A 44,910-nucleotide genomic window follows, 5' to 3' on the forward strand; every position below is an offset into this window, starting at 1 on the left:
CGTGCTTGGATGGCTCCGACAGACCAACCCCACGAAAACTTCATCTTCCCTGAAGAAGTTCTGCCTCGCGGTAACGCACTTTAAAAAAATCAGGATTTTGATTTCAGATTAATTTAGTTTTTTTAAATTAATCTGAAATCCAAATCCCTACTCCCCGGCGCAGGCGCGGTGATACCGTGCTCTACTAGGGAACAAAAAAACCCAAAATCCAAAATCTAAAATCGTTGGAGGTTCTACCGGGTGGTAACGCTCTCTAATTCCTACGCAAGCGGTCGCGACCAAGAATCCTCCGGGTTCGCTTGGTGGTCTGGCAACGCTCGTTTAATCAATCTCTCCGGCAAACTGCTGGGCGCACACGTCGCTCACGCTGGCTTGATCGTGTTCTGGGCCGGTGCAATGACTTTGTTTGAAGTCGCTCACTTTATCCCAGAAAAGCCCATGTACGAACAGGGCTTAATTTTGATGCCCCACATCGCTACTTTGGGTTGGGGCGTCGGCCCCGGCGGTGAAGTCACTGATATCTTCCCGTTCTTCGTAGTCGGCGTTCTTCACTTGATTTCATCTGCTGTTCTCGGTTTGGGCGGCATTTATCACGCCGTTCGCGGCCCGGAAGTTCTCGAAGAATACTCTTCGTTCTTCGGCTACGACTGGAAAGATAAGAACCAGATGACCAACATCATCGGCTATCACCTAATTTTGTTGGGTGGCGGTTGCTTGCTGCTGGTGGCTAAGGCCATGTTCTTCGGCGGTGTCTATGACACTTGGGCTCCGGGTGGCGGCGACGTGCGTATTATCACGAACCCCACTCTGAATCCGGCTGTGATTTTTGGCTACTTGGTTCGCTCTCCTTTTGGTGGCGAAGGCTGGATTGTCAGCGTCAACAACATGGAAGACATCATCGGCGGTCACATCTGGCTGGGCCTGATTTGTATCGCTGGCGGTGTTTGGCACATTTTGACCAAGCCTTTCGGCTGGGCTCGCCGCGCCTTAATCTGGTCTGGCGAAGCTTACCTGTCTTACAGCTTGGGCGCTTTGTCCCTGATGGGCTTCATCGCTTGCTGCTTTGTCTGGTTCAACAACACTGCTTACCCCAGCGAATTCTACGGCCCGACGGGCCCGGAAGCTTCTCAAGCGCAAGCTTTGACCTTCCTGATCCGCGACCAACGCTTGGGTGCTAACGTCGGTTCTGCACAAGGCCCCACCGGTCTGGGTAAATACCTGATGCGCTCTCCTACTGGCGAAATCATTTTCGGCGGTGAAACGATGCGTTTCTGGGATTTCCAAGGCCCTTGGTTGGAACCCTTGCGCGGTACTAACGGTTTGGACTTGAACAAAATCAAGAATGACATTCAGCCTTGGCAAGCTCGCCGCGCGGCTGAATACATGACTCACGCTCCTTTGGGTTCTTTGAACTCTGTGGGCGGTGTGGCGACTGAAGTTAACTCGTTTAACTTCACTTCTCCTCGTTCTTGGCTGTCCTGTTTCCACTTTGTGATGGGTTTCTTCTTCTTGGTCGGCCACTTGTGGCACGCTGGTCGCGCTCGCGCGGCTGTCGCTGGCTTTGAGAAGGGTATCGATCGCGAAAATGAACCAGTATTGGGTATGCCTAATTTGGACTAATCGATCGAATTTATTTCTGATTTGATTGTCTAGTTGAAAAAGGCTCCTGCTTAACGGCAGGAGCTTTTTTTGATCTAATATCTGGAAAAAGCTGCAGATTGTCGATCGACCATTCTCCAAGCCGGCTAGCAGCAGATACAATCCTAGACGTAGAAACCCGGTTTCTGAGTAACCTGAATTCAATGCTGTTTCTTTCCGTAAGCTCGTTCCTCAGCGAGCTTTTGCATCCAGGACTGACATATTTTGGTGCGACCTTCATCGGTGGCGCTGAATGACTCTGCAAGTCTTGAAACTTGACAATTTTAATCCGTTGGGGTAAAGAGCTTGCAAGGCAGGCTCTACAAAGTTTATATTTAAAGTACAAAAGTTTTAATCCCAAACAATGGAAAGTTGCAATGGAAAGTTGCAATTTTAAGGCAGATCGCTACAGGTGCAAAACTAATCGACGATGGGCATCAGGATATTTATATTTTATTAAATTGCTGTGCTTGCCGAATTTTTTAACATGCACAAAACTTTTGGGCCGCTTACTGTTATTGCTAGGAAAGTAAAAGATTAATAATGGACTCATTAAAAATCGAAAATGTCAAGGCGAGATTCGATCGAGCAAATTTGCTCGAACGCATCGCCAACCGCATTCGCCGCTCTCTAGAACTACCCGAAATTCTGAGCGCCACAGCAGCGGAAGTTCAATCCTTCTTGGGAACAGACAGAGTAAAAATCTACAAATTTCATAGCGACGGTAGCGGTGAAGTGATTGCCGAATCAATTAACGGCAACCGCTTGCCATCCCTATTGGGTCTGCATTTTCCAGCAGAGGATATTCCCCCTCACGCCCGCGAACTGTTCGCGCAACTACAAGTGCGATCGATCGTCGATATAGATTCCGGGCTGTTAGGGCAAAGTCCCCGCCGCGATGCGGTTTCCGGTCAACTGCTGTCCGACGAAGTGCGCTTTCGTGCGGTTGACCCCTGCCACGCTGAATACTTGACTGCACTCGGCGTCAAGGCTTGCTTGGTAGTACCAATTTTTCACGGCGAAGAATTCTGGGGGTTGTTGGTATCTCACCACTCCGAGTCCCGGAGTGTGGCAGAAAACGAACTCCAAGGCGTTCAGATGGTGGCAGATCAGCTCGGCGTCGCCATAGCCCAATCAGCCCTCCTCGCCCAAGCGAGGGCGAAAGCTCAACGGGAAGCTGCCGTCAACCGCGTCGCCGCAGCCCTTAACTCCCAGCCGGCGATTGAACTCCAAACAGCTTTGATAGAATCGGTAGCAGCACTAGACGCCGGCGGCGGCAGGCTGTGCATTTTCGCCACGCCATTCATTTCCGACAGCAGCAAGGTTACGAATCTAGTTCCCGATTCGGATCACTCGAATCGGGAACTCACAGTCTACACTTGTGGCTTAGGGCCGAAGATGGGAATTTCCGCAAAATACCCGCAGGTGGAGCAATACAGCGTCTGGCACGAATATTTTAAATCCGGCGAGCAACAGGTTTGGGCAATTCCCGACTTGTACCAAATTAGCAGTTTGAGAAGCCTGCAACCTGCATTTCGATCGACCAAAATTCGCAGCATTTTAATCGTACCGCTCAGAACCCGCCAGCAAATATTCGGTTACTTGACCATTTTTCGAGAAGAATTTGACACCGAAACTCTCTGGGCTAGACAGTTTGATAGCGACGGGCGGCTCGCCCAATCTCGGATATCTTTTGAAGCGTGGAAAGAGTCAAAAACAGCCCAAATTAGAGAATGGAAGACTGAAGAAGTTGAATTAATTCAAATTTTTGGCAGCCACTTTACTAATGCAATTAACCATTGCCAACTGCACCGAAAAATCGACGCACTTAACACTAATTTAGAAAATAAAGTTCAAGAGCGCACCGCTCAACTACAGCAGTTGACTCAACAGCAGCGAGTGCTGTTTGAAGTGGTGGCAAAAATGCGGAAATCCCTCGACTTAAACAAGATTTTTAGCACGATGTCTCAGGAAGTGCGGCAGGCTTTAAATGCCGATCGAGTTGCGGTTTACCGCTTCGAGCCCGCGTCGGAATGTAACGACGGCGAATTCGTTGCCGAAGATGTTTTACCCGATTTTCTGTCAGCAATGGCAGTCAAAGTGCACGATCGCTGCTTTGGAGAAAAATACGCCAATCTCTACTCTCAAGGACGAGTTCACGCCATGTCCGACATCAGACAAGCCGGACTGCAAGATTGCTATGAGCAACTATTGGAGCAATTTCAGGTCAAAGCTAGTTTAGTTGCACCGGTGATGAAAGGCAACGATCTTTGGGGGTTGCTATGCGTGCACCAGTGTTCGGCTCACCGCAACTGGGAATCTTCCGAAATTAAGTTTGCTACCCAAATTTCCGCTCAGCTCAGTATCGCCCTAGAACAAGCAGATTTGCTCGCTCAAACTCAGCAGCAAGCAGTTGAGTTGCAGCGGGCATCCGAGCAAGAGCGGATATTGTTTGAGGTAGTTGCTAAGATTCGAGAATCTCTCGATTTAGATACAATTTTTCGTACGACAACTACAGAACTGCTACGGATCTTAAAGGCCGATAGAGTTGGCATTTATCGCTTTGATCCGAGTTTAAACTTTAATGAAGGGGAATTTATTACCGAAGATGTTTTGCCTGGTTTTTCTTCGGCAATGGATGTAAAAGTTCGCGATCATTTTTTTAGCGAAAACTATGCGAAAAAATACAGTCAGGGACAGATTCAAGTGCTATCAGATGTCGAAAATGCTGGACTTTCAGACTGCCATGCTGCTCTTTTAGCTCAATTTCAAATTAGAGCTCAGGTGATTATGCCACTGATGAATGGCACCAAACTTTGGGGTTTGCTGTGCGTGCACCAGTGCAGCGGTTTGCGCCATTGGAACACTTCGGAAATTCAGTTTGCTACGCAAGTTGGAATTCAGTTGAGTGTAGGATTAGAACAAGCAGATTTGTTGGCTAAAACGCGGCAGCAATCAGTTGATTTGCAGTGGGCAGCCGAGCAACAGCGGATACTGTTTGAAGTGGTGGCTAAGATTCGAGAATCTCTCGATATCAACGCAATTTTTAAGACGGCTACTCAAGAAGTTTGTCAGTTTATGCAAGTTGATAGAATTGCTGTCTATCAATTTAATCCTGATTGGAGTGGCTATTATGTAGCCGAGTTTGTGAAAGATGGCTGGATAAAATTGGTAGGGGAAGGTATCAGTACAGTTTGGCAAGATACTTATTTGCAGGAAAACCGAGGCGGCAGATATGCCAATAATGAAACTCTAGCCGTAGACGATATCTATCAAGTTTGCCACTCTGAGTGTGTTGTCGGTATTTTAGAGAAATTTCAGATGAAGGCTTATGCGATCGCGCCGATTTTTGTAGGACAAGAACTTTGGGGTTTATTGACAGCATATCAACATTCTGGGCCCCGCTGTTGGGAAACTTCAGAAGTTAACTTTTTAGCTCAGATTGCCAATCAGTTAGGCGTAGCTATCCAACAAGCCGATTTGCTGGCTCAAACCCGACGCCAAGCAGAACAAATAGCTCAAAATTTAAAGGATTTGCAGCAAACTCAAGCTCAATTGATTCAGACTGAAAAAATGTCGGGTTTGGGGCAACTGGTGGCCGGCATTGCTCACGAAATTAACAATCCAGTTAATTTTATTTACGGCAATCTCAATCACGCTAGTGAATATACTGCTAGCTTACTGAGTTTGCTGGAACTTTACCAGCAGCAATCTCCCGATGCTAGTCCTGAGATTAGCGAATTTGCCGAAGATATTGACTTGGAATTTCTGCTAGAAGATTTGCCTAAATTACTATTGTCAATGAAGGTGGGAGCCGATCGCATCCGTCAAATAGTTCTGTCGTTAAGGAATTTCTCTCGTCTTGACGAAAGTCAAATGAAGGCGGTTGATATTCACGAGGGTATTGACAGCACGCTGTTAATTTTACAGCACAGGCTGAAATCTAATGCGGACAGTGCCAACATTGTGCTAGTTAAAGACTACGGCATTTTGCCTAGAGTTGAGTGTTATGCTGGACAGTTGAATCAGGTGTTTATGAATGTAATTGGGAATGCGATCGATGCTTTGGAAGCGCACAAGTTGCTCGCTGGTCAATCTGTAGTTCCTCAAATTAAAATCTCTACTGCTGTCGGTCAACTTAATGGTACTATTCCTAGCGCGCTGATTCGGATTTCTGATAACGGTACGGGAATTTCGGAATCTATGAGACAACGGATATTTGACCCTTTTTTCACCACTAAGTCGGTGGGGAAAGGTACAGGATTGGGACTGTCAATTAGTTACCAAATTGTGGTAGAGAAACACGGCGGCGTTTTAAAATGCAATTCGGAATTGGGGAAAGGTACTGAGTTTGTGATAGAGATTCCGCTTCGACAGCAGCCAGCAGTCATTAGTCATTAGTCATTAGTCATTAGTCATTAGTCATTAGTCATTAGTCATTAGTCATTAGTCATTAGTCATTATTGTAAAATCCAGCCAACAGTCAACAGTCAACAATCACGCAGGGTGCCGCCGGAATTGATATAATTAATCTGCGTTAATCTGTGTTTATCTGCCCTCATCTGCGGTTAAAAAAAGAGAATTTGGGAACCGCCGATGACAAGGGATTGACGCTGATTCATGCAGATACGATCGCATAACCCGGTTGCGGCATCGCGGGTGACAGTTGCCTAAGTCCTGATGCAAAAAGATGCCTATTTAATTGACTTTTATAGATTAGTTTCGCTCTTTTGTAGTTCTTGTTGGAGAGTATTTTTGACACGATCGTACTCACCCTCGATTTGAGCCAAAAGGGTTGAGGCTTGATCTAGTTCACCAGAGGTACTGATGACTTCTAACCTGCTACAAAGCTGGGCGAGAGGAGCCGCGCTTAGATTTGCACTACTGCCTTTGAGGGTATGAGCCACTCGGTTTAGGGTTTGAGTATCCGCTTGGGCGATCGCTAATTTCATAGCTTGTAGCAACTTTAGAGATTCCTCAAAGTAGCAGTTCGCCAGCAAGCTCAAAATCTGGGTTGAATCTCGATCGATGCTGCTACAGAAGGCTTGCAGTTCAGTGAGGTTAACCGCTGGCACATCAATTTCTGGCTTCTTGCTCTCTGATTCCTCCTTTTGGGCCTGCTGCGGTTCCGGGTTGGGTGGACACTGACTCAGCGCTTGGATGAGAGTATCTACTCGAATTGGTTTACTGATATAGTCATTCATGCCAGCATCAAGACAAAGCTCGCGATCGCCCTGCATGGCATTCGCCGTCATGGCAATAATTCGGGGACGAGCATGAGCCGGCCACTCCTGGCAAATACGACGGCTGGCTTCAAGTCCATCCATCTCTGGCATTTGTACATCCATCAACACTAGATCATAAGGCTGGCGATTCAGGGCTTCCAAGACTTCTAATCCATTGGCAGCAACATCGGCCCGGTATCCCAAACGCTCCAACAGCAGCAGTGCCACCTTCTGATTCACCAGATGATCTTCTGCTAATAGAATTCGCAGTGGAAGTCTCTGGGCCAGTTTAATATCATCCTGAACAGGGCTAGGGGGCCGCTGTTGAACTTTTGTCGGTTGAGCTTGTAGCACCTGAGTCAGGACTTGATAAAGCTGGGATTGTTTGATGGGTTTGGTTAAACAAGCTGCAAAGTGGGTGGAGAGCGCTGAAGCACTAGCTTCTGGCTTGCCTATTGAAGTCAGCATCACCAGCGGTAAACGCTGGCACTTAGGATGTTGGTGGATTTCCTGGCCGAGTGTGAGGCCATCCATCTGTGGCATTTGCATATCTAAAATAGCGACATCAAACGTTTCTCCATTCTCAAGCCAGTTGAGCGCTTCCACAGCCGATTGGGCAGCGCGAATCTGCATCCCCCAAATCTGGGCTTGCAACGTCAGAATTTGTCGGTTAATGGGCAGGTCATCCACGATTAATAAACGCTTGCCAAATAGTTCTGGTACCGTTTCCATCGGTTCCGCTAACTCAGTACCAACAGAGGATGCCACAATCGTGAAGTAGAAGGTAGAACCCATTGTGACTCGATTAAGCTTACCGGCTTGCCATTTTGGTGAAGGGGTTCCTCCGACGTGGCCGGAGCTCTCTACCCACATCATGCCGTTCATCGTTTCACTAAGTCGCTTACTAATTGCCAAACCTAAACCAGTCCCTCCATACTGCCGAGTCGTCGAAGTATCTACTTGGCTAAAAGACTTGAACAGTCGATCGAGCCGATTGGCTGGAATACCAATGCCTGTGTCTTGAATGGCAAACTGGATTTCATACAAGCTTTCTGACAAGTTACCTGGCTCAGAAATTGTTTTCTCAGAATCAACTAGAGAGGCTTCTACGGAAAGGGTAACTTCCCCAGTTTCAGTAAACTTAATCGCATTGTTGAGCAAGTTAACTAAAATCTGACGGAGACGGGTGACATCACCCAAAATCAACTTAGGAGTCTGAGGGTGGATGAGGTAGCCCAACTCAATATCCTTCTCATCTGCTTTAACTGCAAGTTGGTCGATCGCACCTTCTACGCAATCTCTCAAGCTCAAGGGATGCTTTTCTAGCTCCAGCTTACCCGACTCAATTTTGGAGAAGTCAAGGATGTCGTTGATGATGCTCAGGAGGGTATCCCCACTATTGCGAATCGTCTCGATAAAGTCTCGCTGTTGAGCCTTGAGTTCTGTATCCAGCAGCAGTCCAGTCATGCCAATAACTGCATTCATGGGAGTGCGAATTTCATGGCTCATCATCGCCAGGAACTCACTTTTGGCTCGGTTCGCAGCTTCTGCTTCCCGTCTAGTTTGCTCCAGGGCACAGTTTTTCAGAGTTAATTCTTCTCGTTGTCGAGTTTCTTGCTCTAGTAACTTGGCTTGAGCTAGGGCAATTCCTACTTGAGCCGCCACTGATTCTAGCAACTCCATTTGATCCGTAGTCCAATGACGGTAACGATCGCACTGGTGCAAACAAATGGCACCATTCGGTTCTCCTTGGTAAGAGGTTCGCACTGCTAATGTCGATCTCAAATTGAGACTGGTACAAATTGAATGAGAACAGGTGAGCAATGAATCGCAGTAGACATCCGGGGAGGCGATGGCTTCATCTTGAGCCATCAACCGTTTTGTATAAGCAGGACTGGCCGACAAAATATCATGCTCCCCGCTGGGCGCTGACCCCACTGCTAGATACTCTGCAACGATAGGAAACTGAGGCAGTGGATTGTCCTGGTATGTGCTAATTAAGCAGCGACTGACCCCAAGAGCTTGCCCAATCTGAATAGCAGCCGTTTCAAATATCTGCTGAGCATTGAGGCTTTGACGAATTTCTTCGGTAATTTGCTTCAGCAGTAGGGCTTTTTGCAACTGTCGTTGTAGTGCTTCTTCTGCCTCCTTGCGATCGCTAATATCCTTCATGAAGCCGTGATGCCCGACAAACACATTTTGCTCGTCATAAGCAGAAACCATCACCACTTGTTTATAGAAGCTAGAGCCATTTTTTCTCATTCCCCTAGCTTCTACTTCGACTCTGCCGTCTCTCAACATTTGCTGATAAGCACCCACCATCTTCTCAACATCTTCAGGATGAACAGTTTTGTGCCATTCCATCCCTAGCATTTCATCAGGCTGATATCCGGTGATGGCAGCATAAGTAACATTGACAGAGATATAGCGTCCTTGAGGGTCCAGCCGAGAAATGCCTGCCACGGCATTTTCTAGCGCCGCACTTATTTGTTGCAGTTCTGCTTCGGCTCGTTTGCGATCGCTAATTTCAATCAGAATGCAACCCACTGCTACAGGCTGCTCTGCATCCTTGAAAATGGGGAAATGAGAAGCTAGCCAGTAGCGCTTGGCACCCGTTGGACTGGGTACTTGTCCGCTCATTTCCAAGCTGATGGAAGGTTTTCCTGTCGTTAAAACCTGTTGTAACAGTGCATTTACACCAGGAGTAAATTCCCCCAAAATCTCATCGGTTGTCTTACCTAAGTGAGCCTCCCCAGAGTGGCCATTAATTTCAGCTAGTGCCTCATTGATTTGTAAAATTCTCAACTGCCGATCGTATATACACAGCCCCACCCCTGCTAGGGAAGATCCTTTAAAGAAAGCATTCAATAATTGCTCTCTGGCTTTAATTTCCTCCTCTAACTTTTTGCGGTTGGTAATATCGCTGTGAGAACCAGTCATACGCACAACTCTACCCGCTGCATCCGAAAGTGCTTGCCCTCGAGCCAAAATCCATTTGTAGCTCCCATCCTTGCAAAGCACTCGATGTTCTGTAATATAAAAGGGAGTTGTGCGCTGAAAGTGATCTTGAATGGCTTGCATCACCCATCCGATATCGTCGGGATGAACTCGTTTACTCCATTCCTCTAAGTGATTGGGGATTTCATTCTCCTGGTAGCCCAACATCTCTTTCCAGCGAGCCGACAAGAATACTTCATTGGTGTTGACGTTCCAATCCCATACCCCATCATTACTACCACGTAGGGCGAGTTGCCATCGCTCTTCACTGGCTTGCAGAGCGACTTCTGCCTGATGCCGTTCGATTTCACTACCAATCCATTGAGCCATCAGCTTCAGTAATTCCACATGGGCAGATTTAAAGCTGTCTGCACGGGGAGATTTACTAGAAAAGCTGAGGGTACTGTAGACTTTGCCTGCAACTAACACTCGTGTTCCAATATAAGCTTCTATGCCAAGGGCAAGATAGGCAGGATGGTAACGCCATTTGGAGGTGCCTATATGTTCGATTGTTAGGGGTTCATTTGTCTCTAAAGCTTCACAGCACAAAGTTTCCTTAATATCAAAGACATCACCTGGTTTCAGGACTCGATCGGGCGATCGCGCCACCATCACCTCATAAAGATTATCTTCCACACGACCCAAGATGCCACTTTCAAGCCCAAAATTATGACATCCCATGTCAATCAACGCTTGGATGCGTTGCTCAAAATTGAGATTTTGGGTAGCAGTGACTTCATATAAAGCTCGTATCCCCGCCTCTCTTGTTCTTAGTTCAGCTTCGGCTTGTTTACGTCTCTTAATTTCAGCTTTCAGAGAGCGATTGATTTTGGATAATTTTTGCGTTCGTTCTTGAACCCGCTGTTCTAATGTAGTGTTGGCGTGTTTAATCTCCCTAAATTTTTGATTAAGCGCGATCGCCATCAATTGAAAATTTCTAGCAAGCTCATTAATTTCAGTAACAGAGCTATGTTTCCATTCAAATGTTTCTTCTGAAAGCTGGTTGGGTAAGTCAGTAGTCGCAAGAGCTAAATAGGATAATGGCTTTACCAGTCGTTCGCTAACCACCGTTGCCAACGAAAATGCCAACATTGTGATGAAGAGAAGAATAATCAGATCTATCCTGTAGCGATTTTGTAAATTTTCTACATAGGGAGCTGCTGGAATTTCTAAGCGTAATCTCCAGTTCAACTCAGGGGTAATTGTAAATTCCTGTATATATAGAGAGTTTTTCCAACGGATCATCGGATAGTTGCCCTTGCTAGGAACCCACTGCTGCAAGGTTCCCTCTAAGGTGCGAGTGCTGCCATCTTTTGACTCCTGAACAGTGTTCAAAAGCTTTGGATCGGATTGATTACTCCCAATGACTAGGTTGTTTTGATCGAGCAATGTAATGCGTAGTTGCTGATTGTTTTGCTGAAAAATGTATAGAGATTGGATCTGACTCAATGCTAATGAAGCGTGGATCAAACCAAGGAAATTACCTTCAACTTGCAGGGGAACATTCAATCCTACATGAGGTTCGTTAATTAATAAATTGTTGTAGACAGGAGTCATCCAAGGTCTCAACCGCTCTTGAGCCAGGGTAATTAGAGATTTATGTTCGGTGCTTTGTTCAATCAACTGCAGACGGGTTTGATTTAAAGGAGAAGAGGCAGCTAAAACTCTTCCAGATGAATCGGCCACATAAATGTTCTCGAAATCTGGAAACCACTGCTCGATCCGGCTAATGTCTTGTTGCAGTTGCTCGGATGATTGAATTGCTTGATTAGCAGCAGTAGTGGATTCAGAAATGAGGAATTTTTCAGCTAATGTATTCAAAGCTAATAGATGTCGCTGATGCCATCTAGATACATCGCTACTGAGATTAGTCCCGTTTGTTTGTAACTCAGTTTGCACATTCGTCTGAATTTGAGCGACCCAGTATCTACCATCAATAATTAATAGGAGCAGTCCTGGAATAAAGACAAAAGCAACCAACAGATGAAAAATAGTTTGTTTTAATGAGAGGGCATGGATCTTCTTTGAACGACCAATCTGTTTATCAACGGGTGCATAAACAATGATAAAGCTGGCAACTAAGGCATTAAAAATGCCGTTGACTGCTTGTTTGCACATAACTAGCAGGACTTGAGCAGCCTCCATGTGCAGCATTTGACCGTAGAAAAGCCAAACGAGAGGCATTCCAATTAAAAACCAGTAAATCCCATCAAATAAAAGGAGGTTTGAATGTTTACGCTTACAAATAAACCCTACAAATAGAGCCTCAATTACCAAAATAATTGTGGCGTATGGATGATTCCAAAGGACATAAGCATAGCTGCCTGCTATTAGACTGGCCAAACCTCCCCAGCCCCAGCCGAAGTAGTAAGTAATAATCAGTATTGCAATACTGCCAAAGAGGAAATCAACCCCAAAGAAAAGAGATAAACTGAAATAGTTGCCCAGAAAACCCGCACCAGTGAGAAGGGCGATCGCACCAAACCATCTTTGATCACGCACTGAGCTAGCTCCTCCCATAAATTTCTAGAATCGCTACTGGCTGAATATAAACTCATTTTGATAAAAAATCGTCCGAGAGACACTCTCGTTCTATCTATCCCTAACAGTTGCCATGAAGGTCGCACAACCGATTATTTAGGCTTTAATACTAAAATCAAGGCTTACTCATGCAGGACTGGATATTTCGCTAAACTGTTAAGAAATAATTATTCCCAATTACGAGAGGCATAGTTTTTACCCTTATGATTTAACGGGTGAATTTATTAACTGTATGAATCTTGGTACAAAAAGTATTACGACCTTGGTCTTTAGCTTCATAAAGTGCTGCATCTGCAGCAGTAATTAAATTTTCTGGTCGGATCTCTTGGGTAGGAATCACACTGGTAATACCGAAACTGAGCGTAATGCAATGATTCGGAGAACTATTATGGACTATTGCTAAAGCTTGGATGCCAGCCTGCATTTGCTTAACGATTTGGACGGCTCCCTCAAGCTCTGTGCCAGGTAAAATCACTACAAATTCTTCACCGCCATAACGTGCTACTAAATCTCCCGCTCGATTAATACTGCGATTGAGAGCTGCCGCAACTTGCTTTAAACATAGATCCCCTGCTTGGTGTCCATAAGTATCGTTGTAAGGCTTGAATAAATCGATATCACACAAAATCAGTGACAAAGGAGTTTGCTGCCTCGTCATGCGTCGCCACTCCTCCTCTAGTTGTTGGTCAAACTGACGGCGATTGGCAATCTGAGTCAAACCGTCAATTGACGCGAGGTATTTTAATTGCCGATTGGCGGCTTCTAGCTGCTTGTAAAGTAGGGTTTGTTGCTGTTGCAAGTGGAATTGCTGAATCAACCGTCGCACTCTCTGTCCCAGAACAGCCCAGTGAATCGGCTTAGTGATATAGTCAGCCGCTCCCGCTGCAAACGCTCGATCGACAGATTCTTTGTCTTCCAAGCTAGTAATCATCAAAATAGGTGGGCGATCGCTCTGAGCCACTTCAGATAATTTTTGACAACAAGCAAAACCATCCATAGTGGGCATCACTGCATCTAGCAGGATGAGGTCTGGATGTACTTCCTCATAAGCTGCTAGCCCTGTCAACCCATCATTAGCTTCAGCCACTCGGTATTTTTCCTTCTGTAAATACAGTCGAAGTTGCAAACGCATCAAGGCATCGTCATCCACAATCAGAATTAGAGAGGACGATTCCGTAGATGGGTTAGTCGAAATGGCTGACTCTTCTAATGATTGATACATACGTCATGGTGTATCTCAAGCTTTGGAAACATTCTAGCCTAGCATATTTTGAGCTTGGGATGGAAAGTAAAAAATGGGCAAATATGTCATAAATTATACACCAGCTAAGCGGCCACAACAACATTCTAGGCAGCGTCGGGTTTGTTAAACCAACAGCCACAGTCTACTTAAAATTTCTCGCTTTTTTTCGGGGATATTAAAGTCTGGCAACTTGCGCTAATTTTTGTAAATATATAATTATTTTTGGGGGCATTAAACAGTTTTTACAACGTCAAGCGAGCTTTGACGAACGATCGCCAGTTCTCCCGCGATCGCTCGTTCTCCCCCGATCGTCCGTGGGATAATATGCTATATGTCTTAAATTAATTCAGGCTTTTTCAGGTGCATCAAATTCCTCCCTCATCTTTGAGCGATCGTCCGATCTATTTTTGGGGAATACATCTGATGGTCACACGATCGCATATAGCTTCACCCTTAGTTAAGCGTTTGTTCGCACCAGCAAACTCTGACTGCAAAAAGGCGTAAGCTTTGTTAAGAAACATTTACAGCGTTCTGCGTGATCTGGGATAGGTTTTTTCTCTCCTTTCTCCCAATAAGCTGTTCGACATCTAAACTGCATTAACTAAGTTACCTTTATTTTTTATTTTTCGGTTCCATTTTATAATTAGTCCTCCTTCATTTAAAAGTTTATGTAACAGTGATTCTAGTTTTTCAATGGATTCAAATAATCTATTGGCAACATATTCCTTGGCGGAATGCCATACTAATTCAACTAGGTTATAGTCAGGGCTATATTTGGGCAAAAACTCTATGATTAGATTCGGCATTTCTGACGCTATTTTCTGCAAAGTCTCTGCTTTTTTATGAAAACTAGCGTTGTCCAAAATTATCACAAACTTACAGCCTTTATCTTTAAAGTCTTCCGCTAAATTTCCTTGCAATATCCACTCGGCTTTTAAATCTTCATAAAAAGTTTTCAGCACAGCATAAAAATTAGCAGAATTACCAGATGGAATAAAATCTACCCATCTTTTTTTGTCTGAGTATCTCACTCCACCCATAACATTAATACGACCTTTTCGTCGGTCTCCTCTTTTATTACTTCGAGTCCCCTTTTTACACCAGTTTTTTCTTCTAATTACTCTTAAACTAAATCCACTTTCGTCCCAAAACCATACCTGTAAAAGGTTTGGAGATTCTTTTTCTATTTTTAAATACTCAGCTAATTTATCTTTAAATAAACCCCTTTCCACGGTATCTTGCTTATCCTCTAAGCTATATTTAGCCCAAAGGTAAACATACTTTTTTGATTTTAAAATCCTCCTAACTTGGGTACTACTCAGCTCTATTCCTGTCTGCTCTCCTAGATGTATTGCAAGTCTAGCTGTTGTCCATCTTCCGAACTCATAACCATATTTCTCCGGCTCTACTTCAACTGTTTCTAAAAGTAAATTAATGTATTTTTCTGTGGCTTTTCGGTAATTACCCTTCATCCTATTATCTTTAAAACTGTCTAAATTATCGGGATCACCATGAATGCTCCAGTAGGCAACTTTTCTGAGAGAACATCCAATTAGTTCAGCAGTTTGAGCTTGTGTATTTCCGTTGTTTAGTAATAAAAATATTAACGCTCTTTGTCGAATGTCTGGATGCTCATGGTCTTTTAATGCTTGTTGCAGAGTTTTCTTTGTCTCGGAACTGAGAAAGTTTTTAGCAGGCATTCACTTTTTCTGAATATCATTATGTTATATTATACCCATATGCGTTTTAAATGCACAACAGCTTAATCCCCCCAGATAGTGTCTAAACTCCTGTCTTTGGGCTTGAGTCGGGAACACATCGTCAAAGCGTTGGCACCATCTTTCAAAGCATGGGGGCATGGAAGCTATACTATAGCAATTCTCGCATTATTTGTGAATTTCTTACTCCCTCTCCGCGAGTTCGGGGAGGGTTGGGGTGGGGTAAAAAATTTATGACTCCTGCAAGCATTGCTATATACTATAATCACTGGGAAAGAGTAAATTAACTTGATGGAGATCACTTACTATGGAAGTAGCACTACCTGATTTTTCTCAAAGCTTTCAAAAAACGAAAGAAGTTTGGACGGAACAAGTCGGAAAAGCAATTAATTCTACCTCAGAAGCAACAGCCCAAGCTAATTTTCCTCTCTCCGAAACTGCATTTCAGGCCAAAGAAGCTCTCACTCAGACTACGAATTCTGCCGTTAATACGGTTAATCAAGCTACGAACAATGCTTTAGGCAATGTAGCGGAGAAAACAGAAAGAGCGAGATTTTCTCTATCTGAAATGGCGAATCAAGCAGTTAGTCGCGTCAGTGAAAGGACCAACAAAGCTGTTGATGCTATTTCTCACTCGGCGGCAACTGCTAAAGAAACTATTAATCAAACTACTAACTCTGCGGTTAATACTCTGAATCAAAGCACTAGCCAAGCTGTAGAGAGTGTAAATCAAGCTACAGAAAAGGTTAAGGCTTCATTAGAAGATAGCATTAACAAGGCGGGAAATATGAGTGGCACCGCTTTAGATGCCATCAAAAGTTCTATCAATGGTACTGTCAAAGATTGGATTGATTCTCACCCTGTAGTCTTCTGGTTGGTGAGTCATCCGCTGATATCTTTAGCAATGTTGCTGATATTTATATTCATTATATTGGGCTTTTTTCAGGCTTTAGGTAAATTTTTTGCAGAAGGCTGGTTATTTATTCTGCAAAGCCCTGGAAAATTTATGCAAGGGGTTTTCAGTGTTGCCTCTAAATCTGTAAGTAATGTCGGTGGAGTGGCTGTAAACTCATTGGTTCCCAAGAATACCCAAGAGAAAAATAATTCAGCTTTACAATTGAGGGGAGTTGAATCAAAAAGTTTGGAGTCTCAAGAACGACTTGCTAATATTTTGACAAGGTTGGAGGCAATTCGACAAGAGCAGAATCAGCTTTTACAAGAAGCGTCGGCTATTTTAGGCAAGCAATTCAATGCAGAGTGAGAAGGTGTGGCCCGATCGCAACTCGTGGTAAATTTAATACATCCAGGCTTTTCATCAAAGCCAGATCCATGAAGGCTTGTAGTCGATCGCTCAATACGCCATGCCCGATTCCGAATTTTCCGATGATTTAAAATGGACGCCAGAAGCCAAGGCGAAGCTAAAAAATATTCCCTACTTTGTCCGGGGACAAGCTCGTGTCCGCATCGAGCAGTTGGCCCGCGAAGCCGAAACCGAAGTCGTCACCGTTGACTTAGTTGAGCAAGCTCGCATCGAGTTTGGGCAATAAAAGCTCCAAATGTACCCTAAAGCTTTAAACTATAAGTTGCCTGATTTTGATGTTCACAGAGCTACTGAGTCACCCGTGCGGAAAATAGTTATTGCTGGCAACTGGAAAATGTACAAAACTAGGACTGAATCCCTAGAGTTTCTTCAAGGATTCATGTCCTGCCTGACGGAAACCCCAGAGGAACGGGAAGTCGTGCTTTGCGTTCCCTTCACTTCCTTGGCTGTCCTGTCGAAAAATTTGCACGGCAGCCGGATCAGACTCGGTGCTCAGAACGTTCACTGGCAAGAGTCTGGAGCTTTTACTGGGGAAATTTCCGGGCCAATGCTGAGTGAACTTGGTGTGCGCTATGTCATCGTAGGGCACAGCGAGCGGCGCCAATATTTTGGGGAAACTGACGAAACGGTGAATTTTCGGCTAAAAGCGGCTCAGAAATACGATTTAATTCCGATTCTGTGCGTTGGGGAAACCAAGCAGCAGCGAGATGCAGGGGAAACTGAATCTCACATTTTTTCTCAGTTGGAAAAAGATTTAGTTGGTGTTGACCAAAATAAGTTGGTAATTGCTTACGAACCGATTTGGGCGATCGGCACTGGCGATACTTGCGAAACGAAGGAAGCTAACCGAGTTATTGGTTTGATTCGCAGTAAATTGACTAATCCTGGCGTGCCAATTCAGTACGGTGGCTCTGTTAAACCGGAGAATATTGATGAAGTTATGGCGATGCCTGAGATTGACGGGGTTCTGGTAGGCGGTGCGAGTTTGGAAGCTGCTAGCTTCGATCGAATTGTCAATTATCAGTAATTGCTAATTGGTAATTGCTAATTGGTAATTGTTAATAGGTAATTGGAACAATGGCAGCGGGAATTAAACAGCGATCGCCTACAATTGTGATGTGCCGTTCAGTGTTTCTCGGATCGGGAGAATTAACCTATGACTGCGATCGTTAAACCCAAACCAGCCTTAGACGAGTTCCTCAAACTGGCGGAAACTGAACCGGCCTCAGAATTTCTTGAGGGACAAATCATTCAGAAGCCCATGCCTCAAGGTGAACACAGCGTACTTCAAGGTGAACTCTGCAAGACTATCAATCAAGTAGCGAAAACTCGGAAAATTGCCAATGCTTTTCCCGAGTTGCGCTGCACTTTTGGCGGGGCATCAATCGTGCCAGATGTAGCAGTATTCCGATGGGAAAGAATTCCTTTTTTGCCGTCTGGTAGAATTGCTAACCGCTTTGACATTAATCCTGACTGGTCGATAGAAATTCTGTCTCCAAACCAAAGCCAAACAAAAGTGCTGAGTAACTTACTCCACTGTTCGCGAAACGGCACTGAGTTGGGGTGGTTACTAGATCCAGAAGAAGAGAGTATTTTGGCAGTATTTCCAGGACAAAAAGTAGAACTGTACAAAGGTGCAGCTCTGTTGCCAATAATTGATAAAATTGAATTAGAATTGACAGTTGACACTGTTTTTAGCTGGTTGAGTTTTGGTTGAATTAAAAATTGATAGTGTAGGTTGGGTTGAGGAACGAAACCCAACACTCTCAAGATGAAATTCTTGTGAGACGGTTGTCCCGCCTGCCCAAAAATATAATTTATGACAAATAACCAAATAAAAATGACAATTAGAAATAAAGCTTTCGAGTGGGGAAAACGCACTTATTTAATGGGCGTTTTAAATGTTACCCCTGACAGTTTTAGCGACGGCGGAGATTTCTATACCATAGAATCTGCTTTAGCGCAAGCGGAAAACATGGTAAAATCGGGAGTTGATATTATTGATATTGGCGGTCAATCTACTCGGCCTGGGGCAGTGGAAATATCCTTAGCAGAGGAGATCGATCGCGTTATACCTGTAGTACAAATACTGCGAGAAAAAGCCGATATTTTTGGCTCAGTTCCTATTTCGGTCGATACTACCAGAGCGCAGGTTGCGAAAGCTGCTGTTGAGGCGGGAGCGGATATAATTAACGATATTTCGGGAGCTACTTTTGATGCGGAAATGCTGTCAACGGTTGCTCACTTAAAAGTGCCAATAATTTTGATGCACATTCGGGGAACTCCCCAGACGATGCAACAACTGACAGATTATCGGGATTTAATGGGGGAAATTGGGGAATTTTTCGAGAGTCGAATTGCTGCAGCAGTTGCTGCGGGGATTGACAAATCTCAAATAATTCTCGACCCTGGTATTGGCTTTGCCAAGACTTACAGTCAAAACTTAGAAATTCTGCGAGAGTTGCGAAAATTCCGTGTTTTAAACTGTCCGATTTTAGTCGGAGTATCGCGAAAAAGCTTCATCGGTCACATTTTGAATCAGCCAGAAGCGAAACAAAGAGTTTGGGGGACAGCGGCGGCTTGTACAGGTGCGATCGCAAATTTGGCAGATATCTTGCGAGTTCACGATGTCAGAGAAATGCACGATGTTTGTCTGGTTGCCGACGCTATCTTCAGAAATCAATCTTGAGAAGTGTGAGTATCTATAACTTTCATTTCCCCGCCCTCAGAATGATGATGTATCACATCGGGCATAGAACCCATAAGCTCGCCCAGAGCTTCCGTCATGATCTTGGGGTCCATAAACAGAATTTTGGCATTGTCGCTTTCGCCCAATTTTTGTTGAGCGTCTAAGTATTTTTCCGTTACTAAGTAATTCAAAACTTGCTTACTATTCGGATGGGAGTCTAAAGCTTCAACTAAGAGCCTCATATACTCCTTAGTGCCGATCGCCTTATTGACCATTGCTTGCCACTCGCTCTTGGTGGCGCGCTCCAATTCCATAGCTTCTTGCACCCTTTTCGGAGGTGTAATGCTTTGAATTTCCACCCGAATTACTTTGACACCCCAAGTTTCGGTAGCTTCGTCCAACTTCTTGAGTAACTTTTTATTCATGTCATCTCGGGAACCCAAGATGTCTTGCATGGGCAATCGACCAATTTCAGCGCGAAACGTCGTTAACACTAAGTTGGCGATCGCATTTTCAATTTGATCGATTCCATAATAAGCTTTCTGTAAATTCACAACCCGCCAATACACAACGGCATCGACTTCGAGAGCCACATTATCTCCCGTGATTGCTGACTGAGGTTTAATGTCTAAAACTCTTTCACGGCTTGTGTCCACGCAGACGACTTTTTCGACCAGGGGACTGATAAAGTGGAATCCTGGCTTGAGGGTGCGCTTGTATTGACCCAAACGTTCCACTAAAGCTTCGTCGCCACCGCTGACTATTTTGACGCTTGAGTTAACAGCGTAGCCGAGGATGAGCGCAAAGAGCATGGTAAGAATAGACTGCCCCATTTCTATTTTCCTGCTAAGGTTGACTGAGAATCGATCGGAATTCTACTCTAATTTAACTCAAACTCGGCCCTGCAGTGCTAAAATATCTCGACTGTTAATAACTAACTATTTCATCGGGTGAGCCCCATCGGCTCCGACTCTTACGGCGCTAGTGAAACCCAGGATATCAACAACACGTTTCCACAAAAGACATGAAAAACGATCGAGAGTTTCGCTGGTTCAAACCTTTGAGGTGGATTGCCCCAAGTATTTTGTTGGGTGCAGGAATCTGCAATGCCGCAGTGACCCAACCGGCACAAGCTGAGCCAATCGCCCTGCAATTCTCGCAAAACTTGCAGTCGCAGAACTTGCAGCCCCCGCGCCGCGGCCCTGCTGTTCGGGAAGTTCTGTCCTACGAGATGAAGGGAGACGAACTCAGGATTTGCAAGCAGGAAGGCAACTCCGAGAAAAAGTGCCAAGTTGTAGGGAAAGGCTACACGATGGGTTTGAGAACTGCCAACGACCTTTACGGTCAAGGAAATGCTGTCAATGCCGAAGCTTTGTACCGGCAACTAATCGCTCGCTATCCCAAAGAAGCGGATGCTTATTACAAGTTGGGAACTATGCTGTCGGGGCAAGGTAAAATGAGCGATGCGATCGTTCTATTCCAAAAAGCAATTGAAGTCAACCCGAAGCACGCCAAAGCTCACAACGATTTAGGCGTGGCGATGGCAAGTCAGGGGCAGTTGCCCGAGGCAATTGTTCAGTGGAGACAAGCCGTTAAAATTAACGATCAATATCCCGATGCTTTAAACAATTTAGGAGTCGGTTTGTACCAGCAAGGAGACAAGGAAAACCAAGCGGAGGCGGTAGCCAGCCTCAAAAAAGCTAAGGAGTTATTTATCAAGCAAGGTAGAACTCAAGCGGCTAACAGAGTAGATAAAATTTTGGAGGAAATTAATTCGCGATCCAGCGAATCCTAAACTCAAGCGCCGATCGCACATTGAAAGAAAAAACATCTTGGGCGATCGGCGTTAATGGGCGTTCAGCGGCGGTTAAACACCCCCAAAAACGGGAATCTAAAGCATTTCCTTCAAAACTTGTATAATCAAATCCCCATCCACCCGATCGCTCACAGCAGCCTCACCCAAGCGCACCGGCAACACAAACCGCACCTTGCCATCCTGCACCTTCTTATCGAGTTGCAAAGTATGCAAAATTTCCTCAACATCCACACCCGCCGGCAATTTGGCAGGTAAACCCGCTTTTTCAAGCAAAGCAGACTGGCGGCGATCGCACTCAGCATCCCACATTCCCAACTCCACAGCCAATCGGCTTGAGGCAGCCATGCCGATTGCCACTCCTTCTCCGTGATTGATCACCTTGTAATTGGTCAAACTTTCCACAGCATGACCGATGGTGTGCCCGTAATTCAAAATCGCCCGCAAACCCGATTCCTTCTCGTCTTTGCTTACCACCTCAGCCTTAGCTTGGCAAGACCTGCTCAAAATTTCAGCCAACAAATCCGCCTTCACATAGCGCATTTGATCCAACCGCTTGCAATTTTCCAACTTCCCAAAAAGTTCAGCATCCCAAATCACCCCGTACTTGATGACTTCCGCCATCGCCGAACGAAACTCCCTCGCCGGCAGAGTTTTGAGTACATCCGGGTCAATTAACACCAAGCGCGGCTGGTGAAAAGCCCCGATTAAATTCTTCCCTAAAGGATGGTTCACCCCCGTTTTGCCACCAATAGAAGCATCAACCATCGCCAGCAGCGAAGTCGGAACCTGCACGACATTAATTCCCCGCAGCCAAGTCGCCGCAGCAAAACCCGTCATATCGCCAACCACGCCGCCGCCCAAAGCCACCATTGTCGAGGAACGTTCTAAGCGGTTTTCCAAAGCCGCACCGTAAATTTTCTGTACCGAATTTAAAGTTTTGTACTGTTCTCCCGGTGGTAAAATGCAGGTACCGACTTCCAGACCGGTCGATTCGAGGGCTGCGGTTGCTCTTTCGCCGTACTGCCGAAAAATCGACTGATTCGACACCAGCAGCACTTTTTTGCCCAAACTTAGATCGCCCATCAGACTGCCGAGTTCGTCTAAACCGCCCGATCGCACGCAAACATTGTAAGATTGTGGCCCCAAGTCAACTTTAATTATGGATTGCATATTTATCTAATTTAGATATTAGATTTTCGATTATAGTTCTTATATGTCTTTTTATTGATTGTTTTGGAGAAATTGCCATGACTCTTAGCGGAGCAATAACTTATTTTGGGATTTTTGGCGGCATGATCGGCTTGGCGACAGTGCTGATGTTTGGTCTGCGGGCTGTCAAACTCATCTAATTCGGCTGCTTTGTGACTTGGAACTCAGAGATTGAAACCTCTGGTAAAAGTATTGATCGTGTGAAGTCTTTGCGCCCAAAAAATCTCTGATTAAACTTGGAGATTTTGCGCGCAAATGCTTCGGTCGATAGAACCTGAGAGTAAAATTAGCTTAATTAGACTCTTGGCTGACTGACAATTCCTTGACGAACACTAATTAATCTAACCCGAAGATACTTCTTGGCACACAGCAACAGACCCCGAAAAATCTTGAAAAATGAAACCAAAGTAAGGCTGGAAGTTGTTGCGAATCAAAAGAGTAAGACTCCGATAGTCAAATATGTTACTAAATTTACCTAACTTATTCGTTGCAACAAGTTATAAGTGAAAACTCTCACCCTGGCATCTGAATTAATTGGAATATCCAACTATGTTTGCCATAAAGCGATCGCTCAAATTAAATAACAACAAAGCGACGCTACCAGGAAGTCAAACCAAAGCCGGTACGGGGAGTAGTCGCCAGTTTATCCTTCCTCAGCCACCGTCGCGTAAGTTCTGTTTAAATATCTGCACCTACTTACACAAGGTCACAATTATTGCAAAGCGGGCGTTTTAACAAGCGCTCTGATAATATTTGAGAAGTAACTATAGCAGTTCTCAATAAAGTGAGGTATGCCCACGGAGGCCTATGCCCACGGAGGCCTATGCCCACGGAGGCCTATGCCCTATATCAAGCGTGCACCTCATGTTGCTGAGAAAGGCTATAGCTACGATCGAGCTTCTTTAGAAATTTATCCCAAACAAGTAAATCCTGCTACTTGGACAGCAATACAAAATAACTTAAAATTAGCTTAAAAAATTATGAATGCGATCGCCAACTTACCAGAGCATCAAATCACAGAGCAATTATACACAGGTACGCGCACCCTTGTCTATCGAGGCATCCGTACCAGTGACCAACAACCCGTCGTCATCAAATTACTACGAAATGAATACCCAAACTTTAACGAACTCGTTCAATTCCGCAACCAATATACCATTGCAAAAAATCTCGATTTTCCTAGTATTATCAAACCCTTAAGCCTAGAATTATATGGCAATGGCTATGCCTTAGTCATGGAAGACTTTGGTGGAATTTCCTTATCTGATTATCTCCAAACAGCCACGGATGAAAATTCCCCATATCAATATTTACCTTTAGATGAATTTCTCAGGATATTTCTTAAAATAACAGAAATTTTGCACTATTTATACCAAAATAGAGTCATACACAAAGACATAAAACCCGCTAATATTCTGATTAATCCTGCAACCAAAGAAATCAAATTAATTGATTTTAGTATTGCTTCTCTCCTGCCAAAAGAAAACCAAGAAATTCAGCATACTAATGATTTAGAAGGCACATTAGCCTATCTTTCTCCTGAACAAACTGGTCGAATGAATCGAGGCATAGATTATCGTAGTGACTTTTATTCTCTGGGAATGACATTTTATGAATTATTGACGGGAACATTACCATTTAGATCGGAAGATGCAATGGAATTAGTACATTGTCACCTGGCGAAACAGCCAATACGCATCCATCAAATTCATTCAGAAATTCCCCTAGCTTTGTCAGAAATTGTCAGTAAGCTAATCGCAAAAAATGCCGAAAATCGTTATCAGAGTGCCTTGGGAATTAAGCACGATTTAGAAATCTGTCTAGCTCAACTACAAACTACAGGCACAATAGAACCTTTTGAAATAGGAACGCGAGATATCAGCGATCGCTTCCTAATTCCCGAAAAACTCTACGGAAGAGAAGCCGAAGTTAATCAACTATTAAATTCCTTCGATCAGGTCGCCAATGGCACAACAGAAATGGTGCTAGTAGCGGGTTTTTCTGGGATTGGGAAAACCGCAGTAGTTAATGAAGTACATAAACCCATTGTTCGGCAACGTGGCTATTTTATTAAAGGGAAATATGACCAATTTCAACGGAATATCCCCTTTTCGGCTTTCGTAGAAGCTTTTCGCGATTTAATGGGGCAACTATTATCAGAATCAGAAGAACAATTGCAAACATGGAAAACCAATATTCTCGCAGCAGTGGGAGAAAACGGGCAAGTATTAATTGATGTAATTCCTGAGTTAGAAAACATCATCGGTAAACAGCCACCATCCCTAGAGTTATCAGGAACAGCCGCCCAAAATCGCTTTAATTTATTATTTCAAAAATTTGTCAAAGTCTTTACCAGTAAAAAACATCCCTTAGTGATGTTTTTAGATGACTGGCAATGGGCTGATTCTGCATCACTGAATTTGCTCTCATTATTGAGGCAACAAGATACAGGACATCTATTGATATTAGGTGCTTATCGAGATAATGAAGTGTCACCAGTACATCCATTTATCTTAACCGTAGATGAACTGATCAAAACTGGGGCAACGGTAAATACGATTACATTACTACCGTTAAGAGAATCGGATATTAATCGATTGGTAGCAGATACGCTAAATTGCGAACTATCTCTTGCCCAGCCTTTGACTAAATTAGTCAATCAAAAAACCAAGGGAAATCCTTTCTTTGCAACTCAGTTCCTCAAAGCTTTACACGATGACAACTTAATTACCTTTAATTGGGATATCCAGCATTGGCAGTGCGACATTGCCCAAATCAAAGCCTTGGCAATTACTGATGATGTTGTTGAATTCATGGCGTTGCAATTGCAGAAATTACCAATTCCAACTCAGGATGTCTTAAAGTTGGCTGCTTGTATAGGGGCTCAGTTCGATTTGCATAATTTGGCAATAGTTTTACAACAATCAGAAACAGAGACGGCGACGGTTTTATGGAGAGCATTGCAGGGGGGTTTGATTTTACCAATTAGTAATGTTTATAAGTTTTATCAAGTTGAAGGCAATAATAACTTAAGCCCCGAAGATGAAAATGCTAATAAACAAAATGCTAGATACAGATTTTTACACGATCGCGTTCAACAAGCTGCCTATTCTCTGATTCCAAAAAACCAAAAACAGGCAACTCACCTCAAAATTGGTCAACTGCTCCAACAAAAGTTATCAGAGATAGAAAAGGAAGAAAATCTATTTGATATTGTCGGGCATTTGAATTTAGGAAGTGGGTTAATTACTCAAGCTGAAGAACGAGAAGCCTTAGCCAGACTTAACTTAGCAGCCGGACAGAAAGCCAGAAATTCTACAGCCTATTCAGCCGCCAGAAGTTTTGTGCAAATAGGGATTGAGTTGCTAACCCCAGACAGTTGGCAAACTCAGTATGAATTAACCCTCAATCTGTATGTAGCTGCGGCGGAAACTGCCTACTTGAATGCTGATTTTGATGGTATGGAAGAAATGGCTGATCTGGTTTTGCGATCGTCCAAAACAATACTAGATAAAGTCAAAATATTTGAGATTCAAATCAACGCACTGACAGCCCAGAGTCAGATGTTAGAAGCGATCGCAGTAGGCAGAAATGCCTTAACACAATTAGGGGTTGAGTTCTCATCGGAACCTGACGAAGCCTTGATAGGCAAAGCACTACAAACCCTTGCCGATCAACTCCAGGGCAAACAGATTGAGGAACTGATTAACCTCCCTGTGATGAGCGATCCTCGGACAATTGCGGCTATGCAACTGTTAGCAATGTTGTTTTCGCCCATTTTTGCGGGAAATCCTGCCTTGCTGCCTCTGCACGGCTCCACAATGGTCAGTCTATCACTCCAATTTGGAAATGCACCCGCATCAACAATCGGGTATGCAAGTTATGGCATGGTGCTGTCTGTCTTTTTGGGAGAAGTAGAAAAAGGCTATTGCTTTGGTCGAGTGGGAATGAGCTTACTCAATCAGTTGAATGTCCGGGAATTTAAGTCCATAACTTTACTTTTCTTTGGCTGTTTTCTCCAGCATCGTCAAGAAGCACTAAGGGCAGTAATTCTAACGGCAAAAGATGGCTATATAACTGGAATAGAAACTGGTGATTTCCTAAATGCTGGCTACAATATTAGTGTTTATTTTGACGATAGTTTCTTCGCTGGAGTGGATTTCTATGATTGGGAACCAGAAATAGAAAATTACTGTGTTGTCTTAGCTCAAGTTAAGCAAGATTCTCCTCTGGGTTATCTGAAGATGAAAAAACAGATGGTCCAGAGTTTGATAGAAGTTGTCAATCAACCGGATTTATTAATCGGAACTGCCTACGATGAAACGGTGATGATTCCCAAACACCATCAGGATCATGAGTTTACAGCACTCGCTTTTCTCTATATATACAAATTGATTCTTGGCTATCTATTTGGCAACTACACTAATGCCCTAGAATACATAGCCCAAGCTAATCTTTATTTGATGGCAGCAGCCGGAGTAATTCATACTCCTGTTTTCCATTTTTATGCGGGGTTAACCTACTGGGCAGTATTTTCTACGCAGTCAGAAATTGATCGAGCTAACACTCTCCCTTTGGTAGAAACCCATCAAAATACTTTGGCTCAGTGGGCGCGTTATGCTCCGATGAATCACCAACATAAAGTTAACTTAGTAGAAGCAGAAAAATGCCGAGTTTTAGGAAAGAATTATGAAGCAGGAGATTTGTACGATCGCGCAATTGCCGGAGCCAAAGAAAACGAATATATCCAAGAAGAAGCGTTAGCTAATGAACTAGCAGCTAAATTTTATCTGGACTGGGGCAAAGAAAAATTTGCTTCTGGATATATGCAGGAAGCATACTACTGTTACACCCGATGGGGTGCGAAGGCGAAAGTTGCTTATTTAGAACAACACTATCCCCAACTACTAGGGGCTATTCTCCAACCGACTAAACGAGCTATCATATCTGGGGGAACAATCTCTCCCACGCTGATGAGAAGCGTAACTAGCAGCAGTAACAGCAACACCCAGAATTTATGGTTAGATTTTCCGGCGGTGATGAAAGCAGCACAAGCTATTTCACAGGAAATTGAATTAGAGAAACTATTAGCCACTTTGATGCAAATTACGATCGCCCATGCCGGAGCGCAAACCGGAATTTTAGTGATTGATCAAGAGGCAAAATGGTTAGTAGTGGCGAAAGCGGATCAAAACCATACAGAAAAAAGGCATATTCCTTTAGCTGAATGTCAAGAATTACCCCAAAGATTTATTTATTCTGTAGCCAGAAGTCAAACAACGGCAGTTTTTGATAACTTGAGTGCTTCCACTCAATTTGCCGGCGATCGCTATATCATCACCCAGCAGCCTAAATCAGCTTTATGTATTCCGATTAGCAACCAGGGAAAATTAATCGCGATTTTGTATTTAGAAAATAATCTTACCGTGGGAGCGTTTACAAGCGAGCGCATCGAAACCCTCCAAATTCTTAGTGCTCAAGCCGCTATATCCATAGAAAACGCCCGTTTGTATCAACAAGTAGAGAACTACTCTCAAACCTTGGAAGCCGAAGTTGAGCGAAAAACAGAAGAGTTAAGCCAAAAAGCTTTTGATTTAGAGCAAACATTGAAAAATTTACAACAAACCCAAGCACAACTAATTCAGAGTGAAAAAATGTCAGCCCTCGGTCAACTCGTAGCGGGGATAGCACACGAAATTAACAATCCAGTTACTTTTATTCATAGTAATCTTCAGCCGACAGAAAATCATATCAAAGCTTTGCTAAATTTGCTGGAACTTTATCAGCAAGAATATCCAAATAAAAGCTCAGCAATTAAAGCAAAGATTGAGGAAATTGAGTTAGCATTTATTACGGAAGATTTAACTAAGATCCTGCAATCCATGAAAGTCGGAAGCGAACGAATCAAACAAATTATCCTGAGTTTGCGTAATTTTTCTCGCTTAGACGAAGCAGACATGAAATCTGTAGATTTACACGCCGGACTTGAAAGCACTTTACTAATTTTACAAAACCGCTTCCAAAAAAGTGATAATCAACCGAAGGTACAAGTGATTAAAGAGTATGGCAACCTTCCTCATGTCACCTGTTATGCGAGTGAGATGAATCAGGTATTTATTAGTATTATTAGTAATGCTCTTGATGCTCTCAAACAAGTTAGTAAAATTAATAAAAATCCTTTTATTAAGATTCAGACTGAAGTCATAGAAAAAAAGTTGGTAAGAATTGCGATCGCTGATAATGGTAGTGGGATTCCTACCCATATTCAAAAACGCATATTCGAGCCATTTTTTACAACTAAACCTGTGGGGAGTGGCACAGGTTTGGGTTTATCTGTAAGCTATGCTATTATCAAAAAACATGGGGGCAAATTAACCTGTGATTCGACCGTCAGCAGGGGGACAATTTTTGTAATTGAGATTCCGATAAACTATCTGGTGTAACTTGGGCTAGAGAGGGACTCAAATATTGATGTCAAGAGGAAACTAAAATAGGCTTAAAAATTCACCGGAATTTTCGTAATTGGGAAACGGACGATCGGATTGGGGACACCGAGTGTTAAACAAAGGGTGAGTATCCAGCAATTCCAATTGTTCCTTTCACCTCCACAATCAAAAAATCTGGGTTAGAGTTCGTCGATCGCAAAAATCAAGATTAGATATTCAAAACGGCTAGATTAATGGCGTACTTATCGTCGCCGTTTCTTCACCTGTTGGTACGGATAGCAGTCAATCACGCAATATCTCATGTAACTCCCTTTGGAATCAGAGTCCATCAGTTCTAGATAGACATTATTCGGCACCTCAGAATATAGATAGGTTTTGCCACTATTGAAAACAACCTCCAGAGTAGAAGTTGTTTCGTCATAACCCACAGCTTTTATCATGCTGGATTCGACTGGTTGTAGTTTCATTATTTCCCGATAAGTAAGGCTACCTGAAAAAAACAGCATACCCAAATCCCGGACTTTTTAAAGAAGTCAGGACTCTAAAGCCCGATCGCACCTGAATTTCCCCTAAAATAATTTCTACTCCCTCAATCCAAAATCTAAAATCTAAAATCTAAAATCGAAATGACTCATTCCACCGATATCGTCACCCTCGCGCGCTGGATGGCCGCCGACTTCAGCAACCAAGCCCAAGCCTTTGAAAATCCGCCCTTCTTCGCCCACATCCGCGTCTGCATGAGGCCTTTGCCGATCAAAGTTCTGGATGGGCTCAGCTTGTACCTAGAACAAGCCTACGATATTGAACTGAATGTACCGTACCGAGTCCGAGTTTTGAAATTAGTCCCCGTGGGCGATCGAATCGACATCGAAAATTATGCCATAGAAAACGAAGAACAATTCTACGGCGCGGCCCGCGACCCGCAACGGCTGCAAGAAATCAAAAAAGAACAACTGACTCTACTTCCCGGCTGCACCTTTATTACGCAGTGGACGGGCAACAGCTTCAAAGGGTCTGTCGAACCCGGAAAAGGCTGTATGGTGGTCAGAAAAGGCAAAAAAACCTATCTAGACAGCGAATTCGAGATTGACCAAGACAAATTTATTAGCCACGATCGCGGACGTGACCCAGAAACCGACGCCCACGTCTGGGGAGCCCAGGCCGGCCCCTTTGAATTCACCCGCCGGGCTAGTTTCGCCGACGAAATTCCGGTTTAATCTAAAAAAACAGAGTCCTTCCTGGGCGAACACGCTTGATTAAAGGTTCAGAATGCACCAATACCTGGTACATTAACCCAGTATTGGCAAGCAAGATTCACCGTTGATTTATGAAAGTCCTGGTTATTGGTGGCGATGGCTATTGCGGTTGGGCAACCGCACTCTACCTTTCTAACAAAGGTTACGAAGTTGGCATCCTCGACAGCTTCGTGCGGCGGCACTGGGATCTGGAACTGTGCAGCGACACCCTCACTCCCATCGCACCGATTCAGCAACGACTCCAGCGATGGCAAGATTTAACGGGCAAGTCGATCGACTTGTTCGTCGGTGACATCACCAACTACGATTTTCTCAGCAAAAGCATGAGAAAATTTGCACCAGAGGCGATCGTCCATTTCGGCGAACAGCGTTCGGCACCTTTCTCAATGATCGATCGCGAACACGCAGTCCTCACTCAAGTCAATAACGTCGTCGGGACACTCAACCTGCTGTACGCCATCCGCGAAGACTTCCCCGATTGTCACCTAGTGAAATTGGGGACAATGGGCGAATACGGCACGCCGAATATTGACATTGAAGAAGGCTACATCACGATCGAACATAACGGCCGCAAGGATACACTACCCTATCCCAAACAACCAGGCAGTTTCTACCACCTGTCAAAAGTCCACGACTCCCACAACATCCATTTTGCTTGCAAAATCTGGGGTTTAAGAGCCACCGACTTAAATCAGGGCGTAGTCTACGGCGTGCTCACAGATGAAACCGGCATGGATGAACTGTTGATCAACCGTTTGGACTACGACGGAGTATTCGGTACAGCATTGAACAGGTTTTGCATCCAAGCTGCGATCGGTCATCCTTTGACCGTTTACGGCAGTGGCGGACAAACCCGCAGCTTCTTAGACATTCGGGATACCGTGCGGTGCGTGGAATTGGCTCTAGCCAACCCTGCCGAAGCCGGACAATTCCGCGTCTTCAACCAATTCACCGAACAATTCAGCGTCGGCGACTTAGCCTCCTTGGTGCAAAAAGCAGGCATGGCAATGGGATTAAAAGTAGAAATCAACAACATCGAAAATCCCAGAGTCGAGAAAGAAGAACATTATTTCAATGCCAAAAACACCAATTTGCTAGACCTGGGTTTGCAACCGCACTATCTCTCAGATTCCCTGCTCGATTCTCTGCTGAATTTTGCTACAAAATATCAGCACCGTGTCGATAAAAACCAGATTTTGCCGAAGGTTTCTTGGAAGTAAGTTCTGGCCTCTACCTGCGGGGAAAGAGCGTTTTAACGAACCGCGAAGGCGCGAAGGGCGCGAAGTAAGAGAAAAGAAGGGAAGAGAGGAGAAGGGTTCGCAAGTTCTGAATGGATTTGGCTGTATATTACGATAATCTATCTTTTTTATCTCTTTCTCTGTGTCCTCTGTGTCCTCTGCGGTTAATTAAAAAATGGCATCAGGTTTTTACCGCTGGCTTGTTTGGGAAGAAATCCCGTGAAAAGTCGAATTCTCATTCTGTTGCTTTTGGTGGTTCTGCCTGGATTTTCAGCGAGGGCAGTTTTTGCTTATTATTTAATAGGGGAATGGGCTGCTGTAACGCCGAGTGATCTAAATTAGTGCCGAGTTAGCAAAGGCTTATCTGCCACTTAAAAAGCGAGATAAATTGCCGGAACAGCACAGGAAATTTACAGAGTTAATTGCTTGACCGAAAGTGTGGGATGGCTTTTAGGTGGGATAATTTTATCTATTCGCATTCAGGGAATTGGCATTTTATCCCAAAAACCTCTCTCTCGGAATTAGCGGCAGTGAAACAGAAAGAAGAAGTGTAGAAAAGCAGCCGATCGCACGCCATGACTTACTCCCCCCGACACTGTGTATCCTGTTACCGATGACGTTTGCCCCAAGCTATGATTATCGGCTCCCTAAATAACTTATTTTTATGAAAATTGCTCTGTTCACTGAAACATTTCTGCCAAAAATAGATGGCATTGTGACGCGTCTGATTCACACTGTAGATCACTTGCAGCGCGCGGGCGAACAAGTTCTGATATTTTCTCCAGATTACGGGATTAAAGAATACAAAGGCGCCCGAGTTTACGGTGTGGAGGGTTTGCCTTTGCCGATGTACCCGGAATTGAAAATGGCACTTCCTTCTCCGGCTGTCGGTCGCCAATTAGAGCAGTTTAAACCGGATATTATTCACGTTGTCAATCCCGCTATTTTGGGATTGGGCGGTATATATTACGGGAAAAAGTTCAACATTCCAATTTTGGCTTCTTACCACACGCATTTGCCGAAATATTTGCACCATTACGGTTTTGGAGTCCTCGAACCTTTATTGTGGGAATTGCTCAAAGGTGCTCACAACCAAGCAGAACTGAATTTGTGTACTTCTACAGCAATGGTGGAAGAATTGAGAACCCACGGCATTGAGCGAGTAGATTTGTGGCAGCGGGGCGTAGATACTGAAATGTTTGTCCCGGAATTGGCAAGTCGAGAAATGCGATCGCGCCTTTCTGCAAATAACCCAGACAGTCCCCTGCTGCTGTACGTCGGCCGCCTCGGTGCAGAAAAAGAAATCGAACGCATCAAACCAGTTCTCGCAGCGATTCCCGATGCCCGCCTCGCCTTAGTGGGAGACGGCCCGCATCGGCAAACCCTTGAACAATATTTTGCCGGTACACCCACTAATTTTGTCGGCTACCTCAAGGGGCAAGAACTCGCAAGAGCTTACGCATCGGCGGACGCCTTCATTTTTCCCTCCCGCACCGAAACCCTGGGCTTAGTGCTCCTAGAAGCAATGGCTGCGGGGACGCCTGTAGTGGCGGCGCGCAGCGGCGGAATTCCCGATATCGTCACCGACGGCGTTAACGGATATTTATTTGACCCCGCCGACGAAGAAGGAGCACTCGTCGCCACCCAGCGTCTGTTTGCGAATCCCGAAGAACGGGAAACCCTGCGCCATAACGCTCGCCGAGAAGCTGAACGCTGGGGTTGGGCCGCGGCCGCCGCACAACTCCAGCGATACTATCAATCAGTGGTGTTTGCCCAGTCCATGCCCAGAGCTGCCTAAATGTCAGCATCTGTACCACCTTTAAACCTCACCGACAGTTTAGCTTCGCTGTTCGATCGTCAGTTGGTAATGAGGATGGATGTTTTCAAAGACCGATCGAACTTTTTTGCTGCATAAATTACCGTCGCTATCCTGCTGTTGCATTTACCATTAAACTATGAGTAAGCTCTGTAGGAATGCCTTGCGCGCTGCTTTCATAGCGCTCTTTACCTGACCGGATACGGTCGCCGAGTGCGCTAAAACAGTCACACCGCGCGCTGCAGTCGAGCACAGAGCGTCAAATCCACACTGCACTCTCGATCAAACTAAAGCCTGTCACCTAATTTTCAGGCCTTCTGTTTTGCGAACTCAAGTTCAGCTTGAATGGACGAACCCTCATCATTATCATCGAGGTTGTAAAAAAGATCGATCGAGCATACATAACAAGCAAACTGAAGTTGCGTGCGCCACTTTTGAACTCACGATTCATCAAAGCGACAAGCGAGTGCCGATGCGCTTGCAAACAAATTCAAGAGTTTGCACCGCCGCCGAATCTCGCGCAGATCGACCTGCGGTCAGTCTACCCCTCTGAGCAAGCAGTTAATCATGACATTCTCCAATACTGGTAGCGTTCTGGCTACACTGACTCAAGTCAATTTTATGGGGGCATTGACCTCCCGTGTTAAGAGCCTGCCAGTTCCTGAATTAGTGTGCCTGCTGGACTTTATCACGGCTGAATTTCAGCAATTTATCCGGGCGATGGACCTGATTAACAATGAAGCACTCGAAAGTCTCTTAGAGCAACTTTTAGATGCCTTCACTGTCAAAATTGGTCAAATTTTGCAAGCAGACCGGACAACAATTTTTTTGGTTGATTCCAACAAAAATCAACTATGGCACAAAACACTCGATCCACTTACGGGCGAGGATGTAGAAGTGCGCTTGCCGATGGATGCAGGCATTTTAGGCTACGTAGCAACAACCGGAAAATCGATCAATGTCGCCGAAGCTCGATCGCACGAGCATTTTAATTCCGAAGTAGACGAACCACCGGGCTACAAGATCGAGACCATCCTCTGTATGCCGATTTTTAGCAGCAAAAGCCAACATGAACCCGTAGCGGTGGTCAGACTGTTAAATAAAGCTGGTAATGTCTCCTTTAGCGAGGAAGACGAACAGCAGTTCCAGGCTTTTGCAGATTCGATCGGGATTATTCTCGAAAGCTGTCAGTCTTTCTACGTCGTGGCCCGCAACCAGCGAGGGGTTGCCGCACTTTTGAGAGCCACCACGACTTTGGGTCAAAGTCTTGACTTGGAAACAACTTTGCGCTCTGTCATGGATCAAGCTCGCGACTTGATGCAAGCCGATCGCAGCACGCTATTTTTGTTAAATCGGGAAACCAACGAACTTTGGACCAAAGTCGCCAAGGCCGACGGCAAAACGATGATGGAAATTCGCATTCCTGCGAATAGGGGAATTGCTGGCTACGTGGCTTCGACTGGTCAACCTCTAAATATTACAGATGCTTACGACGATCCCCGTTTTGACCCATCTACAGACCAGCAAACGGGATACCGCACTCGGACTGTCTTGTGTATGCCGGTGCATAATGCTAAAGGTGAGCTGATCGGGGTAACTCAGCTAATTAATAAGAACCAAGGGACTTTCACTCCTTCCGACGAGGAGTTTTTGCGAGCGTTTAATTCCCAAGCAGGAATGGCGTTGCAAAATTCTCAACTGTTTCAGAACGTGATGGTGGAAAAGCAGTATCAGAAAGATATGCTGCAAAGTCTTTCTGATGCAGTGATTTCCACGGATTTGAAGGGGCGAGTTGTGACGATCAACGAAGCAGCCCTAGAATTGTTGGGCTGTCCGGTAAATCAAGCTAAAAGCAAACACAATCTTCTGATTTGGGAAGATAAACTGGTTAATCGCTATGTTTGGGAAGTTGTCCCGATCGACAATTTGCAATTTCGACTAGAAGACAGTCTCAAAAATGCTGCCCGACATTACGTTCCCGAACAAAGTTTAACTGTGGGACTGTTGGTAGAAAAAACGCTCAATTCCCAACAAAAAGAAGAAGAAGAAAAAGAAGAAGAAAATTATATTTTGGCCGTGCCCGATCGCACTGATCCTAATTTATATTACGCTTGGGGCGAAAACCGCGCGTGGACTGAGGAAGTAGCGCTGGCAGAATTAGCTAATGCCCAATCTCTATTTGCGCTGCGAAATTCTGCCCTGTATCACCCTTATTGTCCGCTGCCCATCCCCGCCTCTCGAATTAAAGTAATTGAACGCAGTTTGAATTTGACTGTCAACCCGCTGATCAATCCAGAGGGCGGCGTGCGCGGCGGTTTAGTGGTACTCGAAGACATCAGCCGCGAAAAGCGGATGAAAAATACGATGTACCGCTACCTGACTCCAGGAGTCGTAGATAAAGTGATGGCCTTGGGTGAAGGCGCCCTGATGGTGGGCGAACGCAAAGAAGTGACTATTTTATTTTCCGACATTCGCGGCTATACCACGCTGACCGAAAAGTTGGGAGCGTCCGATGTGGTATCCCTGCTGAACGAATATTTTGAGACGATGGTGGAGGCCGTTTTCCACTACGAAGGCACTTTAGACAAGTTTATCGGCGATGCTTTAATGGCGGTGTTCGGCGCGCCCCTGCCGCTGAATCCCCCGGAAAGTCACGGTTGGATGGCGGTGCAGTCGGCTTTAGATATGCGCCGGCGTTTGAAAGAGTTTAATGATTCTCGCCCCGGTGCAGATCCGTTTCGCTTCGGAATTGGGATTAGTTCTGGAGAGGTGGTTTCGGGAAATATTGGTTCTCAAAAGCGAATGGATTACACGGTAATCGGGGATGCTGTGAATTTGAGTTCGCGATTGGAACAGCTTACAAAGGAGTACGGATGCGATATAATTTTGAGCGAATTTACATACAGTTTGTGCCGCGAAGGGATTTGGGTGCGAGAGTTAGACAAGGTGCGGGTTAAGGGCCAAAATCAGCCAGTTGGTATTTACGAGTTGCTGCAAAATAGTTCTGAACCCATCGACGGGGAAACAGTTCGGTTTTTGGAACTTTACAGTAACGGTAGGGATGCTTATATTGCTAGAAATTTTCATAAAGCTATTAGTTATTTTGAAGCGGCTTTAGCAATGCGACCCAGCGATCGACCTGTGGAAGTTCACCTCGACAGATCCCTAAGCTATTTGGAAGTACCCCCGCCCGATGATTGGGACGGCGTGCATACGATGACAACCAAGTAGTAGATTATATTACATCCGAGTGTTCAAAAGTAAAAAGGTTTGATAAAGTTGTGAGATCTTCCTTATGACAGAGTTAACAAGTGTAAAAATGTGAAAACATAAATCGGATGCCATATTAAAGTTAGTATTTATTTCCAGGCTAACAATTAAATGAGTTATTTATCTGTTCCGAATGCCACAAAAGCCGATCGCATTCTGGTGGTAGACGACGCACCAGATAATGTTTTATTGGTTCAGACAATCCTAGAAGAAGAAGGTTACGAAATCAGTACGGCCGAGAATGGCTTTTCTGCCTTGAGTCAAATTGACAAGTCAGCCCCGGATTTGGTACTGCTAGACGTGATGATGCCGGGAATGGATGGTTACGAAGTCACTAAACGAATCCGACAAAATAAGGAATTGCCCTTTATCCCGATTTTGCTGATCACGGCTCACGACAGTGCCAGCGTAGTGCAGGGATTGGACATGGGAGCAGACGATTTCATCCGCAAACCAGTCGAAATGGATGAACTGCTGGCGAGGGTTCGATCGCTCCTGCGACTAAAACACAGCGTAGACGAGCGCAATTCGATCGCCCTCCAGCGCGAAGATTTTGTCTCCCGACTCGCTCACGACTTGCGGACACCCCTCGTAGCAGCCGATCGAATGCTAACTTTAATGCAGCAGGGAGCTTTGGGAGAAATTTCCCTTCCCATGCGCGACGCTTTTGGGACGATGGTTCGCAGCAACCAAAACCTGATCGCGATGGTAAATATGCTGCTGGAAGTCTACCGCTACGAAGCAGGCCGCAAATCCCTGAGTTTCGCTGCCGTGGACTTGCGCCAGCTTATTACTGAGGTAGCTGAAGAACTAGCTCCCCTAGCGGATGCTAAAGGTTTGTCGGTAAATTTAGACTTGACAGAAAGTGCAGAAAGTGCACCGATTGCGAAGTATCCGGGCGATCGTCTGGAGTTGCACCGCTTGCTGACAAATTTAATCGGAAATGCGATTAAATTCACCGACAACGGCTCAATAGATGTCAGCTTAAAAGCTGCCAATTCACCTGCTTATACGAGCTTCAAAAACCAACCGCTGGCATGGGTTATCATAGAAATCCAAGACACTGGCGCCGGCATTTCTCCCACCGAAAAAGCAAAGTTATTTGAAAGGTTTGGCCCTGGAACTCACAAGAAATCCGGTACAGGTTTGGGACTACACCTCTGCCGCCAAATAGTCGAAGCTCACCGCGGCACGATCGAGGTAAAATCCGAGTTGGGCAAAGGCAGTTTGTTTACTATTCGCTTGCCTTGTTAGATAGGTATAAATAACTCTAACTTTCGGGTGCGAAAAGCGAACATTAGTACAGATAAACTGTAATTGTAGGTTGCAAAGTGTGTACCTAATCGAATTATGGTTAATTTACCCGATGTCAGATAATTACTTGGCAACCGAATTTATGGCAATATGTCTAACTGTCCAGTGTGCGGCGCTGAATACATAGAAGAAAAAGCAGAGTTTTGCTCGATTTGCGGCTGGGATTTGACTCCCTACCCGCAGCGTGCTAAGCCTTCCAAAACTTATTTAAAAAAAGAACAAGTTAGATTGCAGTGGGCCAAACAAATGTGGGAATTGACCCGCAATCAACAAAATTGGTCAGCTAAATTTGATGAGTTGCATGGGGAATTGCAGCAAGGTGCGATCGCCCGCACATACCTGCAATCTCAGTTAGAATGGGTTCTGTACCGCCTCGAACAACTAAACCCCGAATTGATTGTCAGCACTCTACTGCGACTAGAAGACAAAATCGGCGCCATAACTGAGTCAACTCCGGCTATCTCGGAAGTGGGGATGGACTACCGCCAACTGACAAAGCTATTAGAAACGGGAAAATGGCGCAAAGCTGATGAACACACTTGGGAAATCTTGCTCCAAATCGCTGTCAGGGAAGACGAAGGCTGGCTGAGTGCAGCCGATATTGACAGTTTTCCTCCTACAGACCTTCGCACGATCGACCAACTTTGGCAACAATACAGCAGCGGGCGGTTCGGGTTGAGCGTGCAGCAGCAGATTTGGGAAAGTACCGAGGCAAATTATACTGAATTTTGCGATCGAGTCGGCTGGAGAGTCAAGGAAAATTGGAAATATTACAGCGAGCTCTCCTTCAACGAAAATGCTCCCCCCGGACATCTCCCCGTCACCGCATGGAGACAGCGCGCCTGTTACGGTGCTGGTAAACTCACCGCAGCAGAAAACTTTGCCCGCATCGCTGCGAAACTGGCAACGGGCGATCGCTAATCGTCCAAAATAAAAAATTCAAAATCGACATTAACTGCTATAATCAAAACGGTTTAGCAACTGGGGCTGTGGCTCAGATGGATAGAGCAAGCGCCTCCTGAAGAATCGGGCACCCTGCGAGGAAACTCTAGGAGTGAATGTGGTCAAATTTGGTGAAACCTAAAGAGTTCGTGGGTTCCTATGACTCTAAGGCAATACCAAGCCAAGCCTGAGTTCAGCGCGATTATGCGATCGCCTATATTGAAATCAGGAAGGTTTAGAGACTAGACGGTCACCACCTAAAAGCTGCAAGCATATGGTGAAGGTATAGTCCAGAGAGTGGGGAAACTCACACAAATCTGAAGCGCTAGGCCGCCGGTTCGAACCCGGCCAGTCCCGTTAAAAACCAAGAAAAATTAAAAGCAGGAGGGGGAAGCTTTGTTTTTCCCCTCTTTTTTGCATATCCGCTAACGAATTCGCCCACAGACAAGCATAGCAACCGCCAAGGCGGTTGCTATAAAATCTCAAATCACCTGTTTAAGCCCCACCACAAACGTAGAGTCAATCTAAAATCTAAAATCTAAAATCTAAAATCTAAAATCTATGATCCCCCGACCCTTTTTTAATTTTTAATTTTTAATTCCTGTTAGTGGGCTATAGGTGCGGTATTTTTTGTTATGGTTCCTTTGTGAGTTAAATAAAATTTTTATAGGTTTAGATGTGGTTAAGAATCAATTCAAACACGCGGCGTTACCAGCGTTTGAACACTTCACGCAGTTTTTGGTTCCTAGTAGGGCTTTCAATGGCGTGTTGGTTGGGCTATCAGCAGGTTAAGAGCGAATTTCAGAGACCCCAAGCTTTGTTAGTTCTAGGTGGGGCTACGGAGCGAGAGGTGTTTGCCGCCAAATTTGCTCGCTCGCATCCTGAATTGCCGATTTGGGTGTCGTCTGGAAGCAATCCCGAGTTCGCCGAATGGGTGTTTTCAGAAGCGGGAATTGAGTCCGATCGCCTGCACTTAGACTACAGAGCGGTGGATACGGTAACAAATTTTACCACCCTGGTAGATGAATTGAAAGCTCAAGGGATTGAGAGCGTGTATCTGATCACTTCTGACGATCATATGCGGCGAGCTCAGATTATCGGCGAAATCGTGCTCGGCAGTCGAGGCATTAGCTTTAAGCCTGTGGCAGTTCCGTCTGGGCGAACCCCCGAACCGGTGCAAAAAGCTGTTCGCGACGGCGCTAGGGCTATTCTTTGGCTGACAACCGGTTATACGGGTGCTAACTTCAGCCAAGCGAGAATTGAATAAACAAAGGGAAGCATTAAGCAAGTTTTAATTTTTTTTCCATTCTCTCTGGTTTTAAAACTTGTCTTCGATAGCGATTTAACGAACCGGGAAGATCCTGATGATAAATGCGTAAGAGAAGAGAACAGAAGAGAAGGAGTAGTTTAAAATTAGTAGATGAAATTCAAAAGCTAAAGTTAATGACCGACCAAATTCTGCCGCAAGTTCTGGATAAAATTTTGAGTAACATCAAAACGCCGGATGCTGTTTTTTCGGCTTTGGTGCCGGCTTTAGGCGAGGTGTTAAATTGCGATCGGGTCTTTCTCTACCTCCGCAATCCTGAAACGCAAATGGGCAGAGTACCTTACTGCTGGCGTCGCAACTCAAACTATCCAGAGGTTTGGGACCCGGAATGGAAAAAAGAACCAGAATCTTTAGGGGAAGAAGACCCTTTGTTTGCAGCAGCTTTGCGAACTGAACCGTCGATTTTTGTTGAGGATGTTGAAACAGCAAATCCTAAAGTTGTCAACAAAAATTTTGAGGCAAAAGAGTTCGGACATCGAGCTTTGATTCACGCTCACCTTTGTGCTGACGGCTTATTGTGGGGGGTTTTGCAGCCTTGTATGTTCGATCGCCCCAGAGTTTGGACTGACTTCGATCGCCAAGTTATCGCAGCAGTTACAGAAAAAATTTCGCCTTTAGCTGTCGCTTATGTCAGAGGCATCGTACAACCGCAATAAAATAGGTTTGTAATGAGGAGTCTTCGTACTCACTACAAACCTGTAACGATGTTTTTTATCTATCAAACGAGGTTTCTGCGTAAGTTATACAAAACAACCTCCAAGCAAATCAGCGACCCAAATCGTGCATGGCATTAATCTCGATCGCACATCTTTGAGTCAACGCTTGCAACTCCTCGCGATCCGAGGAACCGGGCGCTTCAATTAGCTTGCCAATTCGCACCGTCAGTGGCACCGGACGCGGAATTCCCGAACCTTTCGACGAAATCGCGTGAGTTCCCCACAAACTAACAGGTAACAGCGGCGCTTTTGCCTTAGCAGCTATCAGCGCAGCACCTAATTTCGGTTCAGTAATTCTGCCGTCAGGGGTGCGAGTTCCCTGCAAAAATACACCTGTCGCCCAGCCATTTTCCAAAGAGTTGATAGCCGATCGAATTGCACTGCGATCGGCACTTTCCCGCTTAACTGGATAAGCACCGTAAAGCGTAATTGCCTGCTTCAAAATAGGAACTTTAAATAACTCTTCCTTTGCCATAAATGCGACGGGCCGCCTCATGCAATTCGACAAAATCGGCGGGTCAAAATCGCTGGCGTGATTGCTGACTACCACCAGTGGCCCTTCTGTCGGAACATTTTCTGCACCATAGATACGGCCCCGAAAGTACAGGTGCAGCATTGGGCTGACAATTGACCATTTGAATAAATAGTAGAGAAGTAAACTTTCGACGGGTTCGCGACTTTTGCTCACAGAAAAACCTTAAGTTTTAAATTACATCGAATATTAGCCTATCAGTTCAGCAATCAAAAAAGAAGCACTACACGGATTTTGACACGGATACACGGATAAGTCCAGCGATCGGACTGTTTAGCTAATTGGCTAAGTTGACTATCATCAGTGTATCCGTGTTTATCCGTGTCGTGCTGTTAGATGATTCGGCGGTTGAAACCGCTTTGCAAGCTTGTGTAGCGTCAGAATAAATTCTGGCGAATTCTTTGCCAAGGTTCAATTTCCGGCCAGTATAGCTTTCTGTCCTTCCGAAGAAGTCGCGTAGCCCAAGAAATTCTTAACTGCTTGGCTAGGAGGATTTTTGTAGGCGTAGTACAACTGCCGCTTGTAAGGATAGTTACCCGCATCCGTCGTGGCACCGTTGACTGGAACAACGCGCACCGTTCTCTGATTGACTACTTGAGCGAAAGTCGCATACCCAATACCGTTATTGCCTAAAGCTTGTAGCAGGGGAGTTGTTGCATCTCGATCGAGCGTGGTAATATTTGGCGCTGCGCCAAACTCGCCACCTCGGAGCACTTGTTCTTTAAACGTTTGATGAGTGCCACTAACTGCGGGTCTGTTAATTACTTTAATCGGGCCCGCCGGGCCGCCGACTTTCGACCAGTCTTGAGCATTTCCCTTGAAAATATCTTGAATTTGAGCGGAGGAACTTATGCCCTTACGGTGTCAGAAACCAATACCACAAAATCTGCTTATGGGGGTCAATTGTGCCTCTATGACGTGCATATTGCCAAGATATTTGAGGTGACATATTCGGACTGTCAGGAGATACCCCAAGCTGGCGGTAGAACTTGGTATTACCGCGCCGGAAATGGTAAGATTGATATGAGGCAATTCAGAATCAACTGTCAGTTGGCTAGCGATATTGCTAATAGTTATAATTTAGGGAAACCAGAGCGTAGTGCGAGTATAAATCCTTTCTCTTAGCAATATATTGGCAGAAATTCACCACAAACTCGTAGAATATTTTGAAAATGGAGCGTGTTTATTTTGGGTGATTCATCCTAAAAAACAGTATGTGTTGGTGTATCGATCGTCCCAAGAGCCCGATCGCCTGCTTAAGTCCGCTAACTCCCTCGATGGCGAAGAAATCGTCCCCGGCTTTACTCTTCCGATTGCGGAGTTATTTCAAAAACTGGCTTTTTAATGATTGGGCGATCGATGATATAAGGTATTGGGTGTGCTTTGCTACGAGATGTAATTATTCGCACTCTGCAAGGTGCTGAGATTGCGGGGATACGGGCAATTATTGTCTACGGTATCTGGGAAGATTTTGTTAAATTATTTTGTGGCAAGTTATACCAAGATATGATATAAGCTAGTTAGAAAAACTTATAGGAATATTGTATGCTGGAGTCCTTCGAGATACACAACTTTAGGCTCTTTCAACACCTTGAAGTTAGAAAGCTGAATCGTGTCAACCTGATTGTTGGCAAAAATAATGCTGGAAAGAGTACGTTTCTTGAAGCCGTAGAACTCTATGCCAGCAATGCTTCCCCTACAGTCCTGCTTGACCTGGTAGAGTCTAGGCAAGAGAGTTGGTTTAGTGAAGCTCAGCCACATTCCCAAAATTTTATTAGTAATTCTGTGCGACATCTTTTCTGCGGTCACAAATTACCTATAATTGGAGAAGAGGGTATTTCTCTTGGAGAAGTCGCTTCAAACACAAAGCTTCATATCAGTGCCGCTGCATATCAGAATAAAAATGATGATGAAGGCACGCTCAGGAAAATTCGTATTTCTGATGTGGAAGTTGATGAAAACCTATCTAATGTTGAATTTTTTCTGATAGCAGAGGAAGGTGAAAGAACTAGAAGGCTTTTTAGTTTAGACTTAGACAATAAAGATCTGAGAGAGATCCGACGTCGCAATAGAATGATTTCTGGTTCTGAAAGGCAGGAATCCCAGTTTAAATACACATGGCAGATTGTTGCGACCGAAAATATGCCCAATCGAAAATTAGCTGCTCTTTGGGATTTAACGAGCTTGACCGATGTAGAGTCGGAGGTTATTTCTGCTCTTGGCTTAATTGACGATCGAGTTACTGGAGTGGCTTTTGTAGAGAATAGTGCAAGTGACTTTAGAACTCGGGAAAACGATCAGCGTATTGCTCTAGTAAAAATTAAAGGGATAGAGGAGCCATTACCTCTCAAGAGTATGGGAGATGGTATGACTCGTTTGTTCCATATAATTGTTGCACTTGTAAATGCTCGAAACGGACTGCTCTTAATTGATGAATTTGAAAATGGATTGCACTGGAGTGTTCAACCCAAAGTTTGGGATATTGTGTTTCAGCTATCGGATAGACTTAATGTTCAAGTCTTTGCAACCACTCACAGCCGCGATTGTATAAAAGGTTTCGACCAGGCATGGAATAACTATCCTACGCTTGGTGCTTTCTTTAGACTTGATGAAAAGAATGGGTTAATCAAAGCTACAGAATATACATCGGAGACCCTAAATGATTCGATGGATATGGATGTTGAAGTGCGGTAAGTAGTATGAGCGATGTTTGCAAGCAAGATACAGATAAAGTTTTACTTGTTGAAGGAGTTAATGATTGCCATGTTGTTATGGCTTTATGTAAAGCTCATAATGTTCCTGAGACTTTCGGTATATATGAATGTGGTTCAGATGTCGGCGTTTTAAAACGATTAAATGCGCTGATTATACGTCCTAATCCTCCTCAAGTAATAGGAGTTATGCTTGATGCTGACAAGCCTTCTCTTGAAGGCCGATGGCAAAGTATAAAAAGCAAGTTACAACATTACAGTTATACGTTACTGAACAAACCTGATGCTGATGGAACGGTAGTCGAGACTTCTTCAGATGAACCTAAACTGGGATTTTGGCTCATGCCTAATAATCAAGATTCTGGTATGTTAGAAGACTTTTGTGCGGAACTTGCAGAGCCAGCATCTTTGGCATTTGCGCGAGAATGTGTGGAACAGGCGCACGCAAGGCAGGTAACAACATTCAAAGAAGTGCATCGCAGTAAAGCAGTGATTCATACCTATCTTGCTTGGCATGATGAACCTGGTTATCCTTTGGGAAAGGCAATTACAAGTCAAGCTCTTCGTCCTCACACAGATGTCGCAGTAAAATTCACTAATTGGTTAATACGTTTATTTGTGGAAGGCTCAGCCATGTAATACTCCCGATCCGCTTCAAGTTATGGTAACGTAATTGGCAAGGTAAAGACATCCGATATAGGGTAGTACGATCGCTCTAACACCGACATAAAATCCCATTTAGAATTACTACTAATTTGGCTTGAGGAATATAAAATCTATTTTTGTCACCTTTATTGGAATAATAACTTAATCAGACTTCCTTTCGAGAGTATTAATTTTATGACTATATAGTAGTAGTCTTAGCAAACAAACAAAAAGCGCCCCTATTACTAGGAGCGCTTTTTGTAATCTCAGACTAAAACTTAGCCATTGATAGAAGGAGCA

The 44,910-nt window shown here is 44.6% G+C and carries 31 protein-coding genes; 23 read left to right on the forward strand and 8 right to left on the reverse strand.

Annotated features, from left to right (window positions below):
• The first annotated feature begins 240 nt into the window (after nt 1-240).
• Nucleotides 241-1,620: a photosystem II reaction center protein CP43 gene (psbC, locus tag QUA43_RS25435; protein WP_333377478.1), complete on the forward strand. Its 1,380-nt coding sequence runs from the start codon at nt 241-243 to the stop codon at nt 1,618-1,620.
• Between the two features lie 561 nt (nt 1,621-2,181).
• On the forward strand, nt 2,182-6,039 hold the full coding sequence (locus QUA43_RS25440) for a GAF domain-containing protein (RefSeq protein ID WP_333377481.1): 3,858 nt from the start codon (nt 2,182-2,184) through the stop codon (nt 6,037-6,039).
• Nucleotides 6,040-6,347: 308 nt separating this feature from the next.
• Here the strand turns inward: QUA43_RS25440 and QUA43_RS25445 are convergent, their stop codons facing one another.
• From QUA43_RS25445 to QUA43_RS25455, 3 genes are all read right to left on the reverse strand, one after another.
• Nucleotides 6,348-12,380, reverse strand: a complete 6,033-nt coding sequence (locus QUA43_RS25445) for a response regulator (protein WP_445302003.1) — start codon at nt 12,378-12,380, stop codon at nt 6,348-6,350.
• 229 nt (nt 12,381-12,609) lie between these two features.
• Nucleotides 12,610-13,623, reverse strand: coding sequence for a PleD family two-component system response regulator (locus QUA43_RS25450; RefSeq protein ID WP_333377486.1), 1,014 nt, complete (start codon nt 13,621-13,623; stop codon nt 12,610-12,612).
• Between the two features lie 608 nt (nt 13,624-14,231).
• Nucleotides 14,232-15,344 (reverse strand): IS630 family transposase, encoded by a 1,113-nt coding sequence (locus QUA43_RS25455; RefSeq protein ID WP_333377489.1) that lies wholly within the window; start codon nt 15,342-15,344, stop codon nt 14,232-14,234.
• Nucleotides 15,345-15,669: 325 nt separating this feature from the next.
• Here QUA43_RS25455 and QUA43_RS25460 point away from each other — a divergent pair, with 325 nt between their 5' ends.
• The 5 genes from QUA43_RS25460 to folP all read left to right on the forward strand — a co-directional run bounded on the left by QUA43_RS25460 (nt 15,670) and on the right by folP (nt 19,372).
• On the forward strand, nt 15,670-16,623 hold the full coding sequence (locus tag QUA43_RS25460) for a hypothetical protein (RefSeq protein WP_333377491.1): 954 nt from the start codon (nt 15,670-15,672) through the stop codon (nt 16,621-16,623).
• A 100-nt stretch (nt 16,624-16,723) separates the two neighbouring features.
• Nucleotides 16,724-16,909 carry a PCP reductase family protein gene (locus tag QUA43_RS25465; protein WP_006633749.1) on the forward strand — a complete coding sequence of 62 codons (186 nt, stop codon included), beginning with the start codon at nt 16,724-16,726 and terminating at the stop codon, nt 16,907-16,909.
• Nucleotides 16,910-16,984: 75 nt separating this feature from the next.
• Nucleotides 16,985-17,710: a triose-phosphate isomerase gene (tpiA, locus tag QUA43_RS25470; RefSeq protein ID WP_333377546.1), complete on the forward strand. Its 726-nt coding sequence runs from the start codon at nt 16,985-16,987 to the stop codon at nt 17,708-17,710.
• A gap of 129 nt (nt 17,711-17,839) precedes the next feature.
• The gene (locus QUA43_RS25475; protein ID WP_333377494.1) at nt 17,840-18,400 is read left to right on the forward strand and encodes a Uma2 family endonuclease; all 561 of its coding nucleotides are present in this window, start codon (nt 17,840-17,842) and stop codon (nt 18,398-18,400) included.
• A 102-nt stretch (nt 18,401-18,502) separates the two neighbouring features.
• Complete coding sequence (gene folP / locus QUA43_RS25480; RefSeq protein WP_333377497.1) at nt 18,503-19,372, forward strand: dihydropteroate synthase; 870 nt, start codon at nt 18,503-18,505, stop codon at nt 19,370-19,372.
• On the opposite strand, the gene QUA43_RS25485 is transcribed toward folP, so the two are convergent.
• The gene (locus QUA43_RS25485) at nt 19,363-20,205 is read right to left on the reverse strand and encodes a stomatin-like protein (protein WP_333377499.1); all 843 of its coding nucleotides are present in this window, start codon (nt 20,203-20,205) and stop codon (nt 19,363-19,365) included. The genes folP and QUA43_RS25485 overlap by 10 nt on opposite strands.
• Before the next feature lie 191 nt (nt 20,206-20,396).
• Here QUA43_RS25485 and QUA43_RS25490 point away from each other — a divergent pair, with 191 nt between their 5' ends.
• A complete protein-coding gene (locus QUA43_RS25490; protein WP_333377502.1) occupies nt 20,397-21,167 on the forward strand; it encodes a tetratricopeptide repeat protein in 771 nt (256 codons plus the stop codon).
• 96 nt (nt 21,168-21,263) lie between these two features.
• On the opposite strand, the gene aroB is transcribed toward QUA43_RS25490, so the two are convergent.
• Nucleotides 21,264-22,358 carry a 3-dehydroquinate synthase gene (aroB, locus tag QUA43_RS25495; protein ID WP_333377505.1) on the reverse strand — a complete coding sequence of 365 codons (1,095 nt, stop codon included), beginning with the start codon at nt 22,356-22,358 and terminating at the stop codon, nt 21,264-21,266.
• A gap of 77 nt (nt 22,359-22,435) precedes the next feature.
• On the opposite strand from aroB, the gene petL reads away from it, so the two are divergent.
• The 3 genes from petL to QUA43_RS25510 all read left to right on the forward strand — a co-directional run bounded on the left by petL (nt 22,436) and on the right by QUA43_RS25510 (nt 28,840).
• Entirely contained in the window at nt 22,436-22,537 is a 102-nt protein-coding gene (petL, locus tag QUA43_RS25500) for a cytochrome b6-f complex subunit PetL (protein WP_006633742.1), read from the forward strand.
• A gap of 699 nt (nt 22,538-23,236) precedes the next feature.
• Nucleotides 23,237-23,371, forward strand: coding sequence for a hypothetical protein (locus tag QUA43_RS25505; protein ID WP_333377507.1), 135 nt, complete (start codon nt 23,237-23,239; stop codon nt 23,369-23,371).
• Between the two features lie 6 nt (nt 23,372-23,377).
• The gene (locus QUA43_RS25510; RefSeq protein WP_333377510.1) at nt 23,378-28,840 is read left to right on the forward strand and encodes an AAA family ATPase; all 5,463 of its coding nucleotides are present in this window, start codon (nt 23,378-23,380) and stop codon (nt 28,838-28,840) included.
• A 245-nt stretch (nt 28,841-29,085) separates the two neighbouring features.
• Here QUA43_RS25510 and QUA43_RS25515 read toward each other — a convergent pair whose 3' ends face one another.
• Nucleotides 29,086-29,310: a KTSC domain-containing protein gene (locus tag QUA43_RS25515; RefSeq protein ID WP_333377513.1), complete on the reverse strand. Its 225-nt coding sequence runs from the start codon at nt 29,308-29,310 to the stop codon at nt 29,086-29,088.
• Between the two features lie 159 nt (nt 29,311-29,469).
• On the opposite strand from QUA43_RS25515, the gene QUA43_RS25520 reads away from it, so the two are divergent.
• The 8 genes from QUA43_RS25520 to QUA43_RS25555 all read left to right on the forward strand — a co-directional run bounded on the left by QUA43_RS25520 (nt 29,470) and on the right by QUA43_RS25555 (nt 40,662).
• A complete protein-coding gene (locus QUA43_RS25520) occupies nt 29,470-30,060 on the forward strand; it encodes a chromophore lyase CpcT/CpeT (protein ID WP_333377515.1) in 591 nt (196 codons plus the stop codon).
• A 110-nt stretch (nt 30,061-30,170) separates the two neighbouring features.
• On the forward strand, nt 30,171-31,319 hold the full coding sequence (locus QUA43_RS25525; protein WP_333057384.1) for an NAD-dependent epimerase/dehydratase family protein: 1,149 nt from the start codon (nt 30,171-30,173) through the stop codon (nt 31,317-31,319).
• Between the two features lie 682 nt (nt 31,320-32,001).
• Complete coding sequence (locus tag QUA43_RS25530; RefSeq protein WP_333377518.1) at nt 32,002-33,135, forward strand: glycosyltransferase; 1,134 nt, start codon at nt 32,002-32,004, stop codon at nt 33,133-33,135.
• 585 nt (nt 33,136-33,720) lie between these two features.
• Nucleotides 33,721-36,384 (forward strand): GAF domain-containing protein, encoded by a 2,664-nt coding sequence (locus tag QUA43_RS25535; RefSeq protein WP_333377520.1) that lies wholly within the window; start codon nt 33,721-33,723, stop codon nt 36,382-36,384.
• Between the two features lie 150 nt (nt 36,385-36,534).
• Complete coding sequence (locus QUA43_RS25540) at nt 36,535-37,677, forward strand: hybrid sensor histidine kinase/response regulator (protein WP_333377523.1); 1,143 nt, start codon at nt 36,535-36,537, stop codon at nt 37,675-37,677.
• 150 nt (nt 37,678-37,827) lie between these two features.
• Nucleotides 37,828-38,658: a GUN4 domain-containing protein gene (locus tag QUA43_RS25545; RefSeq protein WP_333377526.1), complete on the forward strand. Its 831-nt coding sequence runs from the start codon at nt 37,828-37,830 to the stop codon at nt 38,656-38,658.
• Between the two features lie 697 nt (nt 38,659-39,355).
• Nucleotides 39,356-39,946 carry a YdcF family protein gene (locus QUA43_RS25550; RefSeq protein ID WP_333377529.1) on the forward strand — a complete coding sequence of 197 codons (591 nt, stop codon included), beginning with the start codon at nt 39,356-39,358 and terminating at the stop codon, nt 39,944-39,946.
• Between the two features lie 104 nt (nt 39,947-40,050).
• Nucleotides 40,051-40,662, forward strand: a complete 612-nt coding sequence (locus QUA43_RS25555) for a GAF domain-containing protein (RefSeq protein WP_333377532.1) — start codon at nt 40,051-40,053, stop codon at nt 40,660-40,662.
• Between the two features lie 109 nt (nt 40,663-40,771).
• On the opposite strand, the gene QUA43_RS25560 is transcribed toward QUA43_RS25555, so the two are convergent.
• Nucleotides 40,772-41,410, reverse strand: a complete 639-nt coding sequence (locus QUA43_RS25560) for a lysophospholipid acyltransferase family protein (protein WP_333108164.1) — start codon at nt 41,408-41,410, stop codon at nt 40,772-40,774.
• Between the two features lie 255 nt (nt 41,411-41,665).
• A complete protein-coding gene (locus QUA43_RS25565; RefSeq protein ID WP_333377548.1) occupies nt 41,666-42,106 on the reverse strand; it encodes a substrate-binding domain-containing protein in 441 nt (146 codons plus the stop codon).
• Between QUA43_RS25565 and QUA43_RS25570 the strand changes: the two genes are divergently transcribed.
• The 4 genes from QUA43_RS25570 (at nt 41,987) to QUA43_RS25585 (ending at nt 44,604) form a co-directional block, all read left to right on the forward strand.
• Nucleotides 41,987-42,379 (forward strand): hypothetical protein, encoded by a 393-nt coding sequence (locus QUA43_RS25570; RefSeq protein WP_333377535.1) that lies wholly within the window; start codon nt 41,987-41,989, stop codon nt 42,377-42,379. The genes QUA43_RS25565 and QUA43_RS25570 overlap by 120 nt on opposite strands.
• A 7-nt stretch (nt 42,380-42,386) precedes the next feature.
• Entirely contained in the window at nt 42,387-42,599 is a 213-nt protein-coding gene (locus QUA43_RS25575; RefSeq protein ID WP_333377538.1) for a Uma2 family endonuclease, read from the forward strand.
• Nucleotides 42,600-42,799: 200 nt separating this feature from the next.
• Nucleotides 42,800-43,948 carry an AAA family ATPase gene (locus tag QUA43_RS25580; protein ID WP_333377540.1) on the forward strand — a complete coding sequence of 383 codons (1,149 nt, stop codon included), beginning with the start codon at nt 42,800-42,802 and terminating at the stop codon, nt 43,946-43,948.
• A 5-nt stretch (nt 43,949-43,953) separates the two neighbouring features.
• Nucleotides 43,954-44,604: a DUF3226 domain-containing protein gene (locus tag QUA43_RS25585; RefSeq protein WP_333377543.1), complete on the forward strand. Its 651-nt coding sequence runs from the start codon at nt 43,954-43,956 to the stop codon at nt 44,602-44,604.
• Nucleotides 44,605-44,910: the final 306 nt, after the last annotated feature.

Source organism: Microcoleus sp. N9_B4 (assembly GCF_036701635.1).
Classification (GTDB): Bacteria; Cyanobacteriota; Cyanobacteriia; order Cyanobacteriales; family Microcoleaceae; genus Microcoleus.

Excerpts from the sequence above, each read along its gene's own strand:
- QUA43_RS25440 (WP_333377481.1), top strand. The coding sequence starts at position 2,182 with ATGGACTCATTAAAAATCGAAAATGTCAAGGCGAGATTCGATCGAGCA.
- QUA43_RS25445 (WP_445302003.1), bottom strand. The coding sequence starts at position 12,380 with ATGGGAGGAGCTAGCTCAGTGCGTGATCAAAGATGGTTTGGTGCGATC.
- QUA43_RS25450 (WP_333377486.1), bottom strand. The coding sequence starts at position 13,623 with ATGTATCAATCATTAGAAGAGTCAGCCATTTCGACTAACCCATCTACG.
- QUA43_RS25455 (WP_333377489.1), bottom strand. The coding sequence starts at position 15,344 with ATGCCTGCTAAAAACTTTCTCAGTTCCGAGACAAAGAAAACTCTGCAA.
- QUA43_RS25460 (WP_333377491.1), top strand. The coding sequence starts at position 15,670 with ATGGAAGTAGCACTACCTGATTTTTCTCAAAGCTTTCAAAAAACGAAA.
- QUA43_RS25465 (WP_006633749.1), top strand. The coding sequence starts at position 16,724 with ATGCCCGATTCCGAATTTTCCGATGATTTAAAATGGACGCCAGAAGCC.
- QUA43_RS25475 (WP_333377494.1), top strand. The coding sequence starts at position 17,840 with ATGACTGCGATCGTTAAACCCAAACCAGCCTTAGACGAGTTCCTCAAA.
- folP (WP_333377497.1), top strand. The coding sequence starts at position 18,503 with ATGACAAATAACCAAATAAAAATGACAATTAGAAATAAAGCTTTCGAG.
- QUA43_RS25485 (WP_333377499.1), bottom strand. The coding sequence starts at position 20,205 with ATGGGGCAGTCTATTCTTACCATGCTCTTTGCGCTCATCCTCGGCTAC.
- QUA43_RS25490 (WP_333377502.1), top strand. The coding sequence starts at position 20,397 with ATGAAAAACGATCGAGAGTTTCGCTGGTTCAAACCTTTGAGGTGGATT.
- aroB (WP_333377505.1), bottom strand. The coding sequence starts at position 22,358 with ATGCAATCCATAATTAAAGTTGACTTGGGGCCACAATCTTACAATGTT.
- petL (WP_006633742.1), top strand. The coding sequence starts at position 22,436 with ATGACTCTTAGCGGAGCAATAACTTATTTTGGGATTTTTGGCGGCATG.
- QUA43_RS25505 (WP_333377507.1), top strand. The coding sequence starts at position 23,237 with ATGCCCTATATCAAGCGTGCACCTCATGTTGCTGAGAAAGGCTATAGC.
- QUA43_RS25510 (WP_333377510.1), top strand. The coding sequence starts at position 23,378 with ATGAATGCGATCGCCAACTTACCAGAGCATCAAATCACAGAGCAATTA.
- QUA43_RS25515 (WP_333377513.1), bottom strand. The coding sequence starts at position 29,310 with ATGAAACTACAACCAGTCGAATCCAGCATGATAAAAGCTGTGGGTTAT.
- QUA43_RS25520 (WP_333377515.1), top strand. The coding sequence starts at position 29,470 with ATGACTCATTCCACCGATATCGTCACCCTCGCGCGCTGGATGGCCGCC.
- QUA43_RS25525 (WP_333057384.1), top strand. The coding sequence starts at position 30,171 with ATGAAAGTCCTGGTTATTGGTGGCGATGGCTATTGCGGTTGGGCAACC.
- QUA43_RS25530 (WP_333377518.1), top strand. The coding sequence starts at position 32,002 with ATGAAAATTGCTCTGTTCACTGAAACATTTCTGCCAAAAATAGATGGC.
- QUA43_RS25535 (WP_333377520.1), top strand. The coding sequence starts at position 33,721 with ATGACATTCTCCAATACTGGTAGCGTTCTGGCTACACTGACTCAAGTC.
- QUA43_RS25540 (WP_333377523.1), top strand. The coding sequence starts at position 36,535 with ATGAGTTATTTATCTGTTCCGAATGCCACAAAAGCCGATCGCATTCTG.
- QUA43_RS25545 (WP_333377526.1), top strand. The coding sequence starts at position 37,828 with ATGTCTAACTGTCCAGTGTGCGGCGCTGAATACATAGAAGAAAAAGCA.
- QUA43_RS25550 (WP_333377529.1), top strand. The coding sequence starts at position 39,356 with ATGTGGTTAAGAATCAATTCAAACACGCGGCGTTACCAGCGTTTGAAC.
- QUA43_RS25555 (WP_333377532.1), top strand. The coding sequence starts at position 40,051 with ATGCGTAAGAGAAGAGAACAGAAGAGAAGGAGTAGTTTAAAATTAGTA.
- QUA43_RS25570 (WP_333377535.1), top strand. The coding sequence starts at position 41,987 with ATGAGTGCCACTAACTGCGGGTCTGTTAATTACTTTAATCGGGCCCGC.
- QUA43_RS25580 (WP_333377540.1), top strand. The coding sequence starts at position 42,800 with ATGCTGGAGTCCTTCGAGATACACAACTTTAGGCTCTTTCAACACCTT.
- QUA43_RS25585 (WP_333377543.1), top strand. The coding sequence starts at position 43,954 with ATGAGCGATGTTTGCAAGCAAGATACAGATAAAGTTTTACTTGTTGAA.